General features: G+C 44.3%; 54 protein-coding genes and 1 pseudogene (2 of these 55 cut by a window edge). 39 read left to right on the top strand and 16 right to left on the bottom strand.

Annotation, left to right across the window (positions count from 1 at the left end; genetic code table 11):
• The 3 genes in view from murQ to AC1WMD_RS08915 are tightly spaced (at most 22 nt apart) and all read left to right on the top strand, a layout consistent with a single transcriptional unit that may run on beyond the window.
• Positions 1-37, top strand: the 3' end of a protein-coding gene (gene murQ / locus AC1WMD_RS08925) for an N-acetylmuramic acid 6-phosphate etherase (protein ID WP_494256813.1). 851 nt of this gene lie to the left of the window's left edge; only the last 37 of its 888 coding nucleotides appear in the window; the start codon falls outside the window, past its left edge; its stop codon occupies positions 35-37.
• A gap of 22 nt (positions 38-59) precedes the next feature.
• Complete coding sequence (locus AC1WMD_RS08920) at positions 60-1,415, top strand: PTS transporter subunit EIIC (protein WP_494256811.1); 1,356 nt, start codon at positions 60-62, stop codon at positions 1,413-1,415.
• Positions 1,416-1,430: 15 nt separating this feature from the next.
• Positions 1,431-2,501: a DUF871 domain-containing protein gene (locus AC1WMD_RS08915; RefSeq protein ID WP_043904428.1), complete on the top strand. Its 1,071-nt coding sequence runs from the start codon at positions 1,431-1,433 to the stop codon at positions 2,499-2,501.
• Positions 2,502-2,776: 275 nt separating this feature from the next.
• Here AC1WMD_RS08915 and AC1WMD_RS08910 read toward each other — a convergent pair whose 3' ends face one another.
• Complete coding sequence (locus AC1WMD_RS08910) at positions 2,777-4,438, bottom strand: multicopper oxidase family protein (RefSeq protein ID WP_017437271.1); 1,662 nt, start codon at positions 4,436-4,438, stop codon at positions 2,777-2,779.
• Positions 4,439-4,662: 224 nt separating this feature from the next.
• On the opposite strand from AC1WMD_RS08910, the gene AC1WMD_RS08905 reads away from it, so the two are divergent.
• The 4 genes and pseudogenes from AC1WMD_RS08905 (at position 4,663) to AC1WMD_RS08890 (ending at position 6,140) form a co-directional block, all read left to right on the top strand.
• A complete protein-coding gene (locus AC1WMD_RS08905) occupies positions 4,663-4,923 on the top strand; it encodes a MupG family TIM beta-alpha barrel fold protein (protein ID WP_260676129.1) in 261 nt (86 codons plus the stop codon).
• Positions 4,892-5,260: a DUF871 domain-containing protein gene (locus AC1WMD_RS08900; RefSeq protein WP_260676130.1), complete on the top strand. Its 369-nt coding sequence runs from the start codon at positions 4,892-4,894 to the stop codon at positions 5,258-5,260. The genes AC1WMD_RS08905 and AC1WMD_RS08900 overlap by 32 nt, the downstream gene beginning before the upstream one ends.
• A pseudogene (locus AC1WMD_RS08895) lies at positions 5,158-5,718 on the top strand (dicarboxylate/amino acid:cation symporter); the annotation flags it as partial. The gene AC1WMD_RS08900 and the pseudogene AC1WMD_RS08895, both read left to right, overlap by 103 nt.
• Positions 5,719-5,864: 146 nt before the next feature.
• Positions 5,865-6,140: a hypothetical protein gene (locus AC1WMD_RS08890; RefSeq protein ID WP_144319570.1), complete on the top strand. Its 276-nt coding sequence runs from the start codon at positions 5,865-5,867 to the stop codon at positions 6,138-6,140.
• 289 nt (positions 6,141-6,429) lie between these two features.
• Here the strand turns inward: AC1WMD_RS08890 and AC1WMD_RS08885 are convergent, their stop codons facing one another.
• The 6 genes from AC1WMD_RS08885 to AC1WMD_RS08860 form a co-directional block, all read right to left on the bottom strand.
• Positions 6,430-7,335: a response regulator gene (locus AC1WMD_RS08885; protein ID WP_043904430.1), complete on the bottom strand. Its 906-nt coding sequence runs from the start codon at positions 7,333-7,335 to the stop codon at positions 6,430-6,432.
• A gap of 3 nt (positions 7,336-7,338) precedes the next feature.
• Positions 7,339-8,607, bottom strand: a complete 1,269-nt coding sequence (locus tag AC1WMD_RS08880) for a sensor histidine kinase (RefSeq protein ID WP_043906527.1) — start codon at positions 8,605-8,607, stop codon at positions 7,339-7,341.
• A gap of 99 nt (positions 8,608-8,706) precedes the next feature.
• Complete coding sequence (locus AC1WMD_RS08875) at positions 8,707-9,357, bottom strand: amino acid ABC transporter permease (protein ID WP_043904431.1); 651 nt, start codon at positions 9,355-9,357, stop codon at positions 8,707-8,709.
• 18 nt (positions 9,358-9,375) lie between these two features.
• Positions 9,376-10,029, bottom strand: coding sequence for an amino acid ABC transporter permease (locus AC1WMD_RS08870; RefSeq protein WP_043904432.1), 654 nt, complete (start codon positions 10,027-10,029; stop codon positions 9,376-9,378).
• A 74-nt stretch (positions 10,030-10,103) separates the two neighbouring features.
• Positions 10,104-10,964: a transporter substrate-binding domain-containing protein gene (locus AC1WMD_RS08865; RefSeq protein WP_494256808.1), complete on the bottom strand. Its 861-nt coding sequence runs from the start codon at positions 10,962-10,964 to the stop codon at positions 10,104-10,106.
• A 43-nt stretch (positions 10,965-11,007) separates the two neighbouring features.
• Entirely contained in the window at positions 11,008-11,736 is a 729-nt protein-coding gene (locus AC1WMD_RS08860; protein ID WP_494256806.1) for an amino acid ABC transporter ATP-binding protein, read from the bottom strand.
• A 226-nt stretch (positions 11,737-11,962) separates the two neighbouring features.
• Here AC1WMD_RS08860 and AC1WMD_RS08855 point away from each other — a divergent pair, with 226 nt between their 5' ends.
• The 5 genes from AC1WMD_RS08855 to AC1WMD_RS08835 all read left to right on the top strand — a co-directional run bounded on the left by AC1WMD_RS08855 (position 11,963) and on the right by AC1WMD_RS08835 (position 18,967).
• On the top strand, positions 11,963-12,910 hold the full coding sequence (locus AC1WMD_RS08855) for an aldo/keto reductase family protein (protein ID WP_494256955.1): 948 nt from the start codon (positions 11,963-11,965) through the stop codon (positions 12,908-12,910).
• 107 nt (positions 12,911-13,017) lie between these two features.
• Positions 13,018-14,748: a sigma 54-interacting transcriptional regulator gene (locus tag AC1WMD_RS08850; protein WP_494256805.1), complete on the top strand. Its 1,731-nt coding sequence runs from the start codon at positions 13,018-13,020 to the stop codon at positions 14,746-14,748.
• A 184-nt stretch (positions 14,749-14,932) separates the two neighbouring features.
• Positions 14,933-16,120 carry an iron-containing alcohol dehydrogenase gene (locus tag AC1WMD_RS08845; protein WP_494256954.1) on the top strand — a complete coding sequence of 396 codons (1,188 nt, stop codon included), beginning with the start codon at positions 14,933-14,935 and terminating at the stop codon, positions 16,118-16,120.
• Positions 16,121-16,141: 21 nt separating this feature from the next.
• Complete coding sequence (locus AC1WMD_RS08840) at positions 16,142-17,476, top strand: GntP family permease (RefSeq protein WP_043904438.1); 1,335 nt, start codon at positions 16,142-16,144, stop codon at positions 17,474-17,476.
• Between the two features lie 30 nt (positions 17,477-17,506).
• Entirely contained in the window at positions 17,507-18,967 is a 1,461-nt protein-coding gene (locus AC1WMD_RS08835) for a CoA-acylating methylmalonate-semialdehyde dehydrogenase (protein ID WP_494256803.1), read from the top strand.
• Positions 18,968-19,104: 137 nt separating this feature from the next.
• On the opposite strand, the gene AC1WMD_RS08830 is transcribed toward AC1WMD_RS08835, so the two are convergent.
• Entirely contained in the window at positions 19,105-19,509 is a 405-nt protein-coding gene (locus AC1WMD_RS08830) for a DUF1259 domain-containing protein (RefSeq protein ID WP_043904440.1), read from the bottom strand.
• Between the two features lie 253 nt (positions 19,510-19,762).
• On the opposite strand from AC1WMD_RS08830, the gene AC1WMD_RS08825 reads away from it, so the two are divergent.
• From AC1WMD_RS08825 to AC1WMD_RS08780, 10 genes are all read left to right on the top strand, one after another.
• On the top strand, positions 19,763-21,178 hold the full coding sequence (locus AC1WMD_RS08825; RefSeq protein ID WP_494256801.1) for a PTS mannitol transporter subunit IIBC: 1,416 nt from the start codon (positions 19,763-19,765) through the stop codon (positions 21,176-21,178).
• Positions 21,179-21,375: 197 nt separating this feature from the next.
• Positions 21,376-23,451 (top strand): BglG family transcription antiterminator, encoded by a 2,076-nt coding sequence (locus AC1WMD_RS08820; RefSeq protein ID WP_494256799.1) that lies wholly within the window; start codon positions 21,376-21,378, stop codon positions 23,449-23,451.
• Between the two features lie 27 nt (positions 23,452-23,478).
• Positions 23,479-23,910 (top strand): PTS mannitol transporter subunit IIA, encoded by a 432-nt coding sequence (locus AC1WMD_RS08815; RefSeq protein WP_494256952.1) that lies wholly within the window; start codon positions 23,479-23,481, stop codon positions 23,908-23,910.
• 2 nt (positions 23,911-23,912) lie between these two features.
• The gene (locus AC1WMD_RS08810; RefSeq protein WP_494256798.1) at positions 23,913-25,061 is read left to right on the top strand and encodes a mannitol-1-phosphate 5-dehydrogenase; all 1,149 of its coding nucleotides are present in this window, start codon (positions 23,913-23,915) and stop codon (positions 25,059-25,061) included.
• Between the two features lie 158 nt (positions 25,062-25,219).
• Positions 25,220-26,236 (top strand): tripartite tricarboxylate transporter substrate binding protein, encoded by a 1,017-nt coding sequence (locus AC1WMD_RS08805; RefSeq protein WP_043906528.1) that lies wholly within the window; start codon positions 25,220-25,222, stop codon positions 26,234-26,236.
• A gap of 56 nt (positions 26,237-26,292) precedes the next feature.
• The gene (locus AC1WMD_RS08800; RefSeq protein WP_494256797.1) at positions 26,293-26,748 is read left to right on the top strand and encodes a tripartite tricarboxylate transporter TctB family protein; all 456 of its coding nucleotides are present in this window, start codon (positions 26,293-26,295) and stop codon (positions 26,746-26,748) included.
• A 12-nt stretch (positions 26,749-26,760) separates the two neighbouring features.
• Positions 26,761-28,287 (top strand): tripartite tricarboxylate transporter permease, encoded by a 1,527-nt coding sequence (locus AC1WMD_RS08795; protein WP_494256795.1) that lies wholly within the window; start codon positions 26,761-26,763, stop codon positions 28,285-28,287.
• A 64-nt stretch (positions 28,288-28,351) separates the two neighbouring features.
• The gene (locus tag AC1WMD_RS08790; RefSeq protein WP_043904447.1) at positions 28,352-29,980 is read left to right on the top strand and encodes an ATP-binding protein; all 1,629 of its coding nucleotides are present in this window, start codon (positions 28,352-28,354) and stop codon (positions 29,978-29,980) included.
• Positions 29,940-30,638, top strand: a complete 699-nt coding sequence (locus tag AC1WMD_RS08785) for a response regulator (protein WP_043904448.1) — start codon at positions 29,940-29,942, stop codon at positions 30,636-30,638. The genes AC1WMD_RS08790 and AC1WMD_RS08785 overlap by 41 nt, the downstream gene beginning before the upstream one ends.
• A gap of 11 nt (positions 30,639-30,649) precedes the next feature.
• The gene (locus tag AC1WMD_RS08780; RefSeq protein WP_494256794.1) at positions 30,650-31,573 is read left to right on the top strand and encodes an AEC family transporter; all 924 of its coding nucleotides are present in this window, start codon (positions 30,650-30,652) and stop codon (positions 31,571-31,573) included.
• Positions 31,574-31,620: 47 nt separating this feature from the next.
• Here AC1WMD_RS08780 and AC1WMD_RS08775 read toward each other — a convergent pair whose 3' ends face one another.
• Complete coding sequence (locus tag AC1WMD_RS08775; protein ID WP_494256792.1) at positions 31,621-33,267, bottom strand: alkaline phosphatase; 1,647 nt, start codon at positions 33,265-33,267, stop codon at positions 31,621-31,623.
• A 195-nt stretch (positions 33,268-33,462) separates the two neighbouring features.
• Between AC1WMD_RS08775 and AC1WMD_RS08770 the strand changes: the two genes are divergently transcribed.
• From AC1WMD_RS08770 to AC1WMD_RS08695, 16 genes are all read left to right on the top strand, one after another.
• Positions 33,463-34,473, top strand: coding sequence for a LacI family DNA-binding transcriptional regulator (locus tag AC1WMD_RS08770; protein WP_043904451.1), 1,011 nt, complete (start codon positions 33,463-33,465; stop codon positions 34,471-34,473).
• A gap of 19 nt (positions 34,474-34,492) precedes the next feature.
• Positions 34,493-36,037 (top strand): gluconokinase, encoded by a 1,545-nt coding sequence (gntK, locus tag AC1WMD_RS08765; protein WP_494256790.1) that lies wholly within the window; start codon positions 34,493-34,495, stop codon positions 36,035-36,037.
• Positions 36,038-36,098: 61 nt separating this feature from the next.
• The gene (locus tag AC1WMD_RS08760; RefSeq protein ID WP_043904453.1) at positions 36,099-37,448 is read left to right on the top strand and encodes a GntP family permease; all 1,350 of its coding nucleotides are present in this window, start codon (positions 36,099-36,101) and stop codon (positions 37,446-37,448) included.
• Positions 37,449-37,771: 323 nt separating this feature from the next.
• Positions 37,772-39,028 carry an urea ABC transporter substrate-binding protein gene (gene urtA, locus AC1WMD_RS08755; RefSeq protein ID WP_043904454.1) on the top strand — a complete coding sequence of 419 codons (1,257 nt, stop codon included), beginning with the start codon at positions 37,772-37,774 and terminating at the stop codon, positions 39,026-39,028.
• 67 nt (positions 39,029-39,095) lie between these two features.
• Complete coding sequence (gene urtB / locus AC1WMD_RS08750) at positions 39,096-39,995, top strand: urea ABC transporter permease subunit UrtB (protein ID WP_494256789.1); 900 nt, start codon at positions 39,096-39,098, stop codon at positions 39,993-39,995.
• Positions 39,996-40,007: 12 nt separating this feature from the next.
• Positions 40,008-41,081, top strand: coding sequence for an urea ABC transporter permease subunit UrtC (gene urtC, locus AC1WMD_RS08745; protein ID WP_494256787.1), 1,074 nt, complete (start codon positions 40,008-40,010; stop codon positions 41,079-41,081).
• Complete coding sequence (gene urtD / locus AC1WMD_RS08740; RefSeq protein ID WP_494256786.1) at positions 41,038-41,787, top strand: urea ABC transporter ATP-binding protein UrtD; 750 nt, start codon at positions 41,038-41,040, stop codon at positions 41,785-41,787. Before urtC ends, urtD begins: the two co-directional genes overlap by 44 nt.
• Positions 41,781-42,482 carry an urea ABC transporter ATP-binding subunit UrtE gene (gene urtE / locus AC1WMD_RS08735; RefSeq protein ID WP_494256784.1) on the top strand — a complete coding sequence of 234 codons (702 nt, stop codon included), beginning with the start codon at positions 41,781-41,783 and terminating at the stop codon, positions 42,480-42,482. Before urtD ends, urtE begins: the two co-directional genes overlap by 7 nt.
• 26 nt (positions 42,483-42,508) lie before the next feature.
• On the top strand, positions 42,509-42,811 hold the full coding sequence (locus tag AC1WMD_RS08730) for an urease subunit gamma (RefSeq protein WP_017437337.1): 303 nt from the start codon (positions 42,509-42,511) through the stop codon (positions 42,809-42,811).
• 17 nt (positions 42,812-42,828) lie between these two features.
• The gene (locus AC1WMD_RS08725) at positions 42,829-43,155 is read left to right on the top strand and encodes an urease subunit beta (RefSeq protein WP_494256783.1); all 327 of its coding nucleotides are present in this window, start codon (positions 42,829-42,831) and stop codon (positions 43,153-43,155) included.
• Positions 43,156-43,159: 4 nt separating this feature from the next.
• Positions 43,160-44,869, top strand: a complete 1,710-nt coding sequence (gene ureC / locus AC1WMD_RS08720; RefSeq protein WP_494256782.1) for an urease subunit alpha — start codon at positions 43,160-43,162, stop codon at positions 44,867-44,869.
• A gap of 12 nt (positions 44,870-44,881) precedes the next feature.
• The gene (gene ureE, locus AC1WMD_RS08715; RefSeq protein WP_494256780.1) at positions 44,882-45,331 is read left to right on the top strand and encodes an urease accessory protein UreE; all 450 of its coding nucleotides are present in this window, start codon (positions 44,882-44,884) and stop codon (positions 45,329-45,331) included.
• Positions 45,324-45,995 (top strand): urease accessory protein UreF, encoded by a 672-nt coding sequence (locus AC1WMD_RS08710; protein ID WP_043906529.1) that lies wholly within the window; start codon positions 45,324-45,326, stop codon positions 45,993-45,995. The genes ureE and AC1WMD_RS08710 overlap by 8 nt, the downstream gene beginning before the upstream one ends.
• Positions 45,996-46,021: 26 nt before the next feature.
• Entirely contained in the window at positions 46,022-46,636 is a 615-nt protein-coding gene (gene ureG / locus AC1WMD_RS08705) for an urease accessory protein UreG (RefSeq protein ID WP_043904462.1), read from the top strand.
• Positions 46,633-47,448: an urease accessory protein UreD gene (locus AC1WMD_RS08700; RefSeq protein ID WP_494256779.1), complete on the top strand. Its 816-nt coding sequence runs from the start codon at positions 46,633-46,635 to the stop codon at positions 47,446-47,448. The genes ureG and AC1WMD_RS08700 overlap by 4 nt, the downstream gene beginning before the upstream one ends.
• Before the next feature lie 23 nt (positions 47,449-47,471).
• Positions 47,472-48,104, top strand: coding sequence for an urease accessory protein UreH (locus tag AC1WMD_RS08695; protein WP_494256950.1), 633 nt, complete (start codon positions 47,472-47,474; stop codon positions 48,102-48,104).
• Positions 48,105-48,268: 164 nt separating this feature from the next.
• Here AC1WMD_RS08695 and AC1WMD_RS08690 read toward each other — a convergent pair whose 3' ends face one another.
• The 7 genes from AC1WMD_RS08690 to AC1WMD_RS08660 all read right to left on the bottom strand — a co-directional run bounded on the left by AC1WMD_RS08690 (position 48,269) and on the right by AC1WMD_RS08660 (position 56,437).
• Positions 48,269-48,748, bottom strand: coding sequence for a GNAT family N-acetyltransferase (locus tag AC1WMD_RS08690; RefSeq protein WP_003251007.1), 480 nt, complete (start codon positions 48,746-48,748; stop codon positions 48,269-48,271).
• Positions 48,749-49,081: 333 nt separating this feature from the next.
• Complete coding sequence (locus AC1WMD_RS08685) at positions 49,082-49,738, bottom strand: cyclase family protein (protein ID WP_494256777.1); 657 nt, start codon at positions 49,736-49,738, stop codon at positions 49,082-49,084.
• Between the two features lie 388 nt (positions 49,739-50,126).
• The gene (locus AC1WMD_RS08680) at positions 50,127-50,978 is read right to left on the bottom strand and encodes a carbon-nitrogen hydrolase family protein (protein ID WP_494256776.1); all 852 of its coding nucleotides are present in this window, start codon (positions 50,976-50,978) and stop codon (positions 50,127-50,129) included.
• Positions 50,979-50,981: 3 nt separating this feature from the next.
• Positions 50,982-52,358, bottom strand: a complete 1,377-nt coding sequence (locus AC1WMD_RS08675) for a purine-cytosine permease family protein (RefSeq protein WP_494256775.1) — start codon at positions 52,356-52,358, stop codon at positions 50,982-50,984.
• Positions 52,359-52,443: 85 nt separating this feature from the next.
• Positions 52,444-53,895, bottom strand: a complete 1,452-nt coding sequence (locus tag AC1WMD_RS08670) for an aldehyde dehydrogenase family protein (RefSeq protein ID WP_494256774.1) — start codon at positions 53,893-53,895, stop codon at positions 52,444-52,446.
• Positions 53,896-53,923: 28 nt separating this feature from the next.
• Entirely contained in the window at positions 53,924-54,898 is a 975-nt protein-coding gene (speB, locus tag AC1WMD_RS08665; RefSeq protein ID WP_494256773.1) for an agmatinase, read from the bottom strand.
• A 144-nt stretch (positions 54,899-55,042) separates the two neighbouring features.
• Complete coding sequence (locus tag AC1WMD_RS08660; RefSeq protein ID WP_494256771.1) at positions 55,043-56,437, bottom strand: sigma-54 interaction domain-containing protein; 1,395 nt, start codon at positions 56,435-56,437, stop codon at positions 55,043-55,045.
• 144 nt (positions 56,438-56,581) lie between these two features.
• Between AC1WMD_RS08660 and gabT the strand changes: the two genes are divergently transcribed.
• Positions 56,582-57,671, top strand: the 5' portion of a protein-coding gene (gene gabT, locus AC1WMD_RS08655; RefSeq protein WP_494256769.1) for a 4-aminobutyrate--2-oxoglutarate transaminase. 257 nt of this gene lie beyond the right edge of the window; only the first 1,090 of its 1,347 coding nucleotides appear in the window; it begins with the start codon at positions 56,582-56,584; its stop codon lies beyond the right edge, outside the window.

Below are 57,671 nucleotides of genomic sequence, written 5' to 3'. Positions count from 1 at the left end.
AAAAGCAAACGGTTTTGTGCGCAAAGCACTTCAATAACAAACAAAGGGGAGAGGAAAAAATGAAACGGGAACAACAGATGGCCATGGCAATATTAGAGCGGCTTGGAGGAAAGGAAAATATCACGCGCATAGCCCATTGTATGACAAGGGTGCGCGTATCATTGCGCGATCCGCAAAAAGCGGATATTGCCGCGTTGAAACAGATCGAGGGAGTGATGGGCGTTATTGAGGATGAGACGCTGCAAATCGTCGTCGGTCCGGGAGTGGTCAACAAGGTGGCCGCGGCGTTATGCGAGCTGACGGGGTTGGAGCTTGGTGAAGTCATTGAAGAAGATGTGGCGGAGCGGACAAAAGCCGAAATCAAAGCGCGCAACCAAACGCCGTTGAAGCGGCTGCTGCGGAAAATTGGCAGTATTTTCATTCCATTGATTCCAGGTCTTGTTGCGTCAGGAATCATTAACGGGATTGCCAACTTTGCGAAAAACGCCGGAGTCGATCCGACAGAAACGTGGCTGCAGCTGTTATTGCTGATTGGCGGGGGAATTTTCGCTTCACTCGGCATTTTAGTCGGCTACAATACGGCGAAAGAGTTTGGCGGCACCCCGGTGTTAGGCGCGATTGCCGGTATTTTAGTATTCAACCCGGCGCTTGCCGATGTCAAACTTTTTGGTGAAGCGCTTACTCCAGGACGAGGCGGGTTGTTTGCTGTCCTGTTGGCGGCATGGCTGATGGCGGTTATTGAAAAATATGTGCGCAAATTTGTTCCAAATGCAGTCGATATTATTGTCACTCCGCTGATTACTGTACTTATTGTTTGCTTATTTACGTTGATTGCGGTACAGCCGATTGCAGGCTGGTTGTCTTTAGGTATTACTAGCGGCATTAAAGCAGTGTTGGATATCGGTGGTGCGATTGCCGGCGCGGTGTTGGCAGGTACGTTTTTACCGCTCGTAATGGTTGGATTGCATCACGGGCTGACGCCGATTCATATGGAATTTATTAATAAAATCGGCACGACCCCGATTTTGCCGATTTTGGCGATGGCGGGAGCAGGCCAAGTCGGCGCGGCGATTGCGATTTTTGTAAAAACGAAAAACAAGCGGCTTCGCAACATTATTAAAGGGGCGTTGCCGGTCGGATTTTTAGGAATTGGCGAGCCGTTGTTATACGGGGTCACCTTGCCGTTAGGCCGGCCATTTTTAACCGCCTGCCTCGGTGCGGCAGTTGGCGGGGCGTTTCAAGCGGTCATGAAAACAGCGGCGCTTGGCATCGGTGTGTCCGGTTTATCGCTTATTCCGCTCATTGCCGAAGGAAAATATATCACATATTTTATTGGATTGGTGATTTCCTATACGTTTGGCTTCATTTTTACGTATTTGTTCGGATTTAAAGAAGAAATGGCGGAAAACATTTAAATTCGGGAGGCAATTATGTTTTCCTTTTCGTTCTATTTTTCAGAGCCGTTGGAGCAAATCGAAAAAAAGTTTCAACAGGCAAGCGCGTCCGGATGCACGGAATTATTTACGTCTCTTCACATTCCTGAAGACGATTTGGATAAGTACCATAAAAAGCTTCCTCTGATCGGGGAACTTGCGAAACGCTACGGAGTCGGGGTTGTCGCCGACGTCACCCCGGCTTCGCTCACGAAATTAGGAATAAGCACAGAGCAGCTTTCCGCGCTGCGCGGTTGGGGCATCAGTGGGCTAAGGCTTGATGATGGCTTTTCGATGAAGGAGGCGGCGCATTATTCTCATCAAATCAAAGTGGTACTCAATGCGAGCACACTAACAGATAGAGAATGTGACGAACTGGCCGCGTGCAGCGCCAACTGGGATCATATTGAAGCGTGGCATAATTTTTATCCGCGCCCGGAAACGGGATTATCGAAAGAAACGGTCATTCGAAAAAACCAAACTCTACGCCGGAAAGGAATTCAAACGATTGCCGCGTTCATCCCGGGAAATAAAGAAAAACGAGGTCCGCTCCATCAAGGGCTACCTACGTTAGAAGCACATCGGCATATGGATCCGCTTTGCGCGTACGCGGAATTAGTGCGAGATTGTAACGTAGATAAAGTATTCATTGGTGATATTTCCGTAACGGATGATGCCCTTATGCGAATAAAAGAATTTCAAGATGGTGTCATTCCGCTTCGTTACCTGCCGCTCGTAAAACAACGTGAATTGCTTTCCATGGTCGAAACGGTTCACACGAATCGGCGTGACGCGGCAAGGGATGTCATTCGATCACTTGAATCCCGCTTATCTTTCTTGTGGCCAAAGCATTTATTAGCGCCAACATGTACGATCGAAAGACAAAAAGGCAGTGTGACCATCGATAATATAAAATATGGACGATATGCCGGCGAACTGCAAATCACATTAACTGATCTTCCGGCAGATGATAAAGTCAATGTGATTGGCCGAATTATCGAAGACGATCTTCCTCTCCTTGCGTACGTCGGAGGAGGACAACGGTTTCGCCTTGTACAAGTCATATAAAACGTATGACCACCGAATATAGGTGGTTTTTAAATTTTGAGAAAAAAGAGTTTTTTAGCTATTGCAATAGTAACTGGGATGAGCGGACTTTTTACTTTCTTTTTTCTCCCAATGGCTTATCAAGAAACATTATATTCTTCCTCAAATATATGGTTTGTACCAACACCATCAAAATCGGTTGGTTGTCATATTAAATAAGCTGACACCATATAGGTGCCAGCTTGCAGCCTAGGAATGGCATTTCAAATAGTCATGATACAAAGCTAGTGTTTTGTTCAATCGTCGTGTCGATGGTGTTTATCGCAGTCAAAACAATTAGCGAATGAGTCGTCAGGACACGTTCCAGGGATCGGTTCACATGGGTTAAAGTTTTGATTATCGAGAACTTCGAATTGTCTCATCATTTCATAGTCTTCATGTTCAAGGATGTGGCAGTGCCATGGGTAGATTCCTGTAAATGGCCCAAAACGTGCAATGATGCGGGTAACTTCACCAGGATTGGCACGAACGGTATCTTTCCAACCCATCTCGTATGGCTCTGGTGGTCGTCGTGGCCCGACTTTGAGGTCAGGGCCATTTGGATCGCCAGTAAACGTGGCGCGGTCTAAAATTTGGAAAGTAACAAGGTGCAAGTGAATCGGATGGGTGTCAGGCGTCATATTGTACAGTTCCCAAATCTCTATGGTGCCATTATACGGGGTTTCCGTAATCGGCAACTCATTCCACTCCATGTTATTTAGTAAAAGCTTCGGACGTCCGAATTCATCGGTACTTTCCACTAAGAGGTTTTTCCGGACGATTACAGCATCGTCAGGATCAAGCCGCTCCAAGCAACTTAACGTTGCTGGGATTTCACTTCTGTCAGGTTTGGAGAGCTTTTTCTTGACGCGAAATTCCATGATCTGCTTGAGGTTTGAAGAAGGTGGATCACCGTTAGGAAATGGGGCGGGTGCGTCATTGGTTAAGATGATGCGTTGTCCTTTATGGTTTGAAAAATCGACAATGACATCGACACGTTCTGCCGGAGCAAGTATAATTTCAGAAACAGCCACGGGATGTTCTAAGAGTCCGCCATCCGTGCCTATTTGGAAAAAAACTTGACCAGAGCTCAACCGTATACGGTAAAAGCGGGAATTTGACCCATTAAGGATACGGAACCGGTATTTTCGCGGTTCGACTTCAAGATAGGGCCATACTTTTCCATTGACTAGGATTGTGTTGCCGAAAAACTCTGGAACGACTGATGGATTTGGCAATGTTGGATCTATTGGTGGAGGTGGCTGTGGCGCTGGAGGTGGCTCATGGCCTGGCTGGGTTGGATAGAAGAGTTCACCATTAGGATAGAACGAACGATCTTGGATGACGAGCGGAATTTCAAATTTTCCACTAGGCAGGTTCAATTTTTCTTCTTCTTCATCTCTGAGGATATAGAAGCCCGCAAGGCCTGCATACACGTTCAAACGAGTGATTCCAATGGCGTGGTCATGATACCATAGCGTTGCTGGGCGTTGACAGTTTGGATAATAGTAGACTTCATGTACGAATTTGGGCCCGACATTTTCGAAATTTCGCGTAAACCATGCCTCTGGATGTCCGTCATTTTCCGGCCGAACACGACCTTCATGCAAATGCACAACCGTCCTAACAGATGGTTGGTCTGGTTCTGCCCCATGAACGGTTCGATCCACTGGCAGCAAGTGTTCAAAGGGCAATTTGTTTTTCCACTTGACAAAAATAGGTTGATTCCGCCGTACTTCAAATGTCGGGCCAGGATACATGCCGTTGTAACCCCAAACGGTAGTCGGTGGTAAATCGCGATGTAATTTTTGTTTGACTTGCTTCATCGTTACCTCATAGTATGGGATGCCATCAAGTTTCCCTTTTGGTTTTAAGACAGGCGGAATAGGTAAGGCATCTACAAATTTCTCTAAATACATTAATTTCCCACCTTTAAGTACTCAAAGTATTATACCTATATATATCATACGAGTTTGTTTTAAAAGGGTATGGACAGGTTGATCAGGATAAAAGTGGAATTTTTATATACAAATCGATGGGATATTTGACTGGTTCAAATCATCTGCTTTTTGACTGGGGAATTAGTGGACTGTAGCTTGATGATGGATTTTCTATTGAAGAAGCAGCAACATTTTCTCATCAGATGAAGGTTGTTTTCAATGCAAGCACGATGACGGAGGAAGAAGGAGATGAGATTGCTGCCTGTGACGTCAACTGGAATCATATCGAAGCGTGGCACAATTTTTATCCGCGCCCAGAAACGGCGCTGGCGAAAGACACAGGAGTTGAAAAAAACAACATGTTGAGGCAAAAAGGATTGCGGAAGATTGCCGCGTTGATCGCTGGAAATAAAGAAAAGCGCGGTCCGCTCTATGAAGGGCTTCCGACGCTGGAGGCGCATTGATCCGCTTTGCGCGTATATGGAACTGATGAGGGACTGCGGCGTCGATAAGGTGATTGTCGGCGATGTTGCCGTGACGGATGATGACCTCATGCGGATAAAAGAGTTTCAAGATGGCATCCTTCCGTTTCGTTACCGTCCTCTCATCCTCTATGATTGGCTTTCGCTCTTGGAAACGGTACATACGAATCGGCGTGACCCAGTTAGAGACGTGATTCGTTCCGCCGAATCACGCTTATCGTTGGCGGGAAAGCAGTGGCACAACGTTTTTGGAAGCATATTTTATCGCCTGCGGCCACGGCGCTTGCCACTGGAAGCAGCGTCGCTACCATTCCGGTAAACTTAGAGGCGGCGAAAAAAGTCGGCGTTCCTAAAGAAATACGCGAAACCGTGATTCCTATCGGTGCAACGATACATATGGATGGTTCATGTTTATCTGCTATTTTGAAAATTGCTTTTCTGTTTGGGATTTTTGAGCAAGACTTTTCTGTAATCGGAACGTTTTTAACTGCCATCGGGATTGCAATTCTTTCTGGTACGGTAATGAGCGGTGTGCCCGGCGGTGGATTTATCGGGGAAATGATGATTGTCACTCTCTACGGATTCCCAATCGAAGCGCTTCCGATTTTATCCATGATCGGTGTGATTGTAGATCCGCCTGCGACCATGGTGAATGCTACAGGCGACAATGTCACTTCTATGATGATTACCCGGTTTATCAAAGGAAAACGGTGGATGGAAGAATCAGAAGAGATGTCTAGCACTTCTTCTTCAGTCACTTCATCATTTTTAGTGTAAGAAGAGCATGTTGCTCTCCCTTTTTTAGAAGAAAATTTCCCCATGAAAGTTATAATGAAAGAAAGTAAGAATGATAGAGAAGAGATAGGATGAAAAAGCGGCTTTTTGGATATGGATGTGTGCATTGATGGGCGCGGCGATTTTGTTTGCATGGCAAGATCGCAACGGTTTTTGCATTGGCGATGAATTGTTGCACAAAATCAGGGATTCCTGCACGGTCGAATGGCCGCCAAAACAGCGGAATCCATTATACGGCATTACGGGGCATGTTTTTCATGATCGGCGGATGGATTGGCGCGGTGAGGCTGCTTCGTGAGTTTCATCCGCGCTTGCAACGGTGGCTGGTAATCACGTTTTTGGCGATGCTTATTGTTGTCGCCCCTGCTGTCAGCCAATGGATCAAGGCGGCATATTACGCCTGACACGCCTGACATTCGGGGGAAAAAGCGATTGAATATTTTCCCATGAAGAGCGAATGCACGGTGAAAAATGACGTTGCTCGCTGTCAATTGACGTTTCAAAATTACGGCCGTATTGAAAGGACCGTTCACATTCGATGGGAAGAAGATATATTGCGCCCATCTATCATCTCTTTTGTTGAGGAATTTTCAAAAAGGGAAAAGTGACCGTCAATGTTCAACAGCAGATGCACAAGCAGGAGATAACGGAAGGAACGTTTGCCGCTCCGAAGATTCACCTCCAATGGCTCGACTAGGAGGGCTGTGCTTTTTTCATTTCCATATAAAATGCAGTTAAAAATTTGCGCACGTTAATGCGGCATTTTGTTGCTTTTTCCCCATTCTCCAGCTCTTTCATGCGCTTGCGGATTTCCTCAAAATCAAAAAGACGCGGCGCAAAATGTTCAAAAGTCGGATTCGTATAGTCGGTAAGGCCAAGAGAAGCGAGATGGGTAAATGCCTGCAGCACGAGACGGCGGATGCGCTGTTCGAGCGCGCGCACTTCTTTCGGTATTTCCGCCGCATGGTGTGCTTGCTGTATTAGTTCCGTATATAATTCTTTTAAAGGGGGAAGATCATGAATCGTTTGTCCCCGCATCTCTTTTTCCGCCAACCAGCGCATGATCAGCAATAAATCGGCGCTTCCTGCTTCCCCGGCAATGCCGAGCAACAGGAGAAGCTGCTGGGCCTGCTTCTCGAGATTCGTCTGTTCATTTCGAGACAATGGAGATGTCTTTGGTTTATCCAATACTTCGAGCATTTGCCGAATGGACTGAAGCGACTGCAAAACAGAAATGTGCTCTGCTACGCGTTTTAATACCGATACGACCTCATAGCGGTTGATCGGCTTTTGAATATATGTATCCACCCCATGGAGATAAGCCTGCCCGACCATTTCTTTATTTTCGACTTGCGAGATCATGACGAATTGCCCGGTAAATCCTTCTTCTCTCAATTTTTTGATCGTTTGAATGCCGTCGCGTCCCGGCATTAATAAATCGATCAGCACGACGTCGACGGAAAATAGCTGGTCCGCCGAAACATACAGCCCGTCGTCTGCCTGTCCGACCACTTCGCCAAGCTCGTTTTCGTGAATGATTTTTTCGAGCATTTTCCGCACGACGGCATCATCTTCAATGAGAAAAAAACGAAGCCCCATGGGTTACTTTCCTCCTTTCTTTAACAGTTGATCGGTCGGAATGGTGAGGCGAAACACCGTTTGTCCTGGTTTGCTTTTGACGAGTTCGATATGTCCGGAGAAGCTTTGCACGATGTCCCGTGCATGAGTAAGACCGATGCCTGTCGATGGATTGCCATATGAATCATATTTGGTCGTAAAACCGGGCTGAAAAATCCAAGCTGCATCTTCTTTGGCGATTCCCGTTCCGGTATCGGTAATTTCAATGACAAGGTTACGTTCCTGCAATTGCGCATGCAGATGGATCGCACCGATTGACGGAATTGCCTCTACTGCGTTGGCCACTAAATTGTTAAGAACAGAAAGTAGCGGGTAGACGTGATCGGTGGACAAATCTACTGGGCATGTGTGCGTAAATGTAATCGTTTTTCCTGTCATCTCGGCATATTTTTCGTTCGCACGAATCACCATGCCGCACAGTTCATCAATCGGCAGCCGCTCTTGCAGCGGCTGGCGCCCGATTAATTTGGACAAGCCGGCGAAAACGCGCTGCATATCTTTTTTCACTTCATGAATATGTTCGGCGATATAAAGTGCAGCGTGCGGCTCAACTTTTTTTCCTTCTATTAAAAAGGAATATAGTTCATAGCTTTTGCGGGTAATTTCTTCGATCAACTGCATCGATTTTTGTAAATAAAACGTTTCCTCATACATTCCTGTGTTAACCATAAGCAATCGTTCTAATTCCTGCTTTCGTGCCTCCGCCAGTGACTGAAAATGTTTTGTCACCAACATATTGTACACTCCAATGACACAAAAGCTGCGTAAAATCGCAAACAATACTAATACAACCATCGATTGATCAGTGACGGTAAACGGTTCGCCTAGCAAATAACGGACGAACAATTCACAAGTATTGGAAAAAAAGTCGAGCCCCGCACCAAGCACCCCGGCACGGATTGGCATTTCCATCAAGCGGCGAAAGCGAACTGCGGATACGATTAGTGCAAAGCTAATATAGTAACATGCCGCTGGGGCATGGGTGAAAAAGCTATCGGCAACAGCCGCCTGTCCTGTCAAAAGATCGAGAAGAACGCGGAAAATAACGACGAAACAGCCTGCGCAAATCCCGATCACAAGCGGGGGAAACGCTGTAAAGGAAACGAGCCCGAAAAAAAATACCGCTCCTCCTAATGAGAATCGAAACGGGCTGTCGAATGGATTAATTTTCATTTCACCAAAGAAGGCGGTAGCCATGATTAGGATCGTGATCATTAAAAGCCGTTCATGCATTGTTTTTCCCTTGTTCACACGCTGTTTTCCCCCTTTTTGTTCTATTATATAACAAAAAGGGGAAAATAGAATGTTGTCAAAACAAGTTTTATAGACAGTTTAGCGCTGTCTGTATTCTAGTTTTCGAGAAACAAGGGACAAAGAATAATTGACAGTAAAATACATGAGCGCCACTAAAATGAAAATCGGAATGACATAGTTGACATTTCTCCCGTTAATAATTTGCGCATGGTTCATCAATTCTGGAAGGGAGATCACGATCGCTAACGATGTATCCTTCAGTAATGAAATAAACTGACTGACAATCGGCGGCACCATCCGCCGCAAGGCTTGCGGCAAAATGATATACCATAACGTTTGCACATACGTGAGCCCGGAAGAACGCGCTGCTTCGATTTGCCCCTTGTCAATCGAGTTGAGCCCGCTGCGCACAATTTCCGACAGCATCGCTGATTCAAAGACAACTAGAGCGGCAATGGCGGCATAAAATTTATCCAGCTTCAGCCCTACTTCTGGAAGGGCGAAATACGTAAAGAAAATGATCAAGAGCAATGGGAGATTGCGAATCGTTTCCACCATAACAGCAAAAATTTGCGAAATACCAGGGATTTTTGTATAGCGTATCACACCAATGATAATTCCGAAGATAAAACTAAAAATAATGGATATAAATGCAACTTCTAACGTCACTAAAAACCCTTGCAATAAAAAGGTGAGATGCGCTGGGGCATATGCACCGGCAAAATCCATAGCTGTGTCCCTCCTCGCTTACCGGGTTTTAGCCAAGCGGCGTTCCAAATAGCCGACGCCTAAACTTAACGGTATAGTTAATACAAGGTAAAATAGAGCGACGAAAATATAGACATCAAAGGTGACGAACGTGTCCGACGAAATTAAATCGCCGAAATACATAAGGTCGAGCCCGGCGATCACTCCTAACACAGATGAGTTTTTCACTAGATTGATAAATTGGTTTCCAAGCGGCGGAATGACAATTTTAATCGCCTGCGGCAGGATGATGTAGCGCATCGTCTGCAAGTACGTCAGCCCCGAAGAGCGCGCGGCTTCCATTTGTCCTTTCGGAACGGCTAATATTCCTGAACGGATGACTTCAGCGATAAATGCGGCGGTGTACACCATCAAACCGAGCGTGCCCGCGGTAAACGGATCAAAGCGGATGCCAACGGCGGGCAGACCGACAAAAAAGACAAAGACGATTAAAACAAGCGGAATGTTGCGAATGAATTCGACATAGGCCGCTCCAAGCCAGTTTAACGGACGGATCGGCGCAATCCGAAAAATGGCGATAATGATGCCGATGGCTAAGCTTCCGATGAGGGCAAGAACACTGGCTTTTAATGTGTTGGCAAACCCTTGCATATACATATCCCAATGGTCAAACAAAATCGAATATCGTAACATGGCGGCTTTCACCTCGTTTCGGTCTGAAGATGAAACAGATGAGCGAAACCATACCGCTCATCTGTTTTTCAGTATTATTGTTGCGGTTTTTTTCCGATCCATTTTTCGTAAATTTTGTCGTATTCGCCGTTTTCCTTAATTTCTTTTAAGTATTCGTTAATGACTTGCAATAATTCTTTGTCTCCTTTGCGGACGGCGATGCCGTATGGTTCTTTGCTAAACGTTTCGTCAAGGACGCGGTAGTTTGGATCTTGTTTTGCCATTCCCCAAAGCAGCGCATTGTCCGTCGTGAGGGCATCACCTTGTCCAGCTTTTAAGGCCGTGAATGCTTCGGCGTAGTTTTCAAATTCTAATACATTGACTTCTGGTGCTACTTTGCGAATGTTTTGCGCGGAAGTTGAGCCTTTGGCGGTTAATACGGTCATGCCTTTTTTCAAATCTTTTACGCTGTTAATCTTGCTATCTTTTTTGACGAGCAGCGATTGGCCGGCCATAAAATAGACATCGGAGAAATCCACTTCTTTTTTCCGCTCTTCCGTGATGGTCATCGTCGCGATAATCGCGTCGATTTCGCCATTATTCAGCATTGGGATGCGTGTTTTGGATGTGACTTCTTTTAATTCGATTTTGTTTTCGTCACCGAGAATTTTTTTCGCCAATCCTTTGGCGATATCGATATCAAATCCTTCTACTTTTCCGGTTTCCGGATTTTTGAGTCCAAACAGGTTTAAGTCATATTTGACGCCGACAATCAGTTTGCCGCGTTTTTTAATTTTTTCTAACGTGTTCGTCCCAGCCGACGTTTCTGTCGATTTTGCCTCGTCCCCTTTGTTAGTCGTGGACGATTCGCTGCTGCATCCAGCTAAAGCAGTAATGCTCAATAAAGCGATAAGTGCAAGCGTGATCCACATTTTCCAAACTGTTTTTCTTTTCATGAAAAAACCTCCTTTGTTTTGATTCGAAATATTTTTTTGCTTATTAATGGTTGAGAATGCGGCTCAAAAATACTTTTGCTCGTTCTTCTTTTGGATTGGAGAAAAACTCTTCCGGCGGCGCTTCTTCTAAAATGCGGCCTTGATCCATAAAGACGATGCGGTCAGCTACTTCACGGGCAAATCCCATTTCGTGTGTCACAACAACCATGGTCATGCCTTCTTTTGCCAATTGTTTCATGACGTCGAGCACTTCGCCGATCGTTTCCGGGTCAAGCGCTGACGTTGGCTCGTCAAAGAGCATAATTTTCGGCTTCATCGCCAAGCCTCTGGCGATCGCTACACGCTGCTGTTGGCCACCGGACAGTTCGGAAGGGTAGGCGTTTGCTTTATCAGGAATGCCGACTTTTTCCAAATAATACATCGCTGTTTCTTTCGCTTCTTTCTCTGGAATACGTAGCACTTTCATCGGCGCTAGCGTAATGTTTTGCAATACCGTCATGTGCGGATACAAGTTAAAATGCTGAAACACCATGCCGATGTTGCGCCGCAGTTGGTTAATGTCGACGTGTTTGTCATTGACTTTGACATTATCCACGATTAATTCGCCGCTTGAAATCGTTTCCAAACGATTGATGCAGCGAACTAATGTGCTTTTTCCCGACCCTGATGGCCCGATAATGACGACAACTTCTCCCTGATGAATCGTTAAATTAATGTCTTTTAGCACATGGAAATCGCCGTAATATTTGTTTACTTGGTGAAAATAAATCAATAGACCCCCCTCCTTTTTCATAAATTATTTTTGTTTTCAGAATTTATCGTAAACACAAACTACAGCAATCTACCGAAAACGACGATAATCTTCTGAAAAGAGCGATGTGGGATGTAATAGGTATCGAAATATTGTATAAAATTTATTAACGCCTAAACATTAAAAATATTATAATGATGGTGTGTATGAGTGGATTTGGACATATTTTCGAAAAGGGGAGAAAATGATGAAATACCGGAAGCTTGGACGAACAGGGCTGAAAGTAAGCGAGATTAGTTTAGGCAGTTGGCTTACATACGGCAATTCGATGGAAAAAGAAGCGGCGATTCGTGTCATTGATAAAGCTTATGAGTTGGGAATCAACTCGTTTGACACGGCTAACGTGTACGCCCGCGGGGAAGCAGAAAAAATCGTCGGTGAAGCATTGCGCAAATATCCGCGCGAATCATACGTATTGGCAACGAAAGTGTTTTGGCCGATGGGAGACGGTCCAAACGACCGCGGCTTGTCGCGCAAACATGTGTTTGAACAGCTCCACGCCAGCTTAAAACGTCTGCAATTAGATTACGTCGATATTTATTATTGCCACCGCTATGATAAGGAAACACCGGTAGAGGAAACACTGCGCACCATTGATGATCTTGTGCGTCAAGGCAAAGTACTATATGTCGGCGTCAGCGAATGGACGGCCCAGCAAATTCAAGAAGCTCTAGGCACGGCCGATAAATATTTATTGGACCGCATCGTCGTCAATCAGCCGCAATATAACATGTTTCACCGTTACATTGAGAAAGAAATTATTCCAGTTTGCGAACAAAACGGCATTAGCCAAATCGTCTTCTCGCCGTTGGCGCAGGGCGTACTGACCGGAAAATATAAACGCGGGCAAAAAGCACCAGAAGGAAGCCGGGCAAGCGACCCGAAATCCAATATGTTTATGAACGACTTATTAAAAGAAGAAGTTCTCGTCAAAGTAGAGCAATTAGAAAAAGTAGCAGTTGAACTTGGCATCACCCTTTCCCAATTAGCGCTCGCCTGGGTATTGCGCCAGCCGAACGTCGCCAGCGCCCTCATCGGCGCCAGCCGGCCGGAACAAGTCGAAGAAAACGTCAAAGCCGTGGATGTCCAATTAACGGAAGATGTGCTTGAGAAAATTGAGCAAATTTTGGCATAAACATAGAAAGAGGCAAGCAGGGAGGCTTGCTTCTTTTTTTGGCAAAGGATTTCTCTTGCCTGCGGCGAAAAATACGAAAATAGACAAACGGGGAAGGAGGGATTTGTATGAGCGGCTATGTAGATGAACGTGGAGAAATAGTATTACGTGCCAGCCAGACATTAAACGAGGCGCTGCAACTGTTTGCCCGCTTGGAGATAAGCGAAATTCCGGTCATCGATGAGCGGCAACAACCTATAGGTCGATTAACAGGCAGGATGTTGCTGAAAGCGGTGGCGGACGAACGGGACGGCCGTACGACTTTAGAATCGTTATTGAAGGAGCAGAAAACGGCCGAACATGCGGGGAGAGAGCCGGCGGAGGTTCGGTCGACAAGCCATGCATCCGTCTCAGAGCTGGTTGCCACGGTCGAGCGGCTCGAGCGGGAGCTGCAAGAGACGCAAAGCATGGTGGAAACGATGAAAATGGTTCTTGACTCGGCCTATGAAGGCATTGTCGTCGTGGACGCGCATGGCATTATCAAAGAAATGAATAAAGCCTATTGCCAGTTTCTTGGCATTCGCCGCGAAGACGCTGTTGGGAAGCATGTCACCGAGGTTATCGAAAATACGAGGCTGCATATTTGTTTGGAATCCGGCATACCGGAACGAGGGTTTATCCAAAAAATTTACGGGCAGCCGATGGTCGTTCACCGGATTCCGATCTGGCGCGACGGAAAAGTGATCGGGGCGATTGGAGTCCTCATTTTTCAAGGTGTTTCCGAAGTTTACCAAATTTTTAAGCGCCTGCAAGATTTATCGCGTGAGGCGAGCCGAAAGGAAGAGAAGGAAAAACACGCTGTTCCTATGGAAAAACAAATTTTCGGCTTAGACAGCATCATCGGGCGCAGCCCAGTGATCGCGGAAATCAAACAAATGGTGAGAAGAGCAGCGCGTGTGCCATCCACGGTGCTAATTACCGGGGAAAGCGGAACGGGAAAAGAAGTGCTGGCGAAAGCGATTCACCAATCGAGTCCGTATGCTGACGGCAATTTTGTCAGCGTCAATTGTGCAGCAATCCCTGAATCGCTTCTCGAGGCAGAATTGTTTGGGTATGAAGAAGGGGCGTTTACCGGAGCGAAAAAAGGCGGAAAGCCAGGAAAGTTTCAACTCGCCCATAAAGGGACGTTATTTTTGGATGAAATAGGCGATATGCCGCTATATATGCAAGCGAAAATATTGCGGGTGCTGGAAGAGAAAAAAGTGGAGCGGGTCGGCGGCGTGGCGGAAATGGAGCTCGATGTGCGCATCATTGCCGCTACGAATAAAAATTTAGAGGAAATGGTGCGAAAAGGGCAGTTTCGCGAAGACCTTTTCTACCGCCTCAATATTATTCGCATCCATATTCCTGCCCTGCGGGAGCGAAAAATGGACATCCCTTATTTGCTTGCCTACCATATGGAAAGGATTTGTGAGCAGTTCGGCTTAAGACAAAAGGAATTTACAAAAGAGGCGATGCAAGTGCTCATGGAATATTCATGGCCAGGAAATATTCGTGAGCTTGTCAATGTCGTCGAATGGCTTGTCGGCATGGTCGATGGCCAAAAAATCCAAAAGGAGCATTTGCCTGCCCATATTCTTTCCCCACAGCGATTGGCAAAACATGACGATAATGAGGAAGAAAAGAGAAAGATTGTGGTACAGACGGATACAAGCTGGCGGGAAATAGTGGACGATTATGAGCGGGAAAGAATTAAACAAGCGTTGATTGAGGAAAGGGGAAATAAAGCAGCGGCAGCACGAAAACTTGGCATGCATCGGTCCACTCTTTATGAAAAACTAAAAAAATATAATCTATAAACATGTTGGGATAGTGTACAAATATGTCGGGGATATGTCGGAAAATTGTCGGCGTATCATTGCGGCGATAAAAAAACAGAATATTTAAACTAGTACAAAAACAATAAACTTCCGGCTTGGCATGCCATTTGCATGATTATGATATTGAAAACGTTGCCAATGAGGGGGAGAAACGATGTCACAAGTGTATCAACTTCTTATGCCGAGCCGGATTTTGTATGGACGCGGCGCTTTTAACGAAGTCGGAAAACAGGCGCGTCTGCTTGGGAACAAAGTGCTTATTATCAGCGATCCGGTTATGGAACAGCTTGGCAATGTCGCGCTTTGTGAAGAGCATTTACGGAAAGAAGCGCTTCCATTTGCCAAGTATACTGGGGTAGATACGGAGCCGACCGATATTCATGTAAAAGAAGCGCTTGAAATTTGCCGTACAGAGCAGTGTGACGTCATCGTTGCGATCGGGGGAGGGAGCAGCATTGATACAGCGAAAGCGGTGGCGGTCATGATGACGAATGAAGGAACGATCAGCGACTATGTTGGCGATGTCAAGCTGTTTGCCAATAAACCGCTTCCGCTTATCGCCGTTCCGACGACCGCAGGAACCGGTTCTGAGGTCACGAGAGTCACGGTCATTATTGATACGAAAACGAGCGTCAAAATGATGATTTCCCAGCCGGAATTATTGCCTGCCGTGGCGATTGTCGATCCGCTTCTTACCGTATCATGTCCGCCATCGGTTACCGCGGCAACAGGGGTAGATGCGCTATGTCACGCGATCGAAGCCTACATTTCGCGGCGCGCCCATCCAGTGACCGACGTATTGGCTCTATCAGCGATTGAAGCGATCATGGGGAATTTGCGCCAAGCGTATGAAAACGGCAGTGATATCGATGCGCGCGAGAAGATGGCAATTGGCGCGATGATGGCAGGAGCTGCGTTTTCGAACGCATCGGTGACGCTTGTCCATGGGATGTCACGGCCGATCGGAGCACTCTTTCATGTCCCGCATGGGGTATCGAACGCGATGCTGCTTCCGGGGGTGCTGGAATTTACAAAAGAGAGCGCGATAGAAAGACTTGCAGTGATCGCCCGTCTGATCAAGCCGGAATTAAAGAACGCCTCTGATGAAGAAGCAGCGGACGCGCTTATTTTCGAAGTGAAACAGCTTTGCCGCGATCTACACATTCCAAATATGAAAACATGGGGAATTGAAAAAGAGCAGTTTGATAAGGTCGTTGATAAAATGGCAGCCGATGCGCTAGCGAGCGGCAGTCCGGGAAATAATCCGCGCGTGCCGACTCACGAAGAAATTGTCCAGCTTTATCATGTCTGCTATGACTATCAATTTGATCATAAAGTGATGCGTCACTAAAAAAGGCGAGGGGGGAATTTTATGTTAGGGATGGTTGGGTTATTTGTATCATTAGGTTTATTAATCTTTTTAACGATGCGGGGAATTAACATTATCATCGCTGCGATTATTAGCTCTGTTTTGATAGCGCTTACAGGAGGCTTGAACCTGGAAAAAGCGATGATGGAAAGCTACATGACGGGATTTACCGGCTATTTTGCCAGTTGGTTTCTCATCTTTTTAGCTGGCGCGATTTTTGGAAAAGTGATGGAAGACACCGGTGCAGCCGACTCTATTGCCAATTGGGTAAAAACGAAATTTGGCGCCAAACATGCGGTGTTGGCAGTAGTGGCGGCATGCGCGATTATGACATACGGTGGCGTTAGTTTGTTTGTCGTCGGCTTTTCTGTCTATCCGATCGCCGTGTCGTTGTTTCGTCAGTCGAATACGCCGCATCGCTTCATTCCGGCGGCGATGGTGTTTGGTTCTGTGTCCTTTACAATGACTTCTCCTTATTCGCCAGAAATTCAAAACATTATTCCAACGCAATTTTTCCATACTACGCCGGGCGCGGGAGGGTGGATTGGGATATTGATCGGCATTGTCATTGCTGTTTTAGGATCCGTCTATTTGACGCGCGCGGTGCAAAAAGCAAAAGAAAACGGAGAAACGTTTTCGCTTCCATATAGACATGAAGTAATAGCGAACGGGGCAGCTAATGAAATCGCCTCCACATTGGAAGAAGCAGAAAGCCGCCCGCTTCCACACATTGTGTGCGCATTGCTTCCATTAATTGCTGTCATTATTTCATTGAATATATTGGCGAAGTTTATTTCTTCGACATCGGCGGGGGTCGTTTCGCTTGTTTTTGGAATTGTGTTATGTTGGGCATTAAATGCTAAATTTATCCGCAAGTTTTGGGAGTCAATGGCCGTTGGCGCCCAAGACGCTCTAGTGGCTGCAGCGAATACATGCGCTGTCGTCGGCTTCGGGTCGGTGGCGAAAAACGTTCCGGCGTTTCAGACGGCGGTCGATGCGCTCGTGCACATTCCTGGTCCGGATCTTCTTGGTTTGGCGCTTGGCGTCACGATCATTTGCGGAATGACTGGCTCCGCCTCTGGAGGATTAGGCATTGCGTTGCCGATTTTAGCGCCGATTTATATGGCGAAAGGGCTCGACCCGGGAGCGATGCATCGCGTAGCTACCCTTGCGTCGGGCGGATTGGACTCCCTTCCACATAACGGCTATATCGTTACAACGATTCGTGCCGTTTGTCACGAAACCCATGAACGAACGTATAAACCAATTTTTGTTCTTTCTGTGGTGATACCGTTGATTGGCATGTTCCTTGCAGTGATTCTCTATTCGATTTTCTAAATTATGTCGCAGGAAGGGGTATGAAATACGATGACGTCTATGACGGAAACAAAAACGTTAAAAAACTTTATCGGTGGGAAATGGGTTACTTCTGCTTCGGGAAGGGAGGAAATCGTGCCAAACCCCGCGACAGGGGAAGTATTGGTAAAAGTGCCTCTTTCTTCACGTGAGGAGTTGGATGCAGCGGTCGCCGCGGCGAAAGAAGCGTTTCAGGAGTGGCGAAAAGTTCCGGTCCCTCGCCGCGCCCGCATTTTGTTCCGCTACCAGCAGCTTCTTGTCGAACATTGGGAAGAGCTCGCCCGTCTTGTCACATTAGAAAATGGCAAGATTTATGAAGAAGCTTATGGAGAAGTGCAGCGTGGCATTGAGTGTGTCGAGTTTGCCGCAGGAATTCCGACATTGATGATGGGGCAACAGCTTCCAGACATTGCGACGGGGATCGAATCAGGTATGTATCGTTATCCGCTTGGGGTTGTTGCCGGAATCACGCCGTTTAATTTTCCGATGATGGTCCCATGCTGGATGTTTCCGCTCGCGATTGCTTGCGGTAATACATTCGTCTTAAAGCCGTCGGAACGAACGTCGATTTTGGCCAATCGTTTAGCGGAGTTGTTTACTGAAGCCGGCCTGCCGCCGGGAGTGCTTAATATCGTTCATGGGGCGCACGATGTCGTCAATGGCATTTTAGAACATAAAGATATTAAAGCGGTCTCTTTCGTCGGTTCACAGCCGGTCGCCGAGTATGTGTATAAGACGGCGGCTGCACATGGAAAACGAGTGCAGGCGCTAGCCGGTGCGAAAAACCATTCGATCGTCATGCCGGATGCCGACTTGGATCTTGCCGTGACGAACATTATCAACGCCGCGTTTGGTTCAGCCGGGGAACGATGCATGGCATGTTCCGTTGTCGTAGCTGTCGGCGATATTGCCGATAAGCTTGTGGAACGTTTGAAAAAAGCGGCGGACGAGATTAAAATTGGCAACGGATTGCAGGAAGATGTCTTTTTGGGCCCTGTCATTCGCCAGTCGCATAAAGAGCGGACGATAAAGTATATTGAAATCGGCGAAAAAGAAGGAGCTCTTCTTGTGCGTGACGGACGTCGCGATGCCGCGACAAGCGGGGAAGGCTATTTTATCGGCCCGACGATTTTTGACCATGTGAAGCCGGGCATGACGATTTGGACGGATGAAATTTTCGCTCCTGTCTTGTCGGTGGTTCGAGCTCGAGATTTAGATGAAGCAATTCAAATCGCCAACCAGTCCGAATTTGCAAACGGTGCGTGTATTTACACCAACAGCGCGAAAGCGATCCGCCAATTCCGGGAAGAAATCGATGCCGGCATGCTTGGTGTCAATGTGGCCGTTCCAGCGCCGATGGCCTTCTTCCCATTCTCCGGCTATAAAAACTCTTTCTACGGAGACCTTCACGCCAACGGCCGCGACGGCGTCGAATTTTATACGCGGAAAAAGATGATGACGGCGAGATATTGAGGCGCTAGTTATGATAGTTAAGTAGAAAGGACTGAATCAACAGACTCAGTCCTTTTTTGCTGTACAGCAGTATTTAACAGTTGAATTGTTGCGGATCCATTTTATTATTAGATTTTGTTAAGTTACAATGTTGCCTTCTAATATTTTAACACTTTGAATGCATCTCGAACTTTTTTAGCAAATTCCAGTGGCGGCTCGATTGATTGAAAATGCATATACATTGCCCTTGGTTGGTCAAACAACCAGTGGTTATGGATTGCTGTTACAGTAATGTTTCTTTTTCTTAATTCTGTTAACAACGGATTAACTTCTTCTTGAAGCAGTACCGTTTCCCCTAGATTTAGAGCATTTCCTTGGAAGTCTAAATTTTCAAAGGAAAAAAATTGAGGGTTTACTAGCGGTGAATTTGTTCTCCTTCCAAATATTGTAAATGGTATCTTTCTAAATTTCTGCACAAGACATACTCCATTCGTAACACTTTCAGTTCCGCCAAGGATTCTTGCAAATTCCCTACATAGGTCTTTTTTTGAATCCAAACTCATAAATCATCCCTCTTTCACCAAAAACTTTTAGTATCCCTGTTTTTATTTGTATGACTTTGGGTTATTTATGAATGAGACAAGGGTCTATGACAAAAGTGGAATTTATAAGTTGTTGAAAAAAAGTCGAATCAAAAACGCCTATTATTAAAAAATGACAATAATGTGTCGGACAAAATGATATTTACTTATCGTTGAATACTCCCTGTAAGCGCTTTAAGATAGAGGTACATAAAACAAGAGGAGGAAATACAACATGACTCATACAACAGAAAGCCAGTCTAGCTTTCGTGTAAAGATTCAGCGTTTTGGTAGTTATTTAAGCGGAATGGTTATGCCGAATATTGGAGCATTTATTGCGTGGGGAATTATTACGGCGCTATTTATTCCGACAGGATGGCTGCCAAATGAAACATTTGCGAAGCTTGTCGGCCCAATGATTACGTATTTATTGCCATTATTAATTGGTTATACGGGCGGCAAAATGATTTATGATGTTCGCGGCGGCGTTGTCGGTGCCACAGCGACAATGGGAGTCATCATCGGTACGAACATTCCGATGTTTCTAGGAGCAATGATTATGGGGCCACTCGGTGGTTACCTAATCAAAAAGTTTGACCAGTTGATTCAAGGTAAAGTGAAACAAGGCTTTGAAATGCTTGTCAATAATTTTTCCGCTGGAATCATCGGCGGGCTGTTAACATTAGTTGCATTCAAAGGGGTTGGACCAGTTGTTTCGGGAATTAGCAAAGTGTTAGCAGCGGGTGTACAAAAAATTGTTGATTTGCACTTATTGCCATTGGCAAATATTTTTATTGAACCAGGAAAAGTATTGTTCCTCAATAACGCGATCAACCACGGAATTTTAAGCCCGCTTGGCATTGAACAGGCAGCAAAAACAGGAAAATCGATTTTATTCCTGCTTGAAACAAACCCTGGTCCGGGCCTTGGTATCTTGTTAGCATATTGGTTATTTGGAAAAGGAATGGCAAAACAATCCGCGCCGGGTGCCGTGATCATTCATTTCTTAGGCGGGATTCACGAAATTTACTTCCCATATATTTTAATGAGACCGATTTTAATTCTAGCGGCAATGGCTGGTGGAGTGAGCGGGGTATTAACATTTACCATTTTCCATGCCGGGCTTGTGGCAGTTCCATCTCCAGGAAGTATTGTTGCTTTATTAGCAATGACGCCAAAAGGAAACTACTTTGGGGTATTGGCGGGGGTATTTGTCGCCGCGGCAGTGTCATTCTTCGTCGCATCGATTTTCCTAAAATCGGCGAAACATAACGAAGAAGAAGATATAACAAAAGCGGCTGAAAAGATGCAGCAATTAAAAGGGAAAAAGAGCGATGTTGTTGCTGTGTTGAAAAATGAAGAAGTAGTTCCAGCCAAGGTCAAAAAGATTGTATTCGCATGTGATGCAGGAATGGGTTCGAGTGCGATGGGGGCATCTATAATGCGAAATAAAGTGCAAAAAGCAGGGCTAGACATTGAAGTAACGAATACGGCGATTAACCAGCTTCCGCCAGATGCGGATATCGTCATCACCCATAAAAATTTGACGGATCGCGCCAAAGAAAAATTGCCGAACGCTTTCCATGTATCAGTGGAAAATTTCTTGAGCAGTCCAAAATATGATGAGCTCATTGAAATGTTAAAGAAATAAAGGTAGGCGTTTGCTTACCTTTTTTCTTTTCACAAGAATGCATTTTATTAAAAGATGGCAACAATAAAAGCGACGAAAAAACAATATCTATTTCTTGTGATAAAAGGGACGGGAGCCTAAAATTTTTATTGAACAGATTATTTATTATTCTAAATCATGTCAACAATGGTTGCGCATGACGGGGAGGTGAAGGGGCCATGTATATATCTGCGCGAGAGCGAAAAATACTAGATATTTTGTTGTCCAATGACGAAGAAATGACGGTAGGAGAACTTGCCGAGCAACTAGACGTCAGCAACCGTACCATCCATCGAGATTTAAAAGGGATCGAATCTATTTTAAAGGATTACCGACTGCAACTGGTCAAAAAAGCAGGGGTCGGCATTCGGATTATTGGAGAAGAAGAAAAGAAAAAAGAGCTAGCGCTTCATCTATTTCATTTGTCTCATAAGGAATATACACCAGAGGAACGACAGCTAATCATTCTGATTGCTTTGCTGGAAGCGACAGAGCCTGTCAAGCTTTTAGCGCTGGCAAACGACCTCAACGTTACTGTCGCAACCATTAGTCATGATTTAGATAAAATCGATCAAATGATAGAAAAATACGGGCTATCCCTAATCCGAAAACGAGGATATGGAGTAGAAATTGCTGGATCCGAGTCCGCTAAGCGAAGAACGATGAGTGAACTGTTATTTCGTCATGTGGATGAGCATGAGTTTCTTTCGTTAATGAAAGAGTCCATTCAAAAAAAGTCCATCGATACATTGAATACAATTACAGAAAAACTTCTCGGGCTAGTCGATAGAAAAAAATTGGCCACCATTGAACAACAAATTGAACAGATCAAGGAGGAGCTTCCTTTTACGATTGCCGACAGTTCATATATTGCGCTAGTGGTCCACCTTGCCTTAGCGATAGAGCGAATCAGCCAAGGGGAATCGATTAATTTCGATCAGCAATACTTAGAAACGATTCAGACAACAAAAGAATATAAAACCGCGGAAAAAATTGCGCGATCGTTAGAGCGTGCTTTCCACATCACAATTCCAAAAGAGGAAATCGGTTATATTACCATGCATTTAATGGGAGCGAAACTTCGCGACCGCCAAGGCTATATGCTAGAAGAGGCAAGTTTTGAAGTGGGCATCAAGGCGCAAGAGCTAATTCGGTTTGTCAGCGCTGAACTGCATGTAGATATTACAAACGATTATACGTTATACGAAGATTTGGTCGTCCATTTAAAACCAGCACTTTATCGCATCCAGCATAACATGGGGATTGCCAATCCGCTTTTAGAAAAAATTGTGCAAGATTATCCGAAACTTTTTGCGGTATTAAAAAAAGGAGTAAAACAAGTATTTCCGGATGTAACCGTTCCAGACGAAGAAATTGGTTATTTAGTTCTCCACTTTGCGTCGGCGTTATTAAGGAGAAAGAAAGGCTTGCGTGCATTGGTGATCTGTTCGAGCGGACTAGGGACGGCAAAAATATTAGCAACCAGATTGAAAAAAGAAATTCCCGATATTGTACACATGGAACAGATTTCTGTTTTTGAACTGAGAAACACCGATGTAACGCGATACGACTTGATCGTGTCGACCGTTCCAATTGATGGCTTGGTAAAACCGTATTTTGTTGTCAGTCCAATGCTGCGGGAAGAAGAGATTCTGTCGATTAAACAGTTTTTAAAAAGCAGAAATGCGGTTTCCCGTAAGGAAGATGAAGACGACGCAGTAGGAAGATCTCATGATGTGGTCAAGAAAATGGCTTCCATTCAAAAAATGAGCGAAACCATTCTCCGAATTTTGGAAGGGTTTACGTTACAACAGGTAAATAGCCAATCCATCAAAGAAGTATTAGCAGAGGCATGTCATCAGCTATGGCAAAAAGGAATCATTTTCAACTCTGAGAAAGTTCTTACAGAATTGTTGCGGAGAGAAACATTAGGAGGATTGGGGATACCGGAAACGTCGCTCGCATTGTACCATACTCGAAGCTCTGCGGTGCTTGTTCCGTCTTTAACGATTTATCGGTTAACGGAATGCCAAACAATCAAAGGAATGCACGATCAGCCGATGGCTGTGAATACCGTTTTACTGCTGTTAGCGCCCGATTCGCCTAGTCAAGAAACGCTTTCCGTACTAAGCCATATCAGCTCGTTGGTCATTAAAGATGAAGATAGTATGGCATTATTTGCAAACGGGGATCGCGAACAGGTGTATTCGTTTTTGAGTTATCATTTAGAAAAGTTTTTTTACGACTATCTTTAACAACATAGGGAGTGAATGACATTGTCAATGCCAATTTTGCAGAAAGAAAATATTGTATTACATGCACGAGTAGAAAATAAAACAGAAGCCATTCGTTTAGCAGGGCAAATTTTAGTGAATCACGGTTATGTTGAAGATTCTTATATTGATAAAATGTTTGAGCGGGAAGCGTTAACAACAACATATATAGGAAATTTCGTTGCGATTCCACATGGTACAGAGGATGCGAAACAACTTGTCAAACATTCTGGTATTTCGATTGTACAAATTCCTGATGGGGTTGATTTCGGAGATGGCAATATTGCCAAACTATTGATTGGAATCGCTGGAAAAAATAATGAACATTTGGAGATTCTCTCGAAAATCGCCATCGTTTGTTCGGAAGAGGAAAATGTAGAAACGATGATTAATGCGGCGACAGAAGATGATATTCTTCGCCTTCTAAATGAGGTGAATTAAACATGTTGGCTGTTCATTTTGGCGCAGGAAATATTGGAAGAGGATTTATCGGGAGTTTGCTTTCTCAATCCGGCTATGAAGTGGTGTTTGTCGATATTAATGATGAAGTGGTCTGCTTATTAAAGGAAAAACAGGAGTATCGGGTCATCATTGCCGATGAAAATAGACAAGAACAGCTGATTCGCAACGTTTCTGCTGTCAATAGCCAGACGGAACGCGAAAAGGTCATTGATTATATCACAAAAGCTCACCTCATTACAACGGCGGTCGGACCGCATATCTTACCGGCTATCGCCACGATTCTTGCGGAGGGGCTGCAAAAAAGAGCTGCGATCAATAAAACACCGCTTCATATTATTGCTTGTGAAAATATGATCGGTGGAAGTGAAGTGTTAAAAAGCCATGTTTTTGCAAAGATTTCCGAAGCAGATAAGCCGTTGTTCGAAAAGTATTACGGTTTTCTAAATTGTGCGGTAGACCGTATCGTTCCGAATCAAAAAAACGAAGATCCTCTCTCCGTTGTGGTCGAGCCGTTTTATGAATGGGTGATCGAAAAACGAAACATCATTGGCGACATTCCGCCGATTCAAGGAGTATATTTTGTTGATGATTTAAAGCCTTATATTGAGCGCAAGCTTTTTACCGTAAATACCGGGCATGCGATTGCTAGTTATTTAGGATACTATAAAAAATTGCAAACGATACAAGAAGCAATGAACGATGGAGAAATACGCTCGGACGTGGAAAAAGCGCTGCATGAATCGGGTGCGGTGTTAGTAAAGAAACATGGATGGAATGAAAACGAACATCAAACTTATATTCAAAAAATCATTCAACGTTTTATGAATCCTTCCATCTCCGATGAAGTCGTCCGGGTTGCTCGTTCTCCAATTCGCAAACTTGGGGCGAATGATCGCCTCATAGGACCGGCCACGCAATATTATGACTTGTTTGGACAAGTACCGTTTGGTTTAGTCAAAGGAATTGCCGCACTGTTATTGTTTGACTATGAAAACGATGACGAAGCAGTTGCGTTGCAAAAAACTATTCAAGAAACAGGAGTAGAAGGGGCTCTATACCAATATTCACAATTAGAAAAAGATCATCCTCTTGTTATAGCAATAAAAGATCAATGGCAGCATTTAAAGTAAACGGATGACCTGCCTTGCCAAAACATTGGCAAGGCAGGTTTTTTTATGAACAAAATGCACAAAATTCATTTTATTTTCAAAAACTTATCATTCAGAAAATTGTTGCTATAATTACTCTCAAACATGTAAACGCTATCAAAAACAAGGGGGATCAGAAAATGGTGAAAAAGTGGTGGAGCTTGATTGTCATGGGAATCATGATGCTTGTGTTAGCTGCCTGTGGAAGCACTACAACGACGAAACAGTCTAGCAAACCATCCAACTATCCGACGAAGCCAATTGTGTTTGTCGCTCCTTCCGGGGCTGGGGGAGGCTGGGATTTGACAGCAAGGGCGATCACGAAAGTATTGGATGAAACAAATTTAGTGAAGCAAACGATGACGGTGGAGAATAAACCGGGCGGCGGTGGGGCCGTGTTTATGGCGGAATACGCAACACAGGATAAAAACAATGATTATAAGTTGTTTGTCAATTCCCCGCCGATTATCATTAACAACTTAAAAGCGGAAGGAAACAGTCCATTCGGTTATAAAGATACGACACCGCTTGCTCAGTTGACGAAGGATTTTGGCGCGATTGTCGTTAAGGCGGATTCGAAGTTTCAATCCTTGTCCCAATTGTTAGAGGCGATTAAGCAAAATCCGAAGTCGGTAACGGTAGCTGGGGGATCTGCGCCAGGGTCGATGGATCATTTAGTCGCGATTCTTCCTATCTACAAATCTGGCATTGATCCGAAAGTGGTGAAATACGTATCGTATGACGGCGGCGGGGAAGCGATCGCCGCGCTTCTTGGGGGAAATGCGGATGTGATTGCGACGGATGCTTCCTCTGTTGGGGAATACGTAAAAGCAGGAAAAGTGCGGGTGCTTGCCGTTTCCGCGCCAGAACGTCTTGGCGGTGCTTTAAAAGACGTGCCGACGATGAAAGAGCTTGGCATTGACGCGGAGTTTACGATTTGGCGCGGCGTCTTCGGGCCGAAACAAATGTCTGCGGACGCGAAAAAGTTTTGGGAAGATACATTCAAAAAATTGTCCGAGCATGAAAAATGGAAAGAGGAGCTAAAGAAGCAAGGATGGGAAGCAGAATATAGAGGTTCAGAAGAATTTACAAAATTTTTACAAGAACAGGAACAGCAGATCAGCGATATGTTGAAATCGCTTGGAATGCATAAATAAGCGAACGGGGAAGAGAACGCTTCCCCATCTTTAATAAAAAGAATGGAGGTGTAAGTGTGAGTAAAACGTTTGACCGCGTTGCCGCGATTGCCTTTTTAGCCGTGGGAGCTTTGTTTATGGTCGAAAGTTTAAGAATCTCGAAAAGCGCTTATGGAAGTGCAGTCGGTCCGAACGTGTTTCCGTTTTTGTTAGGGCTTGTTCTTGCGCTATTAAGCATCAAATTGTTGCTAGAAACGATGCGATATACGGATTCATACAAAGAAAGGCAGCCATTACAGTATAAAAAGTTTTTTATTATTTTGCTCGCCGCAGTGATATATGCGGCCTTATTAGAAACCGTTGGTTATGTCATGATGACGTTTTTGTTTCTTGTCGTCGGGTTTCAAACGATGGAAAAAGGAGCTTTGTGGAAATCAGTAGTGATTGCCGCTTGCTTTTCGTTAGGAGTATACGGGTTATACGTTAAACTGTTGCAAGGAACATTGCCGAGTTGGCCGATTTGGTTTCAATAAAGGGGGGAGAGTATGAGTGCACTGACATTTTTAATCGATGGCTTTCAAACCGCACTGCAGCCGCACAATCTGCTTTTCGCTTTTCTTGGCGTGCTCATTGGGACGGCGGTAGGAGTGCTGCCAGGGATTGGCCCGATGAGCGGGGTAGCGCTGTTAATTCCCGTAACTGCTTCGATGACGTCCGGGCTTGACCCAGCTCAAGCGGCAACAAGTTCGATTATTTTGCTTGCCGGTGTCTATTACGGGGCGATGTACGGCGGTTCGACGACATCCATTTTATTAAATACACCTGGAGAATCTTCCTCTGTCGTCACCACATTGGACGGTTATCAAATGGCAAAGCAAGGGAGAGCGGGATCAGCGTTAGCAATTGCGGCAATCGGTTCGTTTGTCGCTGGCATTGTTTCTTTAATTGCCCTCGTGCTGTTGGCGGAGCCGCTTTCCAATGTAGCGTTGAAATTCGGTCCGGCTGAATATTTTTCACTAATGCTTCTCGGATTGGCCGCTGTCAGTGGGTTGGCAGGAAATTCGATGACAAAAGCGTGGATGATGACCGTTTTCGGCTTGTTGCTTTCGACCATCGGTCTTGATAATGTGTCAGGTGTGGCGCGATTTACGTATAATATTTCTTTTTTATACGGAGGATTGGAATTTTTAACGGTTGCGGTCGGTTTGTTTGCCTTAGGGGAAGTATTTAAAGCGATTCTTCATAAAGAGAAAAATGATGGCAAAATCGCGAAAATCGGCCGTGTCCTTCCGTCGAAAGCGGAATTGAAAGAAAGCGCGGGACCGATTGTGCGCGGATCGCTGCTCGGATTTTTTGTCGGCGTATTGCCGGGAGCGGGTGCGACGCTTGCCTCGTTTTTTTCCTACATCATGGAAAAGAAATTAAGCAAAACGCCTGAGAAGTTCGGAAAGGGAACGATTGCTGGCGTGGCGGCGCCGGAATCTGCGAATAATGCCGCTTCGGGAGGGGCGATGGTTCCACTGTTGACGCTTGGAATTCCCGGTTCGGGAACGACCGCGATTTTAATGGGGGCGTTAATTATGTATAACGTCCAGCCCGGTCCGCTGCTCTTTGATGAACACCCGGATGTAGCATGGGGATTAATCGCCAGCATGTTTATTGGAAACGTCATGTTGCTTATTTTAAACATGCCGCTCGTCAAAATATTTGCGAAAATTATTGAAACGCCGCCTAAATATTTGCTGCCGCTTATTATTGCGATTTCTGTATTTGGTGTTTACGCGGTGCAGGTGACGACGTTTGATGTCTTTTTATTAATCGCATTTGGCGTATTAGGCTATCTGCTTGCAGAACATGACTTTCCATTGGCGCCGCTTGTATTAGGGCTTGTACTTGGTCCGATGATTGAAAATAACATGCGAAGAGCACTTACGGCTTCGAACGGTGACTTTATGGTATTTTTCGAAAAGCCAATCTCGCTTGTTTTGCTTATCATTGCGTTTTTATGGATCGTCGTTCCGTTTGTCATGAAACTAAAAGGAAAATCGGTCATTGTCAGCGAAGATATGTAAAGGGAGAAAGACTACTGCCTTTCGGCGGATAGTCTTTCTCTATTTTCCATTAAGGGGAGATAGCATGAAGCTCCAAACGCGGCTCATTATCATTATTTGTTCCTTGCTTTTATTTGTCATCGTTTTTCTTTCCTTTTTGTTTCAGCACATGTTTGCCGCCACGCTAAAAGAACAGATCGGAATGCGCGCGCTGAACGTAGCGGAAACGGTGGCTGCTACGCCGTTAGTCAAGGACGCTTTTAGGCAGCCGGACCCGCACCGACAAATTCAGCCGTTCGCAGAAATGATTCGCCACAAAACCGGCGCGGAGTATGTCGTGGTTGGAAATAGACAAGGAATTCGTTATGCCCATCCGCTTCCAGACCGGATTGGAAAGAAGATGGTGGGCGGAGATAATGAAGAGGTGCTTGAGGGAAAAGCGATTATTTCGGAAGCGGTCGGTTCGCTCGGTCCGGCGATACGCGGAAAAGCGCCGATTTTCGATGAGCAAGGAAATGTCATCGGCATTGTATCGGTAGGGTTTTTGCTTGAAGACATTGAGGACATCGTTTGGTCATATAACGTAAAAATTTTTTTCTTTTCTATCCTTGCGCTCTTGTTAGGGATTATTGGAGCAGTTGGCATTGCAAAAACAGTAAAAAAATCCATTCACGGATTGGAGCCAAAAGAAATCGGACTGTTATATCAAGAGAAACAGGCGATTTTAGAGGCGATTCGTGAAGGAATTATTGCCGTGAATCAGGAAGGAATTATTACGATGATCAACAAAACGGCGATGACTTTGCTTGGATATGAAAAGGAGCAGGATGTATTAGGGAAATATATTTTGCATATTATTCCCCATTCCCGACTGCTTGAAGTGATTCGAACGGGAACGGCGGAATATGACGATGAGATGATATTAGGCGAAGAGACCGTGATTACCAATCGCATTCCGATTAAGGATAAAGCAGGAAAGGTGATCGGCGCCGTATCGACGTTCCGCAATAAGTCGGAACTATATCGTTTGACGAAGGAGCTTTCCCAACTAAAAAGCTACGCTGACGCGCTGCGGGCGCAAACGCATGAGTTTTCCAACAAATTGTATGTCATTTCCGGACTCATTCAGCTTGAATCATATGAAGAGGCGTTAGAACTCATTTCTAAAGAAACCAATCTTCATCAGGACATCGTTCGTTTTGTGATGAAAGAAATCCCTGATCCTATTATTGGAGGGCTGTTCATCGGCAAATTTAACCGCGCAAATGAATTAAAGATTCAGTTTGATATTGACCGGCAAAGCAGCTTTAAAGATATTCCAAAGCATTTGGATCGCGATCACCTTTTGACTATTATCGGCAATATTGTGGATAACGCAATGGAAGCGGTATTGCACAACGGATGCGAAGAAAAGAGAGTGACCGTATTTTTAACTGATCTTGGCGACGATTTAATTATTGAAGTGGAAGATAACGGACCAGGCATTCAAGCGGAAATAGCCGATCAAATATTTGAACGTGGTTTTTCGACGAAAGCGGCTGCCCATCGCGGCTATGGCCTTGATTTGGTGAAAAAATCGCTGACGGTGCTTGGCGGTCATATTACTTATCAATCGGAACAGGGAAAAGGAACTGTCTTTACGATCATCATTCCAAAACAACGGAGGGTTGATGATGGCTCGCAATATTCAAGTGCTCATTGTCGAAGACGATAAACGTATTGCCGAGATTAACCGCCGTTTTGTCGAAAAGGTGGAAGGCTATGAAGTGATCGGAATCGCCACTAACGAGCAGGAAGGAAAAGAACTGGTGGAAGTGTTGCAGCCGGATTTAGTCTTGCTTGATATTTATTTTCCTGATATGAATGGACTTGCGTTTTTAAAATGGATTCGTGAGCATTTTATCAATATAGATATTATTATGATCACCGCGGCAAGAGAAATTGACACCTTGAAGCAAGCGATGCATGGCGGAGTATTTGACTATATTATCAAACCGATTATGCTCGAACGGTTTACCGAAACGCTGGTGAGATATAAAGAATACCATCATAAAATGCACGAACTGATGAAAGGAAAAGAATTAATCGGACAGGAGGATATCGATCAGTTAATCGGCCGCGAACAGACCACAAGCGACGCGGATGATTCATTGCCGAAGGGCATCCAGCCACTGACATTAGAGAAGGTGCTGGCGGTGGTAAAGCAGTGTAAAGACGGCATTACGGCGGAAGAAGTAGGCAAACGGATCGGCGCAAGCCGGACGACATCACGGCGCTATTTAGAATATCTTGTTTCGATTTCCCAAGTGACGGCCGATATTTCGTACGGCTCGGTAGGAAGGCCGGAACGAATTTATAAGCTAAAAAGATAGGAGGAGGGGAAGTGGATATTTTTCTTCTTATTTTACTCCATGTGCTACTGCCAGTATTTTTTCTTGTCGGCCTTGGGGCGCTTTTGCATCGTATTTTCCATTTTGATATGAATACCTTGTCCAAATTAAATGTCTTTGTGTTATTGCCGGCTGTTGGGTTTGCAAATATTTATGAAAGTAACATTAACGGTGATGTTCTGTTGGACGTACTCGCGTTTTTACTGCTGCAAAATGGAGCGTTAATTGTCATTAGCACGGTCATGGCAAAATTAATGAAGCTGGACCGCAGTTTAGCGGCGACGTTCCAAAATACGATTGTCCTCAACAATTCCGGCAATTTCGGCATCCCCGTCAGCCAGCTTGTCTTTCACCAGCAGCCGTTAGGGCTGTCGATTCAAATTGTCGTGACTATTTCCCAAAATTTTCTTACAAATACATACGGTGTGTTTAATTTTTTATCTGCTAGTCAAAAGAAAGGGAAAGTGACGGCAGAATTTTTAAAAAACCCGATTATATATGCACTGTTGCTTGGATTGCTGCTTCGGTCGTTGCACATTCCGGTTCCATCGTTTATTTGGAATCCTCTTCAAAATGTCGCCAATGCATTTTTGGCCATTGCTTTACTGACGCTAGGAGCGCAAGTGGCTTATATTAATCTGAAACAGCTGCCGCCGCTGTTGTATGTGAGTGTGTTTAGCCGTCTCCTTCTTTCACCGGCGGTTGCCGCTTTGATTATTTTCGCCTTGCATCTTGAAGGAGTGACCGCTCAAGCTTTATTGATCGCAAGTTCGTATCCTTGTTCGAGAAACACCGCGCTTTATGCACTCGAATACGGTCACCATCCGGATTATGCCGCTCAGGCGGTATTTGTGTCAACGCTGCTTAGTTCGGTGACAGTGACGATGATCGTGTATCTTTCCAAGATTTTATTCTAAAAATCATAACGAAAGGCGCGAGTGATTGTTTCGCGCCTTTTGCAATGTTATCGGATTTGTTGAAAAAGCTTGATCGCTTGCTTTGGAACCCAGAACTGGTCCCTACTGTAAACGACAAGTCCTTCTAACTCGTATGTTTTGTTCCCGATGATCATCAAGTTTTTGTTCACAGGAAGTTTCGCCGCCGTGTTTCCTTTCTTTACGATGAAGACAGGATTTTGTACGTCCGTTTGGTCAATCGTTACGGTTGCCCCGATTGCTTCGAATTCTTTTTTGGCGTTGACAAATAACCGTTTATTTAAATCATTTAAGTCAAAGCCCATCGCTTTTGCCATGATGCGGGCTAAATCCGTATTTTCAAATGTGCCAATCGGTCGGTTCGGACCGTAAGTGTAGAGAAATACATCTTCGCCCGTATGTCCGCCTGTCGTAAATCCGAGATTAGCGCGCGCGGCCAGCAATTCCGTAAATGTTTTGCGAAGATCCGTTGATTCGCTTAATCTTTTCTTCTCTTCGGCTGTTAATGAATCTAATCCATACAAACGAGCGACTTCTTTTAGGTTTGATTTGTCCGGCTTTAATTGGCTCATCGCGCCGTCTAGCGTCATTTTCGCTTTTTTCAGCGGTTCAATATATGCGGAAACTGGAGTTTTAGGGTATGTTTGATCGGTGTTGCGGTTGCCGATCGTAATGCCACTGTTGCCGTGGTCGGCTACGGCAATCACAAGCGTGTCGTTGCGTTTTTTCGCAAAGGAAAGCGCTTCTTTGACCGCTTTGTCAAACGCTAACACTTCGCTGATGATGCCGACAGGATCGTTCGCATGAGCGGCCCAATCGCCTTGGCTTCCTTCAACAAAAAGGAAAAAGCCATCTTTATCTTTTGAAAGTGTATCAATTGCTTTTTTTGTCATTTCCGCTAATGTCGGCTCGTTTGGTCTCATATATGGACGGTTCATGTCTTGCGCAAGCGCGTCATCAGCAAATGCTCCCCAAATTTTATCGGATTTGGAGCGAAGCAGCTCATCGCGCGTTTCCACGACGTCATATCCTTTTTTCTTAATGACTTCTAGCATGTTTTCGTTGTCTTTTCGGTTGTTTGTTTTGCTTCCAGGAAGCAATGCATCCTTTCCTCCGCCTAGGACGACTTCGATGTCTTGATATACTTGCTGTTCAGCGATATCCGGAAACAAGCTTCGGTGCGGAACATGAGCGGAGAAACCAGCTGGTGTCGCATGTTGAATAGCCGCCGTGGCGATAATTCCCGTTGCTTTTCCCATTAATTCGGCTCCTTCGAGTACATTGGCTACCGGCTTGAGCGCTTCTTCTTTCGGAATCGGCTGTAATCCAGGTGAATTGACAACACTCGGGAGGATCCCGATATACTTATCGTTTGATTTGAGTCCGGTAGCCATCGCTGTTGCCGCTGAAGCGGAGTCGGTAATCGCCGATTCCGCTGAGTACGTACGGACAGCGCCGCTTGCCATTTCGTCTAAAGCGAGTGGTTCGCCTTTGTACCATCTTGCTAATGTCGTAGCTCCTGCGCTTGTCCCATCCATTACCATCATAATGACATTTTTAATCGGCTCTTGTTTTTTCACTCTTTTTGCTTCCTCGCGTGCAGCAAGGGCAAAAGATCCAGCTGCGAGGGAACCAATTAACGCAAAACTGACAATTTTTTGGCCAATGTTTTTCAAGTTTGCTTCCTCCTTCAACAGTAGTATGTACTCTTATCATGGTCATAAAAACGATTTATTAACAACGTTTGGCAGCAAGTTTTTCTCTAAAAAATAGTTGTAAAACGCTTTCAATTTGTTTTATAATTCTACTAAACCGGTTTATGAAACCGTTTATAAATACTAAATCGATTTAGTAATGAAAGAGGGATCCCTTTGAAGAAAGTAACGATGGCCGATGTCGCGAAATTGGCCAACGTCTCGAAAAGTACGGTATCGCAATATTTGAATAAACGCTATGAATATATGAGTGAGGAAACGAGAAAACGAATTGCTCGGGCAATTGAAGAGCTAGGATATCAACCGAATATTATCGCCCGCAGCTTAAAGCAGAAAACAACAGCAACCATCGGAGTCATTGTCTTTAATATTTTGCATATGCTGACGATCCAAGTCTTGCATGCCATCGAAGAAGCGTGCCAAGAGCGCGGTTTTCATGTCATCGTCTGCAATTCCGATGACGATCCGGAAAAAGAGAAAAAATATATTGACATGCTGCTTGCCAAACAAGTGGATGGCTTGATTGTTTTTACGACGGGGAAAAACGAGGATGTATATCAACGGCTAGTGGAGGAACACTTTCCACTTGTGTTTGTCGACCGGATGGTTCCAAGGATTGAAGCGGATGCTATTTTGCTTGATAACAAACGTGCGGCCGCTATGGCAGTGGAATATTTGGCTAGTAACGGTTACGAGCGCATCGGCGTCGTCGCTCCTCCGCTTGTTTCCCATGTTGTTCCAAGGGTGGAGCGGATTGAAGGATTTCGGCAGGCGCTAACGGAAAAAGGGCTTCCAGTTATCGCTGATTATTTTGTCGCGGCCGAAATTTCCTCCATTCAGAGTGAACTAGCAAAGCTGTTTGCTTCAGGCCGTCCGCCGCAAGCGCTGTTTGCGATTAACGATTTGACATTGATGGAGATTTTGCATTTCGTCAAGAACAACGGCATCCATGTGCCTGATGATTTGGCGTTGATCAGCATTGACGATGTTCCGTTTGCCGATATTTATACGCCAACGTTAACGACCATTGCCCAGCCAACTTTTGCGATGGGGAAAAAAGCTGCAGAGCGTTTGTTTATGCAGATTGCCAAGAAACAAAAACACAAGCCGCAAATTTTTCGCTTTCCGCCTACATTGATCGAGCGGAAATCCGTCCGGCAAATATGATTGGAAAGAGGGAACAACAATGACAGCAGACAATAAAGTAGTCATTGGTGTCGATATCGGCACGACAAGCACGAAAGCGGTGGCGTTTGGTGAACGCGGGCAGGTACTCTCCTCCCATGCAGTGGATTATCCAATCATCCAGCCGCATCCAAGTTGGGCGGAACAAGATCCCGAGGAGATTTTCTCCGCCGTTGTCCAAACTGTAAACGCTGTCATCATCAAATCGCGTCTTGCTCCACATCAAGTGAAAGCGATCGGCTTTAGTGCGGCGATGCATTCGCTAATGGCGCTTGATGCGTCGGGTCGCCCGCTTACCCGCTGTATCATCTGGGCCGATAACCGCAGCGTCGGACAAGCGGACCGTCTTTTACGGGAACGGAACGGATTGGCTATTTATAAGCGGACTGGCACGCCGATTCATCCGATGTCACCGCTTCCGAAACTGCTTTGGCTGAAGGAAGAGCAGCCAGATATATTCCGGCAGGCGCATAAGTTTGTGTCCATTAAAGAATACATCTTGTACCGGTTATATGGTCAGTATGTCGTCGACTATTCGATCGCTTCGGCAACCGGGCTGTTTCGCTTGGATACGCTTGATTGGGATGCGGATGTGCTTCAACTTCTAGGCATTACGAGGGCGCAGTTATCTAGTTTAGTGCCGACAACGCATGTATTGCGGGGCATGAAAAAAGAATGGGCCGAACAAATGGGGCTTGACCTGGATGTACCGGTTGTCGTCGGCGCGAGTGACGGGGTGCTTGCCAACATCGGCGTTGGCGCGATTTTGCCGGGCGAAGCGGCGATTACGATCGGAACAAGCGGCGCAGTGCGGACGATTTCCTCCGTGCAAAAAACGGATGAAAAAGGAAGAACGTTTTGTTATGCCCTGACGCCAAACCATTGGGTCGTCGGGGGACCGACGAATAACGGGGGGATTTTGCTGCGGTGGCTGCGCGATGAATTTGGCGGCCAGGAACGCGAAGTGGCGAAAAGGCTTGGCATCGATCCGTATGATTTGTTGACAAAATATGCGGAGCGAGTTCCGGCAGGGGCAGAAGGATTGCTGTTTCTCCCATTTTTATCCGGGGAACGGGCGCCGTACTGGAATGCAAACGCCAGAGGCACGTTTTTTGGCATCAGCCTTCATCATAAGCGGGAACATTTTATTCGCGCGGTGATGGAAGGGGTATGCATGAGCATCTTTTCCGTTGCCCTGGCGATTCGTGATGTAACAGGTCCACTTTCGGAAATCCGCGTATCGGGCGGCTTTGCCAAATCGCCATTTTGGCGGCAAATGCTTGCCGATATGATGGGAAAAGAGCTGCTCGTTCCAGAAACGCATGAGGCGTCCGCGTTAGGCGCGGCGGCATTGGCGCTGTATGCGCTTGGCGATATTCCGTCGCTTGATACGGTGAAAACGTGGATTCATATTACCGCCCGTCATGAACCGAATACGGAAAATACGCTCATTTATTCCGAATTATTTGATATGTATACGTGGTTGTATGAACGATTGAAAGACGAGTTTGATGTGATTGCTTCTTTCCAGCGCAGAAATGGATAGCTATGTTTTGGTTACTAAATCGGTTTAGTTTACATCAAGCACAACAGAGGGGGAATGGAAAATGGGAATTGTGATTGTCGTTGCAGCGATTGTTGTATTATTGCTGCTGATTACGGCTGCGAAAATGCATCCGTTTGTCGCTTTAATTTTAACATCCGTTGGTGTCGGGCTTGCGATGGGCATGCCGCTGATCGCGCCGTCGCCGGAAACGCCGGGAATTATTGATTCGATTAAAGCAGGTCTTGGCAACACGCTTGGCTTTTTAGCAATTGTTTTGGCGCTCGGGACGATGCTTGGAAAAATGATGGCAGAGTCCGGAGGCGCCGAACGGATTGCGAAAACATTGATTAACCGTTTCGGCCAAAAACGCGTCCATTGGGCGATGATGGTCGTTGCCTTTTTAGTAGGTATTCCGGTATTTTTCCAAGTAGGATTCGTCCTGCTCATTCCGCTTGTATTTACGATTGCGATGGAGACGGGGATTTCGCTCGTGACGATTGGAATTCCGCTCGTTGCCGGATTGTCGGTCGTGCATGGGCTGGTGCCGCCGCACCCAGCAGCGATGGCCGCAGTCGGTATATTTAAAGCAGACGTTGGAATGACGATTCTTTACTCGATTATTGTCGGACTGCCGACAGCCATTATCGCCGGTCCGCTGTTTGGAAAATGGATCGGGTCACGCATGTATAAAAAAGTGCCGGCAGAAATCGCCGAGCAGCTTGTGCAGCATAAAGAAACGAAAGATTTGCCTGGCTTCGGAAACACATTATTCACCATTTTACTTCCTGTTATTTTGATGTTAATCGCTTCTGTTGCCAATGTAACGTTGGACCAAACGTCAGAAACATCGAAAGTATTGCGCTTTATCGGGGATCCGATCGTCGCGCTGTTAATCGCAACGATTTATTCGTTCTTCAGCCTTGGGTATGCGAGCGGATTCAACCGCGATAAAGTGTTAAAATTTGCGAACGACTGCCTTGGTCCAGTTGCGAATATTTTACTAGTTATCGGCGCTGGCGGAGCGTTTAATAAAGTGTTGCTTGACTCGGGCATTGGCGAGCAAATTGCCGATTTAGCGAAGCATTCCCATCTGTCTCCGCTCCTATTAGGATGGGGAATCGCCGCGCTCATTCGGATCGCAACCGGCTCGGCGACCGTATCGATGATGACAGCGGCCGGCATCGTCGCCCCGATTGCCGCTAGCATGCCTGGTACGAATATGGAGTTGCTCGTATTAGCGACGGGAGCTGGGTCTCTCATTCTATCGCACGTCAACGACTCGGGCTTCTGGATGATTAAAGAGTATTTCGGCATGACCGTCAAAGAAACGTTGATGACATGGACTGTGATGGAGACGATTATTTCCGTGGTTGCGTTTTTATTGATTGTATTGTTGAACTTAGTGATTTGAGTATAGAAGAAAAAACGTCAGGAACTTGCTATAAAAAGTCCTGACGTTTTTTTGCTAAGTTTCATGTAAGAATTCGTAACATAAAAATCGAAATATATTATATTTTTAGATTTTTATCTTGCTTAAATGAGGGAGATGTGTATAATTTTGTATATAAATATTACATTTTATGTTATGTAATATTACATTTTTAGGGAAGGAGGGAAGAAAAAAAGCTTCTCACGGCCATGAGAAGCTTTCAGAAAATCAGGCATCATATGTGCAACGGTATGCCTGATTCTAATTATATCACAAATAATTAGAATCTTGTAAGGAGTGTTTACATGAAGAGATTGGAATGGAAAGCTTTTAAACTGTTAGTCTTGCTTTTATGTGCGTTTGTGTTTGTATTAAGTGGATGTGCTGCATCATCGGCAGTCGATGAGGTGAAAGAAAACACGAAAGAAACAAGTACATCGGAAACGGGTGATACGGTCAAAGTAGGCATTCTCCATTCACTGAGCGGCACGATGGCAATTAGCGAGGTATCGTTGCGTGATGCGGAGTTAATGGCAATCGAAGAGATTAATGAATCAGGCGGTCTGCTAGGAAAAAAAATTAAACCTGTGATTGAGGATGGTGCGTCCGATTGGCCAACATTTGCAGAAAAGGCGAAAAAATTGTTGCAGAAAGACAAAGTGGTGGCGATCTTTGGAGGATGGACATCAGCAAGCCGAAAAGCAATGCTTCCTGTCGTAGAGCAAAATAATGGTTTGCTTTGGTATCCTGTACAGTACGAAGGGATGGAGTCTTCACCAAATATTTTTTATACAGGCGCCACAACCAATCAGCAAATCGTTCCAGCGGTAAGTTGGCTGCTAAAAAATAGAGGAAAGAAATTTTTCTTGCTTGGCTCGGATTATGTGTTTCCGCGCACCGCAAATAAAATTATTAAAGCTCAATTAAAGGCAGAGGGCGGACAATTGGTAGGCGAAGAATATACTCCGCTTGGCCATACGGATTATAGCACGATTATTAGCAAAATTAAAGAAGTGAAGCCGGATGTAGTGTTTAATACGTTAAATGGGGACAGCAATGTCGCTTTCTTTAAGCAATTGAAAGATGCCGGAATTACGGCGAAAGATTTAACTGTTATGTCTGTCAGCATCGCAGAAGAAGAAATTCGCGGAATTGGCGGTGATGTATTAGCAGGTCATCTTGCTGTTTGGAATTATTTCCAGTCAACGAACACACCGGAAAACAAAGTGTTTGTAGAAAAATATAAAGAGAAGTATGGGAAAGATCGGGTTACCGACGACCCGATTGAGGCAGCATATTTTGCTGTTCATTTATGGGCGGAAGCAGTGAAAAAAGCAGGCTCTTTTGATGTCGATAAGGTGAAAAAAGCCGCGGATGGCATTGAGTATAAAGCGCCTGGCGGAACGGTAAAAATCGATGGAGAAACGCAACACACATGGAAGATTGTGAGAATAGGAGAAATCCAGCCAAATGGACAGTTTAAGGAACTATGGAATTCCGGAAAGGCGATCAAGCCAGATCCTTACTTAAAAAGCTATCCATGGGCGAAAAATTTAAATTAAACGAAAAACATCAGTTGTGGAAAGGAGTTTAGGCTCCTTTCCATTTCCAAGAAAGGAGGAGGCTTTGTTGTCCGCAGTCATTACGCAAATTTTTAACGGTTTCAGCTTAGGTTCGATTTTGCTTTTTGTTGCTATAGGGCTGGCGATTACCTTTGGACTAATGGGTGTCATCAACATGGCTCATGGCGAATTGATAATGGCGGGAGCGTACATGACGTACGTCGTTCAACAAATATTTGCCAAGTATGCGCCGCAATCCATGGGATATTATTTCTTCGTCGCCATTCCTGTCGCCTTTTTTGTTTCGGCTCTCCTTGGCTGGGGATTAGAAAAAGTATTAATTCGGCATTTGTATCATCGTCCGTTGGATAGTTTATTGGCGACATGGGGAGTTAGCTTGATTTTGCAGCAAGTTGCGCGAACGATTTTTGGTGCGCCAAATGTAGCGGTGCTTCCTCCTCGATGGTTAGATGGAGGGATTCGCGTTGCGGGAATGGTTTTTCCGTACAAACGGCTGTTTATTTTAGCATTTGTCACCCTATCCATTTTTGCCCTTTATGTTTATTTAAACAAAACGCCAGCCGGCCGAAGAATGAGGGCGGTCACGTTAAATCGGGATATGGCTTCTTGTCTTGGGATTTCGACTCGAAAAGTCGATGCATATGCTTTTGCCATTGGTTCCGGCTTTGCCGGTTTAGCGGGCTGTGCGCTGACATTGCTCGGTCCGATTGGTCCGACGATTGGAACATATTATATTGTCGATGCGTTCATGGTTGTCATTTTAGGAGGGGTGGGGAAACTAATCGGTACGATGTTGGGAGCGATTGGAATCGGATTAGTTAGCACGTTGATGGAGTATTCGACAAGTGCGACGATGGCAAAAGTGATTATTTTTGTGCTTATTATCGCCTTTTTGCAATGGAAGCCTTCGGGGCTTGTCAGTGTGAAAACAAGATCACTCGATTAAGGGGTGTCAAAGATGACAAAAAAAGGCTGGCTTTATTGGCTGTTTTTCCTTGCTTTGTTTGCAGCACCGTTTTATTTAACCGAATTTCGCTTATCGTTGCTCGGAAAATTTCTCTGCTTTGCCATGATTGCGATAGGGATTTCTTTGATTTGGGGCTATACAGGGATTTTAAGTTTAGGTCATGGTGTGTACTTTGGTTTAGGAGCTTACTGTATGGCAATGTATTTAAAATTAGAGTCTTCGCAGGGGCGTTTACCTGATTTTATGGAATGGAGCGGTGTAAACCAGCTCCCGTGGTTTTGGAAACCGTTTGAACATCCCCTATTTGCTATTTCTTCCGCCATCATCATCCCGGTGCTTTTAGCAGCATTTCTGAGTTATTTTACGTTTAAAAATCGGATTAAAGGAGTCTATTTTTCTTTATTATCGCAAGCTGTTGTTGTTGTTTTTGTTACGTTGTTCATCGGAAAGCAGGAATGGACAGGAGGAACGAATGGATTAACGAATTTTTCTACCGTTTTTGGTTTTTCTTTATCTTCTCCTCTTACCCAAATTATTCTTTATTTGTTCACTGTTGCTTTGCTTTTGTTCATTTTCCTTTTCTCCCGTTGGTTAACGATGAGTCGATTTGGCCGGGTGCTTGTAGCCATCCGGGATAGTGAAAATAGGGTCCGCTTTTTAGGTTTTAATCCAACAACGTACAAGGTGTTTGTGTATAGTCTTTCCGCGGCTTTTGCTGCGCTGGCAGGCGTAATGTTTGTTTTGCAAGTAGGACTGATCTCTCCGGCTATGATGGGAATTATTCCTTCGATTGAAATGGTGTTATGGGTTGCTGTCGGAGGAAGGAGTTCGTTAATTGGGGCTGTTATAGGTGCTATTGTTACGAACAGTGCGAAAAGCTTTTTTAGCGAAAATTATCCTGATATATGGTTGCTGTTTTTAGGAGGATTATTTATCGGTATGGTCATGTTTTTGCCAAACGGACTTGTAGGTGTATATCAGTCTTTTAGGCAAAGAAAAAGACAATGGGAGGGGAGAAAAAATGAAGCCGGTTCTCATGTGTCGCGAAGTGTCGGTGGATTTTGATGGATTTCACGCATTGCAAGGGGTAAATCTTGAAGTTTATCCGCACGAAGTACGATTTTTAATCGGACCAAACGGAGCGGGAAAGACGACGCTGCTAGATGTGATCTGCGGAAAAACAAGAGCGTGCAGCGGTAAAGTGTTATTTTACTCACACGATATTACCAAAATGCCGGAGCACAAAATTGTACAGCTTGGCATTTCGCGAAAATTTCAAAGCCCATCGATTTTTCATCAGTTGACGGTATGGGAGAATATGGAGCTGGCTTTAAAACAAGATCGCGGATTGTTTGCTACTCTACGAGCAAAGTTGTCGCGAGAAGAGCGGGATACTATCATCGCACTACTGCAACGCATCCAATTATTAGATTATGCCGATCAAAAGGCTGGTTCTCTTTCACACGGCCAAAAGCAGTGGCTGGAAATTGGAATGCAGCTTATCCAATTTCCTCAGCTGCTGCTGCTTGATGAGCCGATTGCTGGAATGAGCGAAGCCGAACGGGAACGAACAGGAGAGTTGATCCATGAAATCGCGCGCAACTGTGCTGTCGTCATTGTGGAGCATGATATGGATTTTGTGCGGCGTTTTTCCAAACAAGTTACGGTCATGCATGAAGGGAAAGTATTATGCGAGGGGACAATGGAGGACATTCAGCAAAATGAAAAAGTTGTAGAAGTTTATTTGGGAAGGGAGGAGAAGGCGTGTTAAGCGTTCAAAACGTTACAGCCGGATATGGACAAAGTGTTGTATTGGAAAATGTAAGCATCCAAGTTTCAAAAGGTGCTGTTACGGCGGTGCTTGGGCGAAATGGCGTCGGAAAAACCACGCTCATCAAAAGCATCATCGGGTTAATCAAACCGATTGCCGGCAAAATCGAATGGGAGCATGAAGATATTACCTCATTATCGCCTGAAGAGAGAGTAAGAAAGGGGATTGGCTATGTTCCACAAGGAAGGGAAATCTTTTCTGCGTTAACGGTGGAAGAAAATTTATTGCTAGGGTTTGAGGCGCTTCCTAAGAAAGTCAATCAATCACGGATTTTAGAAGAAATTTATGAGTTATTTCCTATATTAAAAGAAATGCTGCATAGAAAAGGGGGAGATTTAAGCGGCGGGCAGCAGCAACAGCTTGCCATTGCCCGTGCGCTTATTGGGCAGCCAAAATTGCTTTTGCTTGATGAGCCGATGGAAGGAATTCAACCATCTATAGTACAGCTTATTCGTGATGTCATTGTCAAAATTGCAAAAGAAAAAATGGTTGGCATTGTCCTTGTCGAGCATAGCTTAGATTTGGCTTTTTCATGCGCTGACTACTTTTACATTTTTGATCGCGGCGCCGTTGTAGCACAGGGGCATGTCAGCGAAACGAATATGAATGACATTCAACGGTTCTTAACAGTTTAAAATGCATAGGAAGGATGGAGGGAACATTGAAACTAACCGCTCGCGAACAAGAGAAGCTGCTTATTGTCGTAGCCGCAGATCTTGCACGCCGCCGCAAAGAGAGAGGGTTAAAGCTAAATTATCCTGAAGCAGTCGCTTTAATTACATATGAAATTTTGGAAGGCGCGCGCGATGGACGTACAGTGGCAGAGCTAATGCAATATGGGACAACGATTTTAACCCGTGATGATGTGATGGAAGGAGTTCCGGAAATGATCGAAGACATACAAGTGGAAGCTACATTTCCTGATGGCACGAAGCTTGTTACGGTTCATCATCCGATTCGTTAAAAAGGGGGAGGCGGATTATGATACCAGGGGAATATTTGTTAAAACAAAAAATGATTGTCTGTAATCAAAATAAACCGATTACAAAAATTACCGTGAAAAATCGAGGGGATCGTCCGATTCAAGTCGGATCTCACTTTCACTTTTTTGAAGTCAACTCGTTTCTTGAATTTGACCGCCAAGCGGCGTTTGGAAAGCATTTAAATATTCCTGCAGGAACAGCGGTGCGCTTTGAACCAGGGGATGCAAAGCAAGTGGAGCTTGTCCCTTTTTCTGGGAAACGTTGTGTTTACGGATTGAATAATTTTGTCAACGGCCCGCTTGACCAAGACAAGAAAGGGGAGTAATTTTGTGAGTTTTCAAATGTCGCGAAAACAATATGCGGATATGTTTGGACCGACAACAGGTGATTGTGTTCGTTTAGCGGATACCGATTTATGGATTGAGATCGAACAGGACTTTACCGTTTATGGCGATGAAGTGAAATTTGGCGGCGGAAAAGTCATTCGCGATGGAATGGGGCAACACCCGCTTGCCACACGTTCTGAATCGATGGATTTAGTGCTTACGAATGCAATCATTGTGGATTACACGGGAATTTATAAAGCAGATATTGGGATTAAAGACGGGAAGATTGCCGCCATCGGGAAAGCGGGCAATCCGTTGTTGATGGATGGGGTTAATATAACAATCGGAGCAGCGACGGAAATTATTGCGGCGGAGGGGAAAATTGTCACCGCAGGAGGAATTGACGCCCATATTCACTTTATTTGTCCGCAACAAATCGAAACGGCCTTGTCATCGGGAATTACGACAATGATCGGAGGAGGAACCGGACCGGCGACAGGCACAAATGCGACGACGTGTACCCCCGGGGAATGGAACATCCACCGCATGTTGGAAGCGGCCGAAGCGTTTCCGATGAACTTTGGATTTTTAGGAAAAGGCAATGCATCGGCGAAAGAGCCGTTAGCGGAGCAAATTCGCGCAGGAGCCATTGGCTTAAAGCTTCATGAAGATTGGGGGACAACAGCGGCGGCCATTGATGCCAGTTTGCAGGTCGCGGACGAATATGATGTGCAAGTGGCGATTCATACCGATACGCTGAATGAAGGGGGATTTGTCGAAGATACGTTACGGGCGATTAACGGGCGTGTCATTCACACATATCATACGGAAGGAGCGGGCGGGGGGCATGCGCCAGATATTATTAAAGTAGCGAGTTTTCCTAATATATTGCCTTCTTCTACAAACCCAACGCGACCTTATACAAAAAATACGTTAGATGAGCATTTAGACATGTTGATGGTTTGCCATCATTTAGACCCGTCTGTTCCCGAAGATATTGCCTTTGCGGATTCCCGCATTCGTAAAGAAACGATCGCGGCGGAAGATATTCTCCATGATTTAGGCGTTTTTAGCATGATCAGCTCCGATTCGCAAGCGATGGGACGCGTCGGAGAAGTGATTTTGCGTACATGGCAAACAGCGGATAAGATGAAAAAGCAATTTGGAAGACTGCCAGAAGAAAAAGGAGGGGGCGATAATTTTCGAGTAAAGCGTTACATTGCCAAATATACGATTAATCCGGCGCTTACCCATGGGATTGCGAAGTACGTCGGATCGATCGAAGTGGGCAAATTAGCCGATTTAGTCGTTTGGCATCCTGCATTTTTTGGCGTAAAACCGGAACTTGTTTTGAAAGGGGGAATGATTGCCTATAGCGTAATGGGAGATCCTAATGCCAGCATTCCGACTCCGCAGCCGGTCATGTATCGGCCGATGTTTGCAAGTTATGGAAAAGCCTTATATAGCACTTCTATTACATTTGTATCGAAAGCAGCTTTTGAGCTTGGAATCCCACAGAAATTGAATTTGCAAAAAACAATTCAACCGGTAGAGCACATTCGCAGCTTGTCGAAAAAAGACATGGCGTATAACAATGCGATGCCAAAGATTGATGTCGACCCGCAAACTTATGAGGTAAAAGTCGACGGAACCCTTATTACGTGTGAACCAGCCGAAGTTGTTCCAATGGCGCAGCGATATTTTTTATTTTGAGGTGATAAGAAAATGATTGTAGAAAAAATAGTCGGAAATATTGGAATGTTAGACCGATTACCTCCGCATATAGAGCGGGTATATTTAAGTAGCGATGATTTAGTAAAACGAATTCAGCGCGTTGTTACCGATCATGGCAGAGAATTAGGGATTCGTTTAAAAGAAACAAAGGAATTAACCGATGGCGATATCTTATTTATGGATGAGAAAAATATGATTGTTGTGAGCGTGCTGCCTGATGATTTGCTTGTCATTCGGCCCACATCGATGAAACAAATGGGAGAAATTGCGCATCAGCTTGGGAATCGTCATTTGCCTGCTCAATTCGAAGGGGAGGAAATGCTCGTTCAATATGACTACTTAGTAGAAGAGCTGCTAAAACAATTACATATCCCGTATCAGCGGGAAAAACGAAAAGTAAAACAAGCATTTCGTTATATCGGTCATCGCCATGATGGATAAGCTGTTGCCTTTATTGCAGCTGTGTGATTCGAACTTTCCTTCTGGAGCATTTTCTCATTCCTTTGGTTTTGAAACGTATATTTCCAATGAAAAAATCAATAACTATGAAACGTTTCGCGATGCGCTATGTGCTTATATTCAAACGCAACTGACGTATACCGATGGCCTGGCGTGCCGGTTAACGTACGATTTTTTAGAGGAAAAATCGAAAGAGGATGTATGGCGGTTAAATGAAATGTTGGCTGCGCTTTGCCTGGCGAGAGAAACAAGAGAAGGAACGCGGATGATCGGGGAACGAATGTGGAAAATTTGCCGTGAAATCTATCCTTTTGACATATGGAATGATGATAAAAAGAAACGCGGGTATATGCATCCTGCACTTGTTTTCGCCATAGTTTGCTATCATTTGGAAATTCCAAAAGATACGACGGTTTTATCATATTTGTATACTTCTGTTCAAGCACTTGTTCAAAACGCGGTTCGCGGTATTCCGCTCGGCCAGACCGATGGGCAGCGGTTGCTCGTTTCCATGCAGCCGCATTTGATAAAAGCGGTACAGAAGATCCATACGTTAACAGAAGAGGAGTTAGGAGCTGCAGCGCCGGGATTGGAAATTGCGCAAATGCAGCACGAACAACTTTCCGTTCGCTTATTTATGTCTTAATTTTTTGAAAAGGAGATGAAATGGAGATGGAACCAGTAAGAATAGGAATCGGCGGACCGGTCGGTGCGGGAAAGACGATGCTTGTCGAAAAGCTTATTCGGGCGTTGCATCGTGAATTCAGCCTGGCAGTAGTAACAAATGATATATATACAAAAGAAGATGCGCAGTTTTTAGTGAAACATAGTGTGCTGCCGGAAGATCGGATTATTGGCGTGGAGACCGGAGGATGTCCGCATACCGCCATTCGTGAGGATGCTTCGATGAATTTTGCGGCGATTGACGAGTTAAAAGAACGTCACCCAGATGTAGAAATTATTTTTATCGAAAGCGGCGGCGATAATTTGGCCGCCACATTCAGTCCGGAGCTCGTTGATTTCTCTATTTATGTGATTGATGTAGCGCAAGGGGAAAAAATTCCGCGCAAAGGTGGACAAGGAATGATTAAATCCGACTTGTTGGTTATTAATAAAATCGACCTCGCCCCTTATGTAGGAGCAAGTTTAGAAGTGATGGAGCGCGATGCAAAAGCGGCGCGCGGAACAAAACCGGTTATTTTCACCAATTTAAAAGAAGAAATTGGATTAGCGGAAGTAGTAGAGTGGATTAAAAAACAAGTGATGTTGGTAGGGTTAGAAGAATGAGCTGGTCAGGACTGTTGCAGTGTACGGCCGTGGAGAAAAACGGCCGTACAGTTATTTCCGATTGCTATTATGAAGGAGCGTTGAAGTTGACCCGGCCGGTATACCTTCATCCGTCTCAGCCGACGATTTACTTGATTCATGTAGGGGGAGGGTATGTAGACGGAGATCGATATAAAACGGAAATAATGTTGCAAGAAGGAGCACATCTGATTGCCACCACCCAATCGGCAACGAAAATATATAAGACAGTCAAGGTGCCGGTACAACAATATACGTCAGTTTACTTGGATGATCAAAGTGTGCTCGAATTTTTTCCCGATCCAGTCATTGCTTATGAAAAAGCTCAATTTTATCAAGAAATGACCGTTTATATGAAAGAAAGTTCTACTTTCATTTATGGAGATATTATTACGCCGGGGTGGTCAGAAAGCGGTGAACTATTTCGCTACGATTGGATCCGCTCTAAATTAAAGATATATTATGAGGACAATTTAAAGTTGTTTGATCATCTCTATTTAGAGACAAGCACAGGGATGACAGGAATTCTTCAGATGGAAGGATATACTCATTTTGGTTCTCTTTTTGTGATTAGCCCTTTTATGACAAAGGATCTTCTTCAAAAATTTGAATCGATGGCAGCGCGTTTTCCTGCTTCTGTACACCTTGGCTGGTCCATCCCTATGATCCCTGGATTGGTTATTCGTGTTTTGGCCCATGAAACGCATGCTATTGAAACGATTTTTCAAATGATTCATCAGTTTATTCGCGAAGAATGTTTTCAAGAGGAACCTATTTTTCTGCGAAAGTACTAAAAAGATAAGGAGATGGAGTGCTCGTGAGTACCGTATTGCCGATTTTGCTTTTTGGATTTGTCTTGGGCATCAAACATGCGACAGAACCGGATCATGTTATCGCTGTATCGACTATTGCGAGCCGAACGAGTAAGCTTTCGCTTTCATCGCTCGCCGGGATTTTTTGGGGGATCGGCCATACCGTAACCCTATTTGTCATTGGTATGGTTATGATAGGGATGGAGCAACAAATACCAGAAACCACAGCAATGTGGCTGGAACTAGTCGTTGGAGTGATGATCGTAGTCTTAGGAATTACAAGCTTTCGTTCCGCTTATATGATTCCTATTAGAAAAGAAATGAAGATAAACCATCTGCATTTAAAGTCGACCTTAATTGGAATTATTCATGGATTAGCCGGCAGTGCCGGAATGGTACTTTTAACGCTAACAACTGTTGATAATCGATTGCAAGCGCTGCTATTTATACTCATATTTGGCGTAGGAACGATAGTTGGCATGATGTTATTCACTACTTTCCTAGGGCTGCCGTTTATCTGGATGAAACAGAAGCAAACGATTTATCAGTTCATTGTAAAAGTAGTTTCGCTAATTAGTATCGTATATGGCTTATACTATATGTATCACATTGGTATAGAAGAAGGACTGTTATTTTAAACAAATACACCATCCCCGTCTTTCAAAGAGAAGAGGGGATGGTTTTTGTTATCGTGACTAAAACACAAACATAAACGGATGTTTTTCGTAAATCGCATTCGAAATGGGCTGGATTAATTTTTGTGTAGAAGACATTTAGAAACGTCGCTACTTTCATCCGTTATCTACAGTAGTTGTTTGACAAGCAACAGTTCATCCCGAATCGGAATGCCGTCTGAGCTAACGTGCGGAATGCTCGGTTTCATTTGTCTTGCTTTTTCCACAGCATTCGGGAAGACCTTAACAATCTGGTAACCCCGTTTTTGATAAAAGCGTAAAGCGTGTAAATTATCGTTCGTCGTGATTAAGCGGACCGTGCTACATCCATGCTGCGCGGCAAATGCTTCCGCTTGTTGCAAAAGAGCGCTGCCGACTCCTTGGTTTTCGATCACGCTATCTAGTGAAACAATTTCGCATTCTTCACCACGGATGACAAAGGTGATCAGCCCCGCTATTTCCCCATTGCCTTGGACCGCGGCAAAACCGTCCAGCTCGCTGCAATCATACAATCCCGTTGAAACGACCATTTGCGGACTTCCCCAATGGGTAATAAAAAATTGTTGCACGGTTGAGCGGTCAAGAAGATGGGTAGGGATAATGTTCATGCTCCTGACACTCCTTGTTATGATTGGTATTAATTTTATCATACAAGAAACAAGGCCTCTTTGTCTGCTTATGTCTCGGATAGGGAGGAGTGTCCTAATATGAGTTATTGCAATGCTTGAAACAAGAGCCTAGTGCGAACAAAAATATTTGCGAACGTGTTTTTTCCTATAATTAATGTAAGGGCGACGCACCATTTCACGAGAATATATGTTCTATTAGGATAATAGAAACGAAAACATTGTTTAAGATGACATGATTTTAAGGCGACGGCAGACGAAATTGGTGCAGGATTCTAAAGGCGAAACGCCGAATAGAGAATGTCGCGGGTTCAATTAGCATGAATCAAATTCCACCGCCACCGCTCTCACCGGCGAGCCGTCGCCGTTCGGCAAATAAAGAGGAAGCGCGATAATATATGGGTCAGTAAAGTCGATTTTATCAAAGTTCGTAAAATTTTCCCCGATTACTCCATTTACAGCGGTAATCGCTTCATGCGCAGGGAAGGAAGAGCCGTCAGGCGGATCGATGTTTAACGCATCGATAAAAAACGTGCGGATTCCTCGTTCCAACATTGCCTGGATGACGTCGATCGCAATGTATGGGTGGCGAAAATAGCGCTCCGTTCTCGCATATTGGGACCAACCAGTGTGAAAAAGAACAATTTTTCCCGGTTCGAGCCGCGGCAAATAAGCAGTGACATCGTCTAGCGTAACCGCTTCTCCATCGTTTTTTCCCGTCACATCGATGACAATTCCTTTGCCAAGAAAATACGTTAATGGAACTTCATCGATTCGCAGTCCATCTTCTCGAAAATGAAAAGGGGCGTCCACATGCGTGCCGCTATGTGAACCGAGAACAAGGCGGCTGACATGGTAGCCGTTTTCCGAGAATGTTGCCGCTGGCTCGATATGCGGTTTTGGATCTCCTGGATAAATTGGGGTTTGTGCAGTAATGGGCATCGATAGGTCAATGATTTTTTTGATGTTCATCGTTTTAGCGCAGGAGACCCCCACTTAAAAGAATGAGAAGGGCGGAGCCCAATGAGTAAGTGGGGGAGGAATGCGCTTTCCTCCTTTCTCTTCTAATATGCTATAATTAACTTATGGAGAAAACCGTTGGATCAGGCACTCCATCGACTACTCGATATAGGAGGTTGGTTGCAGAAATCGTTGCAACCGTAAAATGTCGAGCGTCATCTTCGCCGTCTGTTGTGTGTGGAAAATGAGTACTGCCAACAGACGAATCGGAACGAACCGGTAGCGGTACAGGCATGCCCTGGATCGCTGGGCAGCTGTCAACCTGCCTAAAGTAACACCAAGTCAAGGAAGGAGATTCGTAAGAACCGCTTGCACTTCTGGGTAGTTACAAGCCCCCACTTCAAAAGCCTCTAGGCTTTAAGCGGTGGGTAGTTGACGTCCATTCCACTCCTTGAAAAACATCTGTTCGCCGCTCATTCATCATCGTGAAAAAGTTTTTCTTTAATTCCTGACGCCAGTTTTCATCTATGGTTGCTCGTATGATTGCTTCTTGATCATCCATGTTGGCGCTGGCGATTTCATTTCCATCTGGTCCATAAATAGAGGATAAACCAAAGAAATGGAAAGGAAAAGACTGGCCTGTTTGATTACATGCGGCGACATAGACGGTATTATCGATTGCGCGTGCCATCGCAAATTTTTGAAAAGGCTGGTGAAACGGGGATTCCCACGCACATGGAACAAGAAGAAGCCCGGCTCCATGGACCGCCAGATACCTTGCTAGTTCTGGAAAAGCTAAGTCCCAACAAATCATTAAACCGATGCGGCCGAACTCTGTATCTGCTAGGACTGGTTTGGACCCGGGAGTAAACCACGCTTTTTCTAACGGGGTTAAATGGATTTTTCGATAATTTCCTATGCATTGTCCGCTCGGATGAATCAATATGAGGGAATTATAGAGATTTATCTTATCATCTTTTTCGACGTATCCGTAAGCAATATACAATTGAAGTTTTTGTGCAAGCCGGCTCATCCGTTGGAATATGAAGCTATCCCATGCTTTGGCAACGTCTTTCAGCGTTTCCGATAAAATGTAACCAGTGGTACAAAGTTCCGGAAACAGAAGAAGGCGAACATCGGGAAATTTTTGTTTGCATTCGTTTGCGATGGCTTCCATTTTTGCGAGGTTGCCAGAAATATCGCCATTTATCGGCGTCATTTGCGCCAGTGCTATTTCATACGATGTTGCCATAAATTATCCCTCCATGCTAGTCGGAGTTTGGAGTTCCATGGTATGCGCTGCGCTCGATGTTTGTTTTGTGATTTTCATCAATCCCCAATAGCCTGCTCCTGACAAGAAAAACGTTAACATGGTTGAGCCGATCGCAAGCGGATGAATATACGTAAAGTAATAGGCGAAAACAGCTCCTATGATATACGCCACATATGCGGCCACATTGACTCCTTTTTGATACCGATACCGTCCTTTTGTATCAAAAAGAATATCTTCCGTATCATATGTTCCTCTTTTGATCAAAAAGTAATCAACGAGCACAATGGCGAATACGGGAATGAACAGTGTCGCAATGAGCATAATAAAATTAAAGAAATGGGACATGAGTGCTTCTTTTAACAAGGCTCCAAGGGTACAAATGATTCCCATGATCAATGTCGGCTTCCAAAATCCTGCGCGTGGGAATACGTTCATAAAGGACATTGTCGCACTATATAATGCCATGACGTTGGTAGATAGTACAGAAAAGAAGACGACAATGGATGCGATTAATCCAAATCCGTAAGCGGCAAGGAGAATAGTAGGGTCGTATGTTCGTTCCATGTTAGAAGCAATGCTAAACCCACTGACAACCGCACCAAGCCCCATTGCTACAATCGAAGCGACAAGATAGCCAAAGTAGGTTCCCCAAAATCCGCTTTTTTCCGATTGACAGTTTCGGTTAAAATCACAAACGGTCGACATCCACGAAAACGCTGTCGCAACCACGATATCAAAAGCGATGATCGTGGTGACCGCTGGATGTTTGCTTAGTTTCATTTCTAATAGTGTTGAGATGTTATACGTCGTAAAAATTTTATAAAAAACGAGAAAGGATAAAAATAACATCGCAATCGATATATATTTTTCGATTCGTTCCACCCCACGGTGGCCGAAAATCGTAATAATCACGACGAGCAGTTCAGTTAAAATCACAAATAAATTAATATTGCTGTATCCTGTAGCGTAATGAATCGCATAATTAAGACTAAGGCCAGCCATATACGCTTGAATCCAGCTCCAGCCAATTAAAATAATTGTATTGACAAGGGCTGGAAGGATCGCCCCTTTTTGTCCGAAGGCGGCTCTGGTGATAACCATGGTTGGGAGCCCGGTTCGAATCCCAATGTTTCCTGTAAGAGCGAGCGGAATGGCGCCGATCGCAGAGCCGACAATAATCGCGAACATCGCACTGGAAAAGGAAATGTCGGGAACGAACATCATGCCTGTCATCACGGTAGTAATGACTACGTTAGCAGCAATCCAAAGAGTAAAGGTACTAAAAAAATTCATACTCCGTTCATTCATTGGTGTTGGTCGAATATCATCATGTCCAAAACGTTCTGTCCATTTCGCCATCAACCATTCCTCCTTACTAAAAATTTACAAAATTCAGAATAATTTATATACAAATCGATTTCGCCACAAGGACGAAATCGAAAAGTTATTGATACCACCCGAGTAATTTTCCATTTTCGCTTATATTCACGTGTTTCGTTTCCGTAAAAGCAGTGAATCCTTGTGGGCCAAGCTCCCGGCCGATTCCGCTTTGTTTAAAGCCGCCCCAAGGCGCATCGACATAAGGAGTGTGATAACTGTTGATCCAAATCGTTCCTGCTCTCAGCTTTCTGGCGATTTGTTCTGCCCGTTCGAGATCGCGGCTAAATATGCCAGCTGCCAGCCCATATATCGTATCATTTGCCAATTCGATCGCTTCTTTATCATTTTTGAAGCGTTGCACGGTAATAACAGGACCAAAGATTTCTTCTTGCACGATGCGCATGTCTTGGTGGACATTGACAAAAACGGCGGGGGAGAGGTAATATCCTTGTTCTTTGATGCGTTTGCCGCCTCGGAGCAGGACAGCTCCTTCTTGCAATCCGAGTTGGATATACATTTCTACTTTTTCTAAATGTGAGGAGCTTATTAATGGCCCCATCTCCGTTTTTTCGTCTAAAGGATCTCCGATGTGAAGGGAATCTAGTCTTTTTATCAGTTTATCTATAAATGAATCATAAAGATTTTCATGGACAAGAATTCGTGAAGCGGCAACACACACTTCCCCTTGATTCAAAAAAGAAGCAAACATCGCCCATTCTACTGCGTTATTAAGATCAGCATCTTCGAAAACCAGAAGCGGAGATTTTCCGCCGAGTTCCAGGGAAACCCGTTTCAAGCTGCTAGCGCATTGTTCGTAAATCCATCGACCTGTTTTGGTTCCGCCGGTAAATGATATTTTTTCCACATGAGGATGTGTCACCAATGTTTCTCCAACAGGAGAACCGCCCCCGGGAACAAGATTAAACACTCCCGGTGGAAGACCGATGGAATCGATAAGTTTGGTTAGTTCTATTAAAGATAATGGAGTTAATTCTGATGGTTTAAAAACGATGGTATTTCCCGCAGCAAACGCAGGCGCAATTTTCCATATCCCCAATAAAAGCGGGAAATTCCAAGGAACAATGAGTGCGCAAACTCCGATAGGTTCATCGATGATTTTACTTGTTGTTCCATCAGCCATTTTCTTTTCCTTAATGGTTCGTTGTTCGAGAAAGTCGGCATAATAACGAAGACATTGTACAGAATCGCTTACATCGAGACGTGACTCACGAATCGGCTTTCCAGTATTGATCGTCTCCATATAAGCGAATTTTTCCATGTTTTTCTCTAGTAGATCTGCTAATTGACGAAGAACGGAAATTCGATTACTTGGATTCGACGACCAATTTGTGTATTGAAAAGCATAACGAGCTGCTTCGATCGCTTCCAATGTTTGTTGCAAGGACGCTTCATTAATTTCTGTGATGACTTTTTCATTGGAAGGATTGATAATCGATCTTTTTTCTCCGTTTCCTATATGCCATGTACCGTTTATGTACACATGGTAATTGGACATAAAAAACTCTCCTTTTTGTGAGATGATCTCATTGTGTGGTTGTTGCAGACAAGTTTTTTTGTAGTGATCGTCTTTTCTTTAAAGCCACCAGCGTGATCATCTCATATATGATTGCGGATGCTAACACAGCGGTAATTTCTCCACTATCGTAAGAAGGTAATACTTCTACCAAGTCAAATCCGACAATATTTAGCCCATCGAGTCCTCTTACATATTCCAATGCTTCATAGCTAGTTGGTCCTCCCACTTCCGGTGTGCCAGTGCCGGGAGCAAACGCAGGATCAACAAAGTCGATATCATAGGAAACGAAAACAGATTTGTTACCCACACGTTTGTGAATACGTTTCATTACTTCAGAAAATCCAATTTGTCGAACTTCCTTCATGGTAATCACTTCAAAACCAAGCCGTCGCGCATCCTCTATATCATCCGCGCTGTAAAGCGGTCCGCGCATGCCGATTTGAATGGAATGATCAACATCTAGTAATCCTTCCTCGACAGCACGGCGGAATGGTGTACCATGCATATATTTTTCACCATAGTAATGATCCCAAGTATCTCCGTGAGAGTCGAAATGAACAAGGGCTACTGGCCCAAAGCGCTCATAAAATGCCCGTAAGTTTCCTAATGTAATGGAATGATCGCCGCCCATAATAATCGGAACGATATTTTTCTTCAGCACTGGCAGTAACTCTTTTACGATATTATCGTACGTTCGCAGCGCGTTTCCTGGAATGACGTCAATATCGCCATAATCTACTCCAGAACAATATTCAAAGATATTAATATCCATATCTGGATTGTAAGGGCGAAGCAATACGGAAAAATTTCGAATATGTTGCGGGCCATATCGTTGCCCAGTTCGGTTAGAAGCAGCGGTATCAAACGGCACACCCAGTACAACAAAATCAACATTGTCTGTTGTTTTGATATTTTCTAAACGCATAAATGTTCGAACTCCACAAAAGCGGGGAGATTGGGATGAATCTTTAGGTTTATACATGTAAAAAACCTCCTTTTAGAAATATTCTGTTTTTTATGAAATGCAAAAAGTGTGCCAAAAAAAAGAATAAGCTTTTTTGCAAAAAAATACGATGAATTAATTCAAAAATGAATTAAAAATAAAAAAACAATTCAAAAATGGATTTTAATCCAATTTTGAATTGATACCGTATTTTTTCAGTTTTCTCACTACGGTTGGCTGACTAATTCCAAGGTAATCTGCCATTTCATATGTTGTTTTGCATTGTTTTGCTGCGCGTAAGAGCCATTGTCGTTCTACCTGTTCCATTGCTTCTTTCAGCGTAGCGGGTTCTTTCTCTTTTTCTAACCATTGATTAGATAATGTAGATTGGGAATGTTTTTGGATAGAAAAAGGGAGATATTCAGGATAAATGGCTTTTGTTTCGGAGGTAATGACTAATCTTTCCATCATATTTTCTAATTCACGTACATTACCAGGCCAATCATAATGGACAAGATGGTCAACAATGGACGGATGAAAATATTTATCTGTATGGTATTTTTTGTTGAATTTTTTTAAAAAGTATTGTGCCAACATGAAAATGTCTTCTTTTCTCTCACGTAAAGCAGGTACATAAATGGGAATAACATGCAAACGATAAAATAAATCTTGACGGAATTTTCCCTGCTTCACCATTTCCTCCAAGTTCTGATTTGTCGAGGCAATAAGGCGAAAATCAATCGTTCTTTCTTTAATTCCCCCAACGCGTGTTACTTTTTTCTCCTGTAAAACTTTTAGTAGCTTCGCTTGCATCGAAAGTGGAAGTTCGCCAATTTCATCAAGAAAAAGAGTTCCCTTATCTGCTAATTCGATCAGTCCTGGCTTTCCGGTTTTTTGGGCGCCGGTAAACGACCCTTTTTCATATCCAAACATTTCTGATTCAAATAGAGATTCAGGAATAGCGCTGCAATTCACTTCGATAAATGGTTGGTTTCGTCTCGGGCTATTTTGATGGAGGGCACGGGCAAATACATTTTTCCCAACTCCAGACTCGCCAAGAAACAGAACGGTTGCATCTGATTTGGCAACCCGATGCACTAACTTCCAAATACGCTGCATGACTTTGCTTTGAATGATGATGTCTTCATGTTTTAATTCTTCCATTTCGATTTGATAATGTTCCATCTGCATTCTTAGTTTTTCATAATCTTCTTTTAAACGTTCTAATTCTGTTAAATCATGTGAAAAACTAATCACGCGGATAATGTTGTTTTGTTTATCAAATACAGGTACGCCTGTTGCCATTACGACACGACCAGTTGCGGTTTGTTGCATGACTTGAACTTCTTTTTTCTCCTTTAACACTTTGGCCGTAACAGAAGGGGAAAATATATTTTCTTTTTCTAATTGATATACGGACTTTCCAATAAGATAGGAAACTTCTTTTCCGTAAATGGAAAGGCAGTTTGGGCTAGCACGGAGAACAATTCCATTTCCATCTGTAATGACAATATTATCGTTAGATGATTTTAATATGGCACATAACTCTAATTCCAAAACATCCGTTATACTTTGCATGATCTTCCCTCCTAGTTGCCTATCAGAAATTACATTACTAATTATTCAAAGAAGCGGAAAATTCCTTTTTATTTGTCACAAAGTATTTGGCATGTTTTTTGCATCTATAAGCAAATGAATACAAAGTAATGGAGGGAGAAACAGATGAAGACAGAAGTGAAAAAATTTATACAGTTAAAAACAACGATCCCGGGACCAAAAGCAGCAGAATTACTAAGAAAAAAAGAACAGAACGTTCCTCGTGGACCATTTAATACAGTATCTACGTTTGCTGTCAAAGGAGAAGGCGCACTCTTAACAGATGTGGACGGAAACACGTTTATTGATCTTGCTGGGGCGATTGGAAGTCTCAATGTCGGTCATTGCCCGCCGAAAGTGGTAGAAGCGATTAAAGCTCAAGTTGACCAGTATATTCACCCTTGCTTTCATGTGATGATGTATGAGACGTATATTCAATTAGCAGAAAAATTAAATGAAATTACTCCAGGCACTCATCATAAGAAAACGTTTTTCCTAAACAGCGGAGCGGAAGCAGTGGAAAACGCTGTCAAAATTGCACGGAAGTATACAGGCAGAAAAGCGATTATCTCTTTTGAAAGAGGATTTCACGGACGGACACTTCTTGCGATGTCGCTAACGAGTAAAGTAAAACCATATAAATTTGGCTTTGGCCCATTTGCGCCAGATACGTATAAAATGCCGTATCCATATTATTATCGCAAGCCATCTGGTATGACAAATGAGGAATTAGATGCAGAGATTTTAAGACGTTTAGAAGACTTCTTTGTATCCGAAGTTCCAGCAGAAGAAGTAGCCGCAATTATCATGGAGCCGGTACAAGGGGAAGGTGGCTTTATTGTTCCGTCGAAAACGTTTGTGCAAGGGGTAAAACAAATTTGTGAAAAATATGGTATTCTATTTATAGCAGACGAAATCCAAACAGGATTTGGACGAACTGGAAAGATGTTTGCGATTGAACATTTTGATGTTGTACCGGATTTAATAACCATGTCGAAATCCATTGGAGCAGGTGTACCAATCAGTGCGGTTACGGGAAGAGCAGAAGTAATGGATGCGCCAAATCCAGGAGAAATCGGCGGGACATATGGAGGTAGTCCTCTTGGCTGTGTAGCGGCGCTGCAAGTTATTAATATGCTGCAACAAGAGCAGTTAGTTGAGCGTGCCAATGTGATCGGGCAAACGGTAATGAACCGGTTCAGACCGCTTCAGGAAA

The sequence above is a fragment of the Parageobacillus sp. NEAU-HV-2 genome, assembly GCF_059115485.1.
This window is presented reverse-complemented; position numbering and strand designations above follow the sequence as displayed.

Coding starts and splice junctions, on each gene's coding strand:
- AC1WMD_RS08790 (WP_043904447.1), top strand. CDS start 28,352: ATGAAGCTCCAAACGCGGCTCATTATCATTATTTGTTCCTTGCTTTTA.
- AC1WMD_RS08900 (WP_260676130.1), top strand. CDS start 4,892: ATGAAGGGCTTCCGACGCTGGAGGCGCATTGATCCGCTTTGCGCGTAT.
- AC1WMD_RS08870 (WP_043904432.1), bottom strand. CDS start 10,029: ATGTTACGATATTCGATTTTGTTTGACCATTGGGATATGTATATGCAA.
- AC1WMD_RS08670 (WP_494256774.1), bottom strand. CDS start 53,895: ATGTCCAATTACCATGTGTACATAAACGGTACATGGCATATAGGAAAC.
- AC1WMD_RS08700 (WP_494256779.1), top strand. CDS start 46,633: ATGAGCTGGTCAGGACTGTTGCAGTGTACGGCCGTGGAGAAAAACGGC.
- AC1WMD_RS08690 (WP_003251007.1), bottom strand. CDS start 48,748: ATGAACATTATCCCTACCCATCTTCTTGACCGCTCAACCGTGCAACAA.
- AC1WMD_RS08710 (WP_043906529.1), top strand. CDS start 45,324: ATGGATAAGCTGTTGCCTTTATTGCAGCTGTGTGATTCGAACTTTCCT.
- AC1WMD_RS08880 (WP_043906527.1), bottom strand. CDS start 8,607: ATGCATGAACGGCTTTTAATGATCACGATCCTAATCATGGCTACCGCC.
- AC1WMD_RS08920 (WP_494256811.1), top strand. CDS start 60: ATGAAACGGGAACAACAGATGGCCATGGCAATATTAGAGCGGCTTGGA.
- AC1WMD_RS08660 (WP_494256771.1), bottom strand. CDS start 56,437: ATGCAAAGTATAACGGATGTTTTGGAATTAGAGTTATGTGCCATATTA.
- AC1WMD_RS08820 (WP_494256799.1), top strand. CDS start 21,376: ATGTATATATCTGCGCGAGAGCGAAAAATACTAGATATTTTGTTGTCC.
- AC1WMD_RS08795 (WP_494256795.1), top strand. CDS start 26,761: ATGAGTGCACTGACATTTTTAATCGATGGCTTTCAAACCGCACTGCAG.
- AC1WMD_RS08680 (WP_494256776.1), bottom strand. CDS start 50,978: ATGGCAACATCGTATGAAATAGCACTGGCGCAAATGACGCCGATAAAT.
- AC1WMD_RS08910 (WP_017437271.1), bottom strand. CDS start 4,438: ATGTATTTAGAGAAATTTGTAGATGCCTTACCTATTCCGCCTGTCTTA.
- urtA (WP_043904454.1), top strand. CDS start 37,772: ATGAAGAGATTGGAATGGAAAGCTTTTAAACTGTTAGTCTTGCTTTTA.
- AC1WMD_RS08830 (WP_043904440.1), bottom strand. CDS start 19,509: ATGAGTTTGGATTCAAAAAAAGACCTATGTAGGGAATTTGCAAGAATC.
- AC1WMD_RS08885 (WP_043904430.1), bottom strand. CDS start 7,335: ATGGGGCTTCGTTTTTTTCTCATTGAAGATGATGCCGTCGTGCGGAAA.
- AC1WMD_RS08725 (WP_494256783.1), top strand. CDS start 42,829: ATGATACCAGGGGAATATTTGTTAAAACAAAAAATGATTGTCTGTAAT.
- ureE (WP_494256780.1), top strand. CDS start 44,882: ATGATTGTAGAAAAAATAGTCGGAAATATTGGAATGTTAGACCGATTA.
- AC1WMD_RS08850 (WP_494256805.1), top strand. CDS start 13,018: ATGAGCGGCTATGTAGATGAACGTGGAGAAATAGTATTACGTGCCAGC.
- AC1WMD_RS08865 (WP_494256808.1), bottom strand. CDS start 10,964: ATGAAAAGAAAAACAGTTTGGAAAATGTGGATCACGCTTGCACTTATC.
- AC1WMD_RS08805 (WP_043906528.1), top strand. CDS start 25,220: ATGGTGAAAAAGTGGTGGAGCTTGATTGTCATGGGAATCATGATGCTT.
- gntK (WP_494256790.1), top strand. CDS start 34,493: ATGACAGCAGACAATAAAGTAGTCATTGGTGTCGATATCGGCACGACA.
- speB (WP_494256773.1), bottom strand. CDS start 54,898: ATGTATAAACCTAAAGATTCATCCCAATCTCCCCGCTTTTGTGGAGTT.
- AC1WMD_RS08810 (WP_494256798.1), top strand. CDS start 23,913: ATGTTGGCTGTTCATTTTGGCGCAGGAAATATTGGAAGAGGATTTATC.
- ureG (WP_043904462.1), top strand. CDS start 46,022: ATGGAACCAGTAAGAATAGGAATCGGCGGACCGGTCGGTGCGGGAAAG.
- urtC (WP_494256787.1), top strand. CDS start 40,008: ATGACAAAAAAAGGCTGGCTTTATTGGCTGTTTTTCCTTGCTTTGTTT.
- AC1WMD_RS08685 (WP_494256777.1), bottom strand. CDS start 49,738: ATGAACATCAAAAAAATCATTGACCTATCGATGCCCATTACTGCACAA.
- AC1WMD_RS08855 (WP_494256955.1), top strand. CDS start 11,963: ATGAAATACCGGAAGCTTGGACGAACAGGGCTGAAAGTAAGCGAGATT.
- AC1WMD_RS08825 (WP_494256801.1), top strand. CDS start 19,763: ATGACTCATACAACAGAAAGCCAGTCTAGCTTTCGTGTAAAGATTCAG.
- AC1WMD_RS08840 (WP_043904438.1), top strand. CDS start 16,142: ATGTTAGGGATGGTTGGGTTATTTGTATCATTAGGTTTATTAATCTTT.
- AC1WMD_RS08905 (WP_260676129.1), top strand. CDS start 4,663: ATGAAGGTTGTTTTCAATGCAAGCACGATGACGGAGGAAGAAGGAGAT.
- AC1WMD_RS08675 (WP_494256775.1), bottom strand. CDS start 52,358: ATGGCGAAATGGACAGAACGTTTTGGACATGATGATATTCGACCAACA.
- AC1WMD_RS08915 (WP_043904428.1), top strand. CDS start 1,431: ATGTTTTCCTTTTCGTTCTATTTTTCAGAGCCGTTGGAGCAAATCGAA.
- AC1WMD_RS08875 (WP_043904431.1), bottom strand. CDS start 9,357: ATGGATTTTGCCGGTGCATATGCCCCAGCGCATCTCACCTTTTTATTG.
- AC1WMD_RS08815 (WP_494256952.1), top strand. CDS start 23,479: ATGCCAATTTTGCAGAAAGAAAATATTGTATTACATGCACGAGTAGAA.
- AC1WMD_RS08835 (WP_494256803.1), top strand. CDS start 17,507: ATGACGTCTATGACGGAAACAAAAACGTTAAAAAACTTTATCGGTGGG.
- urtD (WP_494256786.1), top strand. CDS start 41,038: ATGAAGCCGGTTCTCATGTGTCGCGAAGTGTCGGTGGATTTTGATGGA.
- AC1WMD_RS08760 (WP_043904453.1), top strand. CDS start 36,099: ATGGGAATTGTGATTGTCGTTGCAGCGATTGTTGTATTATTGCTGCTG.
- AC1WMD_RS08785 (WP_043904448.1), top strand. CDS start 29,940: ATGGCTCGCAATATTCAAGTGCTCATTGTCGAAGACGATAAACGTATT.